Below are 57,245 nucleotides of genomic sequence, written 5' to 3' on the forward strand. Positions count from 1 at the left end.
CCGGGGCCTGGAACTGGCCGGCCTGGACGCGGCGTGGCGCGAACCCCTGCTGGGCATCGTCGAGCAGCGCTGTGTCGCCGCCCGCAACGGCGCCCTGTGGCAGGCGGAGACGGTCCACCACCTGGAGAAGGGCGGCACCGCCGACCGGGCTGAGGCGCTGCGGCTGATGACCAGGACGTACATGGACTACATGCACCTGAACGCGCCCGCGCACACGTGGGACGTGGACTGACAGCCCCTCATCCGCTCAGTGCCGGGCGGCCCGGCGGGCATCTGTGTGCCGCCACTTCTCAGCGGCCGTCAGCGGAACGGGCGCGGGCGGCCCCGCCGACGTCGTCAGCTCGATGCGCCGCCCCTCGGCCGACGAACGCAGGAGGGCGCTCATCGTCTCCAGCACGTGCAGCGCGAGGTCACCGTTCGCGCGCGGCGCCCGCTGCCCGTCGGCGGCGATGAAGTCGAGCAGGCCGACGCCCCGTGCGCCGTCGACGTAGCCCGCGGACGGGGGGAGGGCGCGCCACTGGGTGCCGCCGAGTTCGAAGAGCCGTACCTCACCGTCGAAGTGGTTCGGGTCCGGGACCGCCAGGGTTCCCGCGTCGCCGTGCACCTCGATCGGCGCGGCCGTGGCGGCCACCCCGTCGAAGCTCGTCGTGATCGTCGTCAGGGTTCCGTTGGCGTGCTCGAGCACACCGGAGACATGACTGTCCACCTCCACCGGTATCCGCTCGCCCGCGCGCGGGCCGGAACCGATGACGCGCTCGGTGCGCAGCCGGCCGGCCGCCCCGATCACGGCCCGCACGGGGCCCAGGAGGTGGACCAGGGACGTGAGGTAGTACGGCCCCATGTCCAGCAGTGGGCCGCCCCCGGCGGCGTAGTAGAAGTCGGGGTGGGGATGCCAGCGTTCGTGTCCCGGGGTGACCATCACGGCCGAGGCGAACTGGGGCCGTCCGATGCTTCCCGCCTCCACCGCCGCCCGTGCCGTCTGGATTCCGGTGCCCAGCACGGTGTCCGGCGCGCACCCCACGCCGACGCCGGCCCGCGCGGCGGCCTCCAGCACCGCCTGTGCGTCAGGGAAGTCGGCGGCCAGCGGCTTCTCCCCGTAGACGTTCTTCCCGTCGCCGACCGCGCCCAGGGCGATCCCGGCGTGGGCCGCGGGGACGGTGAGGTTCAGCACCGTGTCCACGTCCGGGCTGCTCAGCAACTCCTCGACGGTCAGCGCCCGGACACCGGGGAACTCGGCGGCGACCGCGGCCGAACGGGAGGCGTCGAGGTCGGCGACCGCGGTGAGCAGTACGGCGGGGTGGCCGGCGAGCGTGTCCAGGTACGCGCGGGAGATGACCCCGAGACCTACGACGCCGACGCGGTGCGCGTCGCCCACAGCATGCCCCTCTCGATGACGGTGCGGACGTTCGGGTTCTCCAGCACGTCGAGGCTGTGCCCCGGTGTCGTGACCACGATGCGCCCGGCGCCCCATCTGCGCGTCCACACGGCGGGCGAGGTGACCGGGCGGTGCCAGGGCTGCCACGGCCGGGCGGGATGGGTGGTGGTGGCCAGGACGTCGATCAGGTCGTCGTGGAGCACCCAGTACTGCTCGGTGTGCAGCTCGAAGTCCTCGATGCCCGCCGTGACGGGGTGCTCGCGGCCGAGCTCGGTGATGGTGACGGCGTACGGCAGGTAGTTGTCCTCCTGAACACCCCGGCGTTCACACGGCTCCTTGCCCGGGTGGGTCGCGAACTGCCCGCCCACCAGGTGGAGATAGTCGGAGGAGGCGCGGAACGAGTCGGCGATGCCGCCGTGCCAGCCGGTGAAGCCGGTGCCGGCCTCGACCGCGGCGGTCAGTCCTGCCAACTGCTCGGCGCTGATCTGCGACATCGTCACGCACTGCACGACGAGATCGGTGGCGGCCATCTCGGCGGCGTCGGCGTAGACGTCGGTCGACTCCTCGACCCGGACGTCGTAACCGTTGCCCCGCAGGAACGGCAGGAACAGCTCCGTCGCCTCGACCGGCTTGTGTCCCTCCCAACCGCCTCGGACCACCAGGGCCTTCTTCCGCGTCATGTCGTTGAATCACCGTTCCAGTGGCCGACCCCGTTGCACCGCTCCCTCACTATGCGCCGGTCGGCTCGCGCTCAGGAAGGGGTGTCGAGATCGCGAAAATTTCGCGTTTCGGAGGCGGCGCCCGCTCGGGCGTCCACCAGCCAACAGGCCGCGATGAAGCGGACTTCGGCGCCCTGCACGAAGGTGTCGAACGCCGCGCGGACCGTCTCGACGACCCGTGCGCGGGTCTGCTCGTCCGCGTCGGGCAGAACCTGGCCCAGCGGGCCGAGCCGGGTGAAGTAACGGACCAGTTCGCTCTCCGGCAGGGTGCACTCCACGTCGATCGGCCGGATGTCGATCCCGGCCCATCCGCTCTCCTCCAGGATGCGGTGAACCGTGCCCGAGTCGGCGAAGGCGAACTGCCCCGGCCCGTCCGGTCGGCGGGCGGGAAGGTTCGGCAGGAGCGGTGCCGCGGCGCGTTCGGCCGTCGTCATGAACGGGTTCTCCTCAGCGCCGCGCCAAGCGATGAACCGGAGCCGGGCGTTGTCCCTGGTGGCACGCCGAAGGTTCGCGAAGGCCCGGACGGAGTCGTGGAAGAACATGACGCCGAAGCGTGAGATCACGGTGTCGAAGGCGGCGGGTTCGAACGCGTGATCCGCCGCGTCGGCGTGGATGAAGGAGGCCGGCGCGCCCTCCCGATCGGCGCGCTCCAGGGCGACGGTGATCATCGGTTCGGAGATGTCGATGCCGACGCAGTGACCGTCCGGGCCCAGCCGCCGCGCGACGGCCAGCGTGGTGCCGCCGGTGCCGCATCCGACATCGAGCACACGGCTGCCGCGCGCGGCGGTCACCGCTTCGACGAGCAGGTCTTCGAGCGGCTTGAACATCCGGTCCAGCACCGGCTGCATGTCGACCCATGCGTGTCCGGCTAGTGCGTTCCAACGGGCTGCCTGTTCGTCGTCGGTCCTGCGCGTGGCGCTCATGGTCGTCTCCTTGGCTTGCGTTCGTCGGACCGGGATGACAGCGTGCGACTTCAAGTCGACTTGAGGTCAAGAGGATGACGGACCTGGACATCGCCGAGGTGGCGCGCCGCGCCGGAGTTCCCGCCTCGACCCTGCGTTTCTACGAGGAAAAGGGGCTGATCACTCCGGTCGGCAGGCGAGGCCTGCGCCGTCAGTACGATCCCGGCGTGCTGGAGCGCCTGGCGCTGATCGCCCTTGGGCGGACCGCCGGGTTCTCGCTCGACGAGATCGCGCACATGTTCGCGCCGGACGGACCCCCGGACATCGACCGGCAGATGCTCACGGCCAAGGCGGAGGAACTGGACAGACGGATCCGCGAGCTGGCCGTCCTGCGGGACTCCCTGCGGCACGCCGCCGCCTGCCCCGCACCGAGCCACATGGAATGCCCCACCTTCCGCCGCCTCCTGACGTCCGCCGGAGCCGACGCTGTCGCGGTGCCGCGGAAGCGGGCTCTGGGCCACCCGTGAGGCCCGTGGGACCGGGCGGTCAGATCCAGCCCTGCTCCCAGGCCCGGTGTGCCGCCGCATGCCGGGTCGGGACGCCCAGCTTGGACATGGCGGAGGAGAGGTAGTTGCGGACCGTGCCGGAGGCCAGGTGGACCTCGGCGGCGATGTCCGCGATCGACGCGCCGGTGCGGGCGGCGCGCAGGACCTCCAGTTCGCGGTCGGTGAGGGGGCAGTCGTCCTCGGTCAGCGCGGACGCGGCGATGTCCGGGTCCACATAGCGGCGGCCGGCGGCGATGTCCCGGATGATCTCGGCCAGCCGGGCCGCCGGGGTCGTCTTGGGCACGAAGCCGCGTACTCCGGCGGCCAGGGCCCGCCGCAGGACGGCGGGCCGGGCGTGCCGGGTCACCAGGACGATGTGGGTGGGCAGTTCGGCCCGGATCTCCTCGGCGGCGCGCAGCCCGTCGGTGGGCGGCATCTCCAGGTCGAGGACGGCGATGTCGGGGCGGTGCTCGCGGGCCAGCCGTACCGCCTCGGTGGAGGTGGCCGCCTCGGCGACGACGGTGAGGTCCTGCTCCAGCGCGAGCAGGGCGGCCAAGGCGCTTCTGAGCAGGTCCTCGTCGTCGGCGATCATCAGGCGGATCATCGGGCGGCTCCGTCCGCGGGGTTCGGCGACACGGGTGATGTCGGCGGTCGTGCCGGCTCCGGTGATGACGGTGACTGCTTGGGCTCCGGTGATGCCGGTGACTGCTTGCGCTCCGGTGATCCCGGCGGCTGCCCCGACTCCGCTGAGTGCGCGGGCAGCGCGGCCGTGACCACGAACCGGTCGCCGTCCCGGCGCCATGTCAGCTCACCGCCCGCCGCCTCCAGCCGCTCGGCGAGCGTGCGCAGTCCCGTGCCGTCCGGGGCGGCGGGATGCTCCTCGGCACCGTCGTTGCTCACCCGCAGCCGGACGCGCCCGTCCGTGATCCGGTAGTCGACCTCGGCGTGCCCGGCCCGGCTGTGCCGCAGCACGTTCGTGGTGGCCTCCCGCATCACCAGACCGAGGAGGTGCCGGGCGGAGTCCGTGAGGCCCGCGGCCACGGCGGCGGGTTCGAGGGTCATCTTCGCGTCGATGTCGGCCGCGGCCAGCACCCGGGTCGCGTTGCCGATCTCGTCGTCCAGGGACGTGCGACGGTACCCCTGCACCACGGCCCGGGTGTCGCTCAGGGCGTCCGCCGCCAGCCGCCGTATCTCCTTGATCTCCGCGGCGGCGCGCGCCGGGTCCGGCTCGACGAGCCGTGCCGCCAACTCGCTCTTCAGCGCGATCACTTGGAGGTGGTGGCCCTGGATGTCGTGCAGGTCGGCGGCGAACCGCAGCCGCTCCTCCTTGACCGCCAGCTCCGCCTCCAGCCGCCGCGCCTCGTCCAGCCGCCGTGCCGTGTCCCAGGCCCACAGCGGGCCGAGCGTCACCCAGGCCGTGAAGGCGACCAACCCGGCCGGGAACAGTGCGGCGTACGCCAGTTCCCCGTCTCCCTGGACCAGACTGACCAGACCACCTGGCAGCGGCGCGAGGGCGACGGCGCCGGCGATCAGCGGTCGCCTGCGGCGCGGCGGGAGGTATGTGGCGACGATCGCCACCACCAGGGCGGGCGCGATGGGCCAGAGCCCGTAGTTGCGCAGGGCAAGGGGGAAGGCCGCGAGAACGACTCCGGCTCCCACGGCGGCGATCAGCCGGCCCGGGGGAGGCCCGCCGGGGTGCGCGTCCGTCACCGGCAGGAGGGCCAGCCGCCGGTTCAGCAGGACGACGCTCGCCCACACCTCGACCGCCAGCGCGGCGGCGGCCGGGCCGCGCGCCCACAGCGGGACGTCACCGTCGAGGACCCACTCGCCGACGAAGAAGGCCAGGACACCCACGGTCATGCCCGGCACCGTCCACCACGTGTAGCGGCGGAAGCTCGTCAGCCCCGCCGCGTCACGATCGATCGCCCCGTCCCCCACCCGGTCATTGTGGCCCACGCCGCATGACAAATGTCATGCGGGAACGTGACAACGCCACGCGCACGAAGGGGGATTCGGCACTACTGGCGGACTGCTCCGCACAGCAGGTTGGAGATGTCACCGCAGCCCTTCACGACCAGGAGACTCCCCATGTCCAGCCCTGCCTCCCACCCGGCCGCCGACCGGCCGCACCCGGCCACGATGCTCAAGCGGCGCTGGCCCACGGCGCTGGCCGTCGCGGTCGTCGCCCTGAACGTGATCGCATCGGGCTCGCAGGACGTGGCCGACGCGGTCGGCGGCTTCGGTGAGATCCTGCCGCTGCTGCCCCTGATCTATCTGGTCGTCAACCAGATCGGCAGGCCGCAGGCCACCTGGCCGGTGCTCTGGGTCGGGCTGGTGGCCGTGTTCGCCCTCCCCTTCCAGGACGTGGTCGCCCCCTCGACGGTCCTCATCGCCCTGGCGCTGGTCCTCCTGGCCTGGGGGGCCGTCCGCGGAACGCCGCACGGGCGGGCCGCATTCGGCGTGCAGGCCGTGGGCACGCTCGTCTTCTGCGGGCTCGCTCTGGCCGGGCTGGCGGTGGATCCGGACCTTGGCCGCTATCTGCTGGCGGCCGGCTGGTTCTTCCACGGCGTGTGGGACTTCGTGCATCTCAGGCTCGACAAGGTCGTCTCCCGTACGTTCGCCGAGTGGTGCGGCGTCATCGACGTACTCGTCGCCGTCCAACTGCTCTTCCTGGTCTGACCTCAGGAGGAGCGGCGCGCCAGGTCCTCCAGGACGGCCACCGCCCGTTCGGCGTCCTCGGCCGGTACGAAGAGGTGGTCGTGGTGGAAGCCGGCGACCACGTTGCAGCTCAGGCCGGCGTCGGCGAGCGCCCGGGAGACCGCGGCGGTCAGGCCCACCGCCTCCAGTGCGGAGTGCACGCGAAGTGTGATCCAGCCCGCCAGGTAGTCGTAGGCCATCCCCGCCGCGTCGGCCTCCTCCTGCCGCGCCACCACGGTGAGGCCCTCCGGCTCGGCGACCGTGACCACCGGGGTGACCCCGGAGGGGACGCCGGCCTCGACCGTGGTGAACACATATCGGCCCGGATTCAGCTCCGGACGCATGCCGCTGAGCAGTGTCTGCAGGTCACGTTCACCAGCCATGATCGAGAGCGTAACGGCGGTCCCACACGTCCGCAGTTCCGGCCGCCGGACCGGGACGCGGCATACCGGAAGCGCCGAGTGGTCGAGATCGGCCGAGAAACGTCGGCATGAGGTCCGTAACCGTGCTGGGCCCCCGTACGTTGCCACCAGTGGTCTCTCTCGTCCGGCACGCCAACTCCGCGCACTGGGAGCTCTCTTGGACCCCGAAGGCACCTCCGACGCCCCTTGTTCCGGCCCCCTCTCCCGCCGCAGATTCCTCCAGGCCACCGCCACGGCCACGGCGCTCGCCACCGTGACCGCGCCGCCCGCGGCCGGCGACTCCGGTACGACCACGCTGTCCCTCACCGCCGCAACCGGCGGATCCGCGACCCTCGCCCCGTCCGGTGACCGACTGGTCGCCGAGGTCCAGAACATCCTCTGGTCCGTCCCGCGGCAGGGCGGCACCGCCGTCCCCCTCACCCCGCCCGGCCTCGAACCCACCCGCCCGCAGTTCTCGCCCGACGGCAGCCGCCTCGTCGTCTGCGCCTACCGCGGCGGAGGCTTCCACCTCTGGACGCTGCGGCCCGACGGCACCGGTCTGCGGCAGCTCACCGACGGACCGTGGGACGACCGGGGCCCGGCCTGGTCGCCGGACGGCACCCGGATCGCGTTCGCCTCCGAGCGCGGCGGCGACACCGTGACCGGCGCGCCGTACCGCATCTGGGTCGTGGACGTGCGCACCGGCGCGCTGACCCGGCTCACCGGGCGCCCCGGACAGCAGGGCCCCGGACAGGCCGCCCGCTGGGAGGACTTCGACCCGGCGTGGTCACCCGACGGGGAGCGCGTGCTGTTCGTGCGCGCCGGCGTCACCGCGACGGGCAGCCTTCGCGCGGCCACCGTCGCGTCGGTGGCCGCCGACGGCTCGGGCCCGGTCACCACCGAGCACACGGACGACTCCGGCGCCCAGCTCATGACCCCCGCCGTCTCGCCCGCCGGACGCCTGGCTTACCTGCGCACCACGCCCTCGCCCGCGGCCTCCTGCACCCTCGTGGTGGACCGGAAACCGGTCGCCGTGGCGGGCGACCTCCTCCCCGCACCGCCCCGCTGGACGCACGACGAGCGACTGCTCCTCAACATCGACGGCCACTTCCGTCTGCTCGACCCGAACGCGCCGGGCGACAGCGAGGAGATCCCGTTCACGGCCGCACTGCCCGTGCACCGCCCCCGCTACCGCGGCAAGGCGTACGACTTCGAGGGCGACGGCACCCGCCCCGTCCGCGCGCTGCATCTGCCCGCCCTGTCACCGGACGGCAGCCGGGTCGCCTTCGCCGCGCTCAACGCGCTGTGGATCGGCGGCACCACGGGCGGCCGCCCACCCCGCAAGGTCCTTCAAGTCCCCACCACGCGCTATGTGTCGGCGCCAGCCTGGACGCCCGATGGCACGGCGCTGGTGTACGCCGACGACCGTGACGGCCTGTTCGCCGTACGACGTCGTGACCTCGGCTCCGGCGAGGAGACCGTGCTCGCCGGGGGCGGCCGTGTCTTCCCCGCGCTCTCGCCCGACGGTACGCGGCTGGCCTGTCTGGACATGTCCGGCAACCTCGTGGTGCGCGACCTGCCCGACGGCGGCGAACAGGTCCTCGCCGCGCCGCTCGGCGCGGGCGGGCTGCCCGGCCGCCCCAGCTGGTCGCCGGACGGCCGGTATGTGGCGCTGTGCGACCGCAACCGCCTCAACCAGCGTTTCCGCGAGGGCTACAACCTCATCCGGGTCGTCGACACGACCACCAAAGCCGCCACCCTGCACGCCCTCGCCCCCCACACCTCCCTCTCCGACCGCTATGACTCCGGCCCCGTCTGGTCGCCGGACGGCCGCTGGATGGCGGTGGTCGCCGAGTCGGCGCTGTGGCTGCTGCCGGTACGGCCGGACGGCACCCCGGACGGCGAACCCCGCCGCCTCACCGACGAACCCGCCGACCACCCCTCCTGGTCCGCCGACGCCCGCACCCTGCTCCACCTCTCCGCAGGCACCCTGCGCCTGATCGACATCGGCACCGGCCGGAGCCGTACCGTCCGTATCCCGCTGGACCACCGCAGGCAGCGCCCGGCCGACACGGTCGTGCACGCGGGCCGCCTCTGGGACGGCACCGGCCCGGACGTCCGCGAGGACATCGACGTCGTGATCCGCGACGGCCGGATCGCGGAGGTGTCCCCGCACCGCACCGGCCGCCGCCCGGCCGCACGCCACATCGACGCGAGCGACCGCACGGTGATCCCGGGCCTGTGGGACGCGCACACCCACCCCTGGCAGTCCACGTACGGCGGACGGCAGACCGCGCTCCAACTCGCGTACGGCATCACGACGGCCGTCTCGCTGGGCGGCTTCGCCTACGAGCAGGCCCGCATCCGGGAGGCGGTCGCCGCCGGCGCCCTCGCCGGACCCAGGCTGCTGACCACCGGCGAACTGCTCGACGGGGCGCGGGTCGCCTACAGCATGGGCCGCGCCCACCGCACCGCCGAGGGGCTGCGCCGCTCGCTGGCACGCGGGGCCGCGCTGGACTGGGACTTCGTGAAGACGTACGTACGGGCTCCGGGCTGGGTGATGAAGGAGGCCGCGGAGTTCGGGCACGAGCGGCTCGGGGTGCGCAGCGGCAGTCACCTGTGTACGCCCGGTGTGCAGCTGGGCCAGGACCTGACGACCCATCTGCAGGCCACGCAGCGGTTGGAGTTCGGGCACGCGACCTCGGCCACGGGGCGGGCGTATCAGGACGTCGAGGAGATCTACACCGCCACCGACTTCCACCTCGTCGCCACGCCCTTAACGGCAGGGGCCCTCCTCGGCGCCGACCCCGCGCTCGCGGACGACCCGCGCGTCACCGCACTCATGCCGCCGTGGGACACGGCACAGGTCCGCCAGCAGGCCGGACAGCCGCCCTCCGCCGCCCAACTGGCCACGCTCGGACGGGAGATGGACGTCTACCGGCGGATCCTGGCGGGCGGCGGCCTGGTCGCCCTCGGCACGGACCAGCCGCTCGTCCCGGTCGGGCTGCATCTGCACCTGGCCCTGCGCGCACTGCACCGCGCCGGTCTGTCCCCGGCCGAAGCGCTGCGCACCGCCACGCTGCTGCCCGCGCGCGTCTTCGGCGCCGACGCCGACCTGGGCACCGTGGAGGAGGGCAAGCTCGCCGATCTCACGGTCGTGGACGGCGATCCGTTCACCGACTTCGCGACGCTGATCCGTACGGTGGCGGTCCTGCGCGGCGGCGTCCTGTTCGAGCAGGCGGAGCTGGTCGACGCCTTCGACGCCGCTGTCGAAGGGCGGGCGGAGTGGCTGGAGGTGAGCCGCCTCATGCGCCGGGAGGGCTGCTGTGACCTGTGAGCCGGTCATGGTCCACACACACTTCCTGGGACATCTGCGCAGGAGCATCACTTGGGCTGCACACAGCCCGTCCAAAGCCTCGTTAGCGTTACTGGCCGTTCGACCCTTTATACGAATGTGACCAAGCCGCGGCCGGACGGGCCGAGGCGCAGCAACCCAGAAAGACCGCAGATGGACTACTGCTCCTCGTGCCGTCGGCATCTCAACGGGGCCCTCGTGTGCCCCGGGTGCGGCGCCTACGCCCCGGACATCGCTCCCTCCGCGGTCGCGGGTCCCGCCGTGTCGGTGACGCCCGGCGCGGCCGCCACCGGGACACCGGCGTGGGAGCCACCCGCCGACGACGCCTGGTACGACGGCTACTTCCGGGACGAGTCGGCGCCGTCGGCCGGCGCCGACGAGGCGGCTCCCGCCGAGCCGTCCGCCGATCTGGAGGGCGTACCCGTCGCCCCGGAGGGCAGGGCGGCACGGCGTCGCCAGCGGGCCCGCTGGAAGAAGAACCAGCGCCGGGCCGTGGTCGCGACCGCCGTGGCGCTGGTCGGCGGCGGACTGACCGTCTCGGCGATGAACCGGGGGTCCGTGGACAAGGCCCAGGCGGCCACCGCCCCGGAACGGCCGAACGTGGGGCTGCCGCAACAGAAGTCGGAGCTCACCCGTCCGGCGTCCACGCCGCCGGACGCCCACAAGACCTCGCGCACCGACACTCCGACGTCGCATCCTTCCCCGACCGAGGCCGGGCGCCGGGAGGCCGACACCGTGCCGCGCGCCACGCGGCAGTTCACCCGACCGGACGCGGCCGGCACTCCGCTTCCGACGGCTACGACGGCCCCGCAGGCGCAGACCGGCGCCTCGACGTCCGGCGGAACGAACACGGGCGACAGCGGCGGCACGTCGTCCGGGCAGCAGCAGACGGCGACCCCCACCCCCACGCCGACCGACGACTCGGACTCGGCGACGCCCCCCTCGCAGACGAGCCCCGCACCCGAGGAGACCTCGCCGGCGCAGCTCTGCGTGCTCAACGTCCTCTGCCTCGGCTGACCACGCGAGCGCGGCCCACCTGAGATCACCGTCACCCTCCCGCATCGCCACAAGATCCCGTCGATGCGGTCATGCTGGAAGAAGCCGGACGCCGTTCCCTGACGGAGTCCGGCTCCGGCAGAGCAGGACGACGCCCTCAGGAAGGAAGACTTTCCATGGTCGAGCAGGACGAGCGCTTCGATGTCGTGGTCCTCGGCGCGGGCCCGGGCGGTTACGTCGCCGCCATCCGCGCCGCCCAGCTGGGCAAGCGGGTGGCGGTCGTGGAGGAGAAGTACTGGGGCGGCGTCTGCCTGAACGTGGGCTGCATTCCCAGCAAGGCCCTGCTGCGCAACGCCGAACTGGCGCACATCTTCACCCGCGAGGCGAAGACCTTCGGCATCAAGGTGGACGGGCAGGTCAGCTTCGACTACGGCGAGGCGTTCCGCCGCAGCCGCAAGGTCGCCGACGGCCGGGTCAAGGGCGTCCACTACCTGATGAAGAAGAACAAGATCACCGAGTACGACGGCCGCGGCACCTTCCTCGACCCGCACACCCTCCAGGTCACCGACTACGAGGGCAACACCCGCACCATCGGCTTCGACCACTGCATCATCGCCACCGGCGCCACACCGAAGCTGCTGCCCGGCACCCGGCGCAGCGCGCGCGTGGTGACGTTCGAGGAGCAGATCCTGGCCGAGGAACTGCCGGGCTCGATCGTCATCGCGGGCGCCGGCGCGATCGGCGTCGAGTTCGCGTACGTTCTCCACAACTACGGTGTGAAGGTCACCATCGTCGAGTTCCTGGACCGGATGACCCCGCTGGAGGACGCCGAGGTCTCCGCCGAACTCGCCAAGCAGTACCGCCGGTTGGGCATCGACGTGATGACGGCCACCCGTGTCGACGCCATCGACGAGTCCGGCCCGCAGGTCCGCGTCACCGTCACCGCCAAGGACGGCTCGCAGCAGGTCCTGGAGGCCGACAAGGTGCTGCAGGCGATCGGCTTCCAGCCGAACGTCGAGGGATACGGCCTGGACAAGACCGGCGTGACCGTCACCGAGCGCGGCGCGATCGACGTCGACGGCCGCTGCCGTACCTCCGTGCCGCACATCTTCGCCATCGGTGACGTGACGGCGAAGCTGATGCTCGCGCATGCCGCCGAGGCGATGGGCATCGTCGCCGCCGAGACCATCGCGGACGCCGAGACGATGGAGCTGGACTACGCGATGATCCCGCGCGCCACCTACTGCCAGCCGCAGATCGCCAGCTTCGGCTACACCGAGGCCCAGGCCCGGGAGCTGGGTTACGACGTGCAGGTGGCGAAGTTCCCCTTCACCGCGAACGGCAAGTCGCACGGCCTGGGCGATGCCACCGGTTTCGTGAAGCTGATCAGCGATGCGAAGTACGGCGAACTGATCGGCGGCCACCTCATCGGCCCGGACGTCACCGAGTTGCTGCCCGAGCTGACCCTGGCCCAGCAGTGGGACCTCACCGTCCATGAGGTCGCCCGCAACGTCCACGCCCACCCGACCCTCGGCGAGGCGGTGAAGGAAGCGGTCCACGGCCTCGCGGGCCACATGATCAACTTCTGACGCCGACTGCGTTGGCTCGCGCGCCGAGTCAGCCGTCGAGCCACCAGCGGGCCGCCGCCCAGGCGAACACGTAACCGAAGCTGTTGACCGCCCAGTGCAGGGCCATCGGTGCCAACAGGCTGCCGGAGCGGCGGCGCAGTTCGCACAGGACGACCCCGGCGGCGGCCGTGGCCGCGATCGCCACGGCGACCGTCGGTACGACGCCCGCCGGGCCGTCGCCGAAGACCGAGCCGACTGCGGCGTTGGAGCGGTTGAGGCCGCGGGACGGCAGCAGGTGCCACAGCCCGAACAGCAGCGACGACACGGCGGTGGCCCATGCCGTTCCGTGCCGGCGCCGGATCATCGCCCACAACACACCACGGAAGGCGGTCTCCTCCAGCAGCACGGTCCCGAACGGCACCCGCACCAGCGTGACCCACAGCACCTGCCCCACGGACAGGTCCGCCGCCCTGGAGTCCTCGAACGCCTCCCGCCCGGCCGGAACGGCGAGGAGAAGCAGCAGGACCAGGAGCACGATCCCCGCCAGGACGGGAGCCCACCGCAGCCCCCGGCGCAGCCCCGCCCCGTCGAGCCCCAGGTCGGCCCGGGTGAGACCGTCCCATCTGGCGATGAGCAGCAGTACGGCCGTCGCGGTCACACACACGACCACATACATGCCGGGGCTGCGCGCGAGCCAGTTGTTCAGCAGGTTCGCGGCGGCGAGAACGACGACGGCACATACGATCGGCCGACACCGGGCAGCGGTCATGGGCCTGCCTTGATCGTCTTCATCGTCAGGTGGGAGTCGATGCGCAGCACGCAGGAGATACCGCTGAGCTTCTCGGTGAGGAAGGCCTCGTACGCCGCATGGTCGGCGACGGCGACCCGGATGAAGTAGTCGGGGCGGCCGTACATACGGCGGAACTCGATGACCTCGTCGTAGGAGGCCACGGTGTCCTCGAAGTCCAGGAACGTCTTGCGGTCGTTGGCGCTCACCTCGACGTCGATGAGGACTTCCAGACCCTGCCCCAGGGCTTCGGGATCGATGACGGCCCGATATCCGCTGATGACACCGGCCTCCTCCAGCCGCTTGACCCGGCGCAGGCAGGGCGGAGGCGTCAGACCGACCCGCTTGGCCAGCTCCACGTTCGTCAACCGACCGTCCTGACGCAGGTGGAACAAAATTTCCCGATCAGTCGCATCAATGCTTATTTCATTGCCCATTTCTCGATCTTAGAGCCATGAATGGCAACCAAATAAGGCGCCACCTTTCCTAAAATTTCCCCATGGGTATACGCACTGCACCCTCCGAGGCCCGTGCCGCCTTCGAGGACTCCGCTGCCGTGGGCCTGGGATTCGTCCCGCTCGGCATCGCCTTCGGGGCGCTCGTCACCCAGTCGGGTCTCGACTGGTGGTGGGCGAGCCTGTCCAGCGGGCTGATCTTCGGCGGATCGTTCGAGTTCCTGCTCATCGGCCTCGTCACCGCCGGCGCACCGCTGGCGACGATCGCCGTGTCAGCGCTCCTGGTGAACCTCCGGCACGTCTTCTACGGGCTGTCCTTCCCCCTGCGCCGGGTCACGAGCCGCCTCGGCAGGACGTACAGCACGTTCGCGCTCTGCGACGAGGCATACGCCCTGACCGCCGGGGAACAGGCCCGCTCCTGGTCCGGCCGGCGCATCCTCTGGCTTCAGTCCCTTCTCCACTTGTACTGGGCAGGGGGCGCCACCGTCGGCGCCCTGCTCGGCTCCCTCATTCCGGACGGCGTCACCGGCCTGGACTTCGCGCTGACAGCCCTGTTCACCGTCCTGGCCCTCGACGCCGTCCGGCACCGGCGCGGCGATCTGCCGACCCCGCTGCTCGCCCTCCTCAGCGCCCTCACCGCCCGCCTTCTCCTTCCCGGCCAGCTGCTCCTGGCGGCCTTCACCCTGTTCCTCGCCGGGCTCCTGGCCCGGCACCTCGCGACTGCCCGGAAGCCGAGCCATGCCTGACACCCGTTACGCCGTCGCCGCGGTGGCCGTCGCCGCCGTCGTCACCTGGGCCCTGCGCGCCCTGCCCTTCGCCGCCCTCGCCCCGCTGCGCGCGAGCACCACCGTGCGGTACCTCGCCACCCGGATGCCCGCGGGCGTCATGGTGATCCTCGTCGTCTACTGCCTGCGCGACCTGCCGCTGACCCAACCCCGCGCCCTCGCCCCGCTGCCGGCCCTGACCGTCACCGTCGGCCTGCACCTGTGGCGCCGCAACGCACTGTTGAGCATCCTCGGGGGTACGGCCCTGCACGTGGCATTGACCAGCACGGTGTTCGCCCGCTGAGGGCGCCGTGTCCACAGGGAGTCCCCGAGGAAGGCAGGATCCCCATGCCGGCCAGGAACCTCACCGTCAACCGTTCGGCCCTCACCCACCGCCTTGCCTACGCCCTGCGCCACCCCGACCGCGTGCCCCGCCATCTGGCCCGCACCGCCCGGGACATGTGGCTGCGCCGCCGACACCCGGACCACGTCTCCTACTACCGCGCCGTGATGCGCTCCGACAGCCGCGCGGACCCGGATGCCGCGGTCGGCAGCCACAGCCGCGAGCGCTGGCTGGCGCTCGGGGCGATGCAGTTCGACTACCTCGTCGGCCACGGCCTGCGGCCCGGGCACCGGATGCTGGAGATCGGCTGCGGCAACCTGCGCGGCGGCTGGCGGTTCATCCGCCACCTCGACCCCGGTCACTACTACGGCATCGACATCTCGCCCGACATCCTCTTCGCCGCACAGGACACCGTCGTGGACATGGGCCTGCAGCAGCGGCTCCCCACGCTGACCCCGGTGCGCGACCTGACGCTGCGGTTCCTGCCCGACGCGCACTTCGACGTCGTACACGCACACAGCGTCTTCTCGCACTCGCCGCTCCCGGTGATCGAGGAGTGCCTGGCCAACGTCGGCCGGGTGCTCGCCCCGGGCGGCTGGTTCGACTTCACCTTCGATCGCACCGAGGGGGAGGAACACCACGTCCTGCGGGAGGACTTCTACTACCGCACCGAGACCCTCGTGGCACTGGCTGAGAAACACGGCTTGCGGGCCCGCTTCATGACGGACTGGGAGGAACTGCCGCACGGCCAGTCGAAGATCCGGGTCACCCACGCGGTGTGAACGGAGTCCCCAACCGATTCCCCGTCAGTAACGCATCCAGTACCGGCCAGTAGGTCATCTGTCCCGGACTATTGACTCGGCATGCGGTAGTGGCCATTCTCGTCGCACATATTGCGAGGTCATGACAAGCCGACCCCGCGATCCCGCCGACCGAGGGACATGGGCCGTGACCAGTGCCGGACGCCCGTACCGCAGACGCAAGAACGTCACCGTTGTGTCGCTCCTCCTCCTCGTGCTGTCCGTCGCCCTGGGCCCGACCCCCAGCTCGGCGGCCGGAACCGACTGGTGGGAGCCGACCGCACGCCCCGCCCCGGACTCCCGGATCAATGTCACGGGCGAGCCCTTCACCGGCACCAACGCCAAGGGCGAGGTCCGCGGCTTCGTCGACGCGCACGACCACATCTTCTCCAACGAGGCCTTCGGCGGCCGTCTGATCTGCGGAAAGCCGTTCTCCGAGCAGGGCGTCGCCGACGCCCTCAAGGACTGCCCCGAGCACTACCCCGACGGCTCGCTCGCGATCTTCGACTTCATCACCAACGGCGGTGACGGCAAGCACGATCCCGTCGGCTGGCCCACCTTCAAGGACTGGCCCGCGCACGACTCGCTGACGCACCAGCAGAACTACTACGCCTGGGTGGAGCGGGCCTGGCGCGGCGGCCAGCGGGTGCTGGTCAACGACCTCGTCACCAACGGCGTGATCTGCTCCGTGTACTTCTTCAAGGACCGCAGCTGCGACGAGATGACGTCGATCCGCCTCCAGGCGAAGCTGACGTACGACATGCAGGCCTTCATCGACAAGATGTACGGCGGCACCGGCAAGGGCTGGTTCCGGATCGTCACCGACAGCGCGCAGGCCCGTGAGGTCATCGAGCAGGGCAAACTGGCCGTCATCCTCGGTGTCGAGACCTCCGAGCCGTTCGGCTGCAAGCAGATCCTCGACATCCCGCAGTGCGGCAAGGAGGACATCGACAAGGGCCTGGACGAGCTGTACGCGCTGGGCGTGCGCAGCATGTTCCTGTGCCACAAGTTCGACAACGCCCTGTGCGGGGTCCGCTTCGACTCGGGCACCCTCGGAACGGCCATCAACGTCGGCCAGTTCCTGTCCACCGGCACCTTCTGGAAGACGGAGACGTGCAAGGGCCCGCAGCACGACAACCCCATCGGCAACGCCTCGGCAGCCGAAGCCGAGGAGGAGCTCCCGGCGGGCGTGGAGGTCCCCTCGTACGGCTCGGACGCCCAGTGCAACGTCCGCGGGCTCACCGAACTCGGTGAGTACGCCGTACGCGGCATGATGAAACGCAAGATGATGCTCGAGATCGACCACATGAGCGTCAAGGCCACCGGCCGCGCGCTCGACATCTTCGAGGCCGAGTCCTACCCCGGGGTACTCTCCTCGCACAGCTGGATGGACCTGAACTGGACCGAACGGGTCTACGGCCTCGGCGGCTTCATCGCCCAGTACATGCACGGCTCCGAGGGCTTCGTCGCGGAGGCCAAGCGCACCGAGGCCCTGCGCGACAAGTACGGCGTGGGCTACGGCTACGGCACCGACATGAACGGCGTCGGCGGCTGGCCGGGACCGCGCGGAGCTGACGCCCCCAACAAGGTGACGTACCCCTTCAAGAGCGTCGACGGCGGCTCCGTCATCGACCGGCAGACCACCGGCGAGCGCACCTGGGACCTGAACACCGACGGCGCCGCCCACTACGGCCTCGTCCCGGACTGGATCGAGGACATCCGCCGCGTCGGCGGCCAGGACACGGTGGACGACCTCTTCCGGGGCGCCGAGTCCTACCTCGACACCTGGGCGGCCTCCGAGAACCACAAGGCCGGCGTCAATCTCGCGCGCGGCTCCACCGCCTCGGCGAGCTCGTCGGAGTGGAGCCTGTTCACGAGCTACCAGCCGCAGCGCGCCGTCGACGGCGACGGCGGCACCCGCTGGGCGAGCGACTGGAGCGACGACCAGTGGTACCGGCTCGACCTCGGGTCCACACAGCTGGTCAAGCGGGTCACCCTCGACTGGGAGCGCGCCTACGGCAAGGCGTACCGCATCGAGCTCTCCACCGACGGCGCGAACTGGAAGACCGTCTGGTCCACGACCTCCGGCGACGGCGGCCTGGACACGGCCAGGTTCACCGGCACGCCGGCCAGATACGTCCGCATCCAGGGGCTGGACCGCGGGACCGACTGGGGCTACTCCCTCTACGAGGTCGGCGTCCACAGCAGCTGACACCCACGAGAGGGGCTCCATGGCACGGTTGCCGTCCGCCGAGCGGCGGCGACAGCTCACCGAGGCGGCCATCAGGGCGATGGCCCGGGACGGCGTCCCCAGGACGACGACCCGGTCCATCGCCGCCGAGGCGGGCGTCTCGCTGAGCGTCTTCCACTACTGCTTCGACTCCAAGCAGGAGCTGATCGAGTCCGTCATCACCACCATCACCGAGCACTACGTGACGCTGGTCAAGGAGGCGATACGGCCCCGGGACACCCTCGAGGAGACCATCCGGGCCGGCTTCCAGGCGTACTGGGACCACGTGCGCGCCCACCCCGACGAGCACATGCTCACCTACGAGCTGACCCAGTACGCCCTGCGCCAGCCCGGATTCGAGCATCTGGCCAGACGGCAGTACGAGCTGTACGCCGAGACGTACGCCGACCTCATCGACCAGGTGCGGCAGACCATGGGCCTGCGACTGCGCGTGCCCGCCCCCGTCCTGGCCCGCTACCTGGCCGCCATGACCGACGGGCTGACCCTCAACCACCTCGTGCTCGGCGACGAAGGCGCCTGGAACGACGTCCTCGACACGGTCGTCACGCACATCGCCGGGCTGGTCGGCGAGACCTGACGGGACCGGACGGGGGATGTCACCCGCGTACCGCGGCCCGGTCAGCGCCCGGTCGCGTGGTGTCCCGTCTGAAGAGCCACCCCATCTTCGGCTCCATCACGAAACGCAGGAGGCGCCGGACTGGCGGGGTGCACAGCAGGGTCACGATCACCGCGGCGACGACGGTCACGACGATCGCGCCGAGCGGCTCGCGGATCCAGGCTGGGTCGTACCAGCCCCAGAACTTGGAGCCCTGGGCGACGAAGCCGTGCAGCAGATAGCCGTAGAGCGTGCCCGCGCCCAGCACGGTGCACCACATCCGCCGCCCGGGCACCCAGGCGAGGAAACAGGCCACCAGGACCAGCGAGCAGCCGAACAGGACCGGCGTCATCACGACCCCGTACCAGGCGGGCGCGCCCAGCGCCTCGGCACTGTCGCGGTGGTAGAACCAGCCGCCCGTCATCCGCGGCACCGCCCAGTACGCCACCACGAACGCGCACGCGAACACCGGCACGGCCGCGATCCGCACCGCGCGGCGCCGGACCAGCCGGAAGTGCTCCGGCTTCAGGGACAGACCCAGCACGAAGTAGGGCAGGAACTGCAGGGTGCGCTGCAGGTCGAGGTCCTTGCCGATGGACGACGACAAGGTGGCCAGCACCGCCAGCGCGAGCGCGAGCGGCAGCGGCGCCCGGACCCGGCGCCACAGGGGAGTGGTCAGCCGCCACAGGAACAGCGCCGCCAGGAACCACGTCAGATACAGCGGGTCCAGCAGGCTGATCGGGCGGTCCGGCTCCTGGTCGGTCCACCTGGTGAAGAGGGTGTACGCCGTCTCGAAGATCACATACGGGATGACGAGGCCGGTGACCAGGCGTTTGAGGTGTTCCGGGCGGCCGTCGAAGCCGCGCGAGAAGTAGCCGGAGATGACGACGAAGGCCGGCATGTGGAAGGCGTACACGAGCATGTACATGGCCGTGACGGCCCGGCTGCCGTCCCGCAGCGGCTCCCACGCGTGTCCCACCGCCACCAGCACGATCGCCGCGTACTTGGCGTTGTCGAAGAACGCGTCCCGCTGCTTCGAAGGCCCAGGTGGGGCGGTCATGGCGCGAGCGGGCGCGGTCTGTACGGCCTGGCTCACCACACGGCCCCCTGGGCACCACGCGGGAAGCCCACGCGATCGCGTGCGGGTCTGACCGAAGCGACGGCTGTACGGATGTGCTGAGACATCCCACGCGCCTCACCACTTCCGGACGGCCTAAACCTCGCCCGGTGGTGATCCACACGGGAGGGTGCGCAGACAGGGCCGTAGGGGTGTGGTCGTAACCCGTGTGAACGCTCCGAATGGTGCGTCCGGGACGCATGGCTGACGGTGGATCACGTCAAGGCCTGGCTCCAGTGGTGATGAAGCGTCAGCCGCCCAGGCCATGACGGGAGGATTCACCTATGCGCTCTGTTCGCATGCTGCTCGCCACCGCGACGGCCACGGCCGCACTGGCGATCACACCCGCCGCCTATGCCATCACGGCGGGTGACTGGGACCAGGAAGACTCGTCTTCCCACAGCAAGAAGCACGACGAAGACTCCGACAAGGAACACGGCAAGGATCACGGCAAGGAGCACGGCAAGGAAAGCAGGCACGACGAGCCCCGCGGCGGAGTTCACACGGGTGGCGGAGCGCTGGCCCTGGTGAACAACGAGGACGACTGGGGCGGCGGCCAGGGCAAGGACGACTGGGGCGGTGGTCACGGCAAGGACGACTCGTGGAAGGGCGACCATGAGGAGGACTCATGGGGCGGCGACCACGGCAAGGAGTCCTGGGGCGACGACCACGGCAAGCCGCACGGCGGGATGCACACCGGAGGCGGCGGCCTCGCCGACCCGGCGGGTGTCACCGCGGGCGGCCTGGCCGCGCTGGCGGTCGCGGGCACCGGCATGTACGCCCTGCGGCGCAAGAAGGCCTCAGGAACCGTCGCCTGACCGATGCCCGACGACATAGCCGCTGAGGCCGCCGCACGTGCGCCGCGCGTCGCGGCGGCCCCGCTCCGTCGTCCCCCTGCCGTGTCCGCTCCCGTCCTTTCCCCTGCCGTGTCCGCTGCCACGCCCGAATGAGGTGGTGCCCGATGGCCGACGGCCGTCCCTCGTCCCCCGATGTCGACCCGGTCCCTTCTGACGACGGTTCCGCGCCCTCACGGCGGATAAGGCGTACGGCTGTGACGACGTTCTGGAGCGTGGTCGCCGCCGTCGTGCTGGTGGTGACTCTGCCCGACGGCCGCAGTGAGGCGCCCGAGGCCCACCGCGCACCCCACGCTCCACCGGCGGTCGAGTCGTCCCTTCCGGCGGCCGAGCCGTCCCCGTCCGCGCCGCGAGCCGTGGGCAAACACCTGCCGAGGTCCCGGCCGATCCGCCTGCTCATCCCCGAGATCTCGGTCAACGCACCCTTCACCGACCTCGCCATCGGCCCCTCGGGCCAGCTCGAACCCCCACCGGCGCACGACATCAACCTCGTCGGCTGGTACGCCAAGGGAGCCTCTCCCGGTGAGAGGGGCACCTCGGTCATCGCCGGGCACGTGGACACGGCGACGTCCGCCGCGGTGTTCGCGAGACTCAGCGAGCTGGAGAAGGGGGACGACTTCCAGGTGGTGCGAGCGGACGGGCGCAGGGCGTCCTTCGTGGTCGACAGCGTGGAGCAGTTCGACAAGGACACCTTCCCGAGCAAGCGGGTCTACGGCGACACCCCCGATGCCCAGGTCCGGCTGATCACCTGCGCCGGGGACTACGACCGCCGGGCCAGGGACTACACCGCGAACCTGGTCGTCTTCGCCCACCTCGCCTGACCCTCCGGCCGGCCGCGGCCCCGGGCTCCTTCCCGAACCGCCGCACTCCGCGCTGACCTCGTGTCCTACAGTGACTGCGACCAGTTCCGGTGACTGAACCTGTGAGGTAGTCGCGAACCATGCCGACCGAGACGTTTGAGTTCCAGGTAGAGGCCCGTCAGCTGCTCCAGCTGATGATCCACTCGGTCTACTCGAACAAGGATGTCTTCCTGCGCGAGCTCGTCTCCAACGCCTCCGACGCGCTCGACAAGCTCCGCCTCGAAAAGCTGCGGGACGACACGCTCGACGCCGACGTGACCGATCTGCACATCGAGATCGACATCGACAAGGACGCCCGCACCCTCACGGTGCGCGACAACGGCATCGGGATGTCGTACGACGAGGTCGGGCAGCTCATCGGCACCATCGCCAACTCGGGGACGGCCACGTTCCTGAAGGAATTGCGGGAAGCCCAGGACGCCGCCGGGGCCGAGGGGCTCATCGGCCAGTTCGGCGTCGGCTTCTACTCCGGCTTCATGGTGGCGGACGAGGTGACGCTGGTGACCCGGCGCGCCGGGGAGAGCAAGGGGACCCGCTGGACCTCGCGCGGGGAGGCCACGTACACGCTGGAGACCGTCGACGACGCGCCGCAGGGCACGTCCGTCACGCTCCACCTCAAGCCCGCCGACCCCGAGAACCAGCTCCACGACTACACCTCCCCGTGGACGATCAGGGAGATCGTCAAGCGCTACTCGGACTTCATCACCTGGCCGATCCGGATGGTCCCGGAGGCGGGCGACGGCGACAACGCGCCCGAACCCGAGACACTGAACTCGATGAAGGCCCTGTGGGCGCGTTCGCGTGACGAGGTGTCCGACGACGAGTACCACGAGCTGTACAAGCACATCAGCCACGACTGGCGTGAGCCGCTGGAGACCATCCGGCTGCAGGCGGAGGGCACCTTCGAGTACCAGTCGCTGCTCTTCATCCCCTCGCACGCCCCGCACGACCTGTTCACGCGGGACTTCAAGCGCGGCGTCCAGCTCTATGTGAAGCGCGTCTTCATCATGGACGACTGCGAGGCGCTGCTGCCGCCGTACCTGCGCTTCGTGAAGGGCGTCGTCGACGCCGCCGACCTCTCGCTCAACGTCTCCCGCGAGATCCTGCAGCAGGACCGGCACATCCGGATGATGCAGCGCCGGCTGACGAAGAAGGTCCTGTCCACGGTCAAGGAGATCATGACCAAGGACAAGGACCGCTACGGCACGTTCTGGCGGGAGTTCGGCACCGTCCTCAAGGAGGGCCTGGTCACCGACTCCGAGAACCGCGAGGCCATCCTCGCCGTCGCCTCGTTCGCGACCACGCACGCCGAGGACGAGCCGACCACGCTCGCGCAGTACGTGGAGCGGATGAAGGACGGCCAGGACGACATCTACTACATCACCGGCGAGTCCCGGCAGAGCATCGAGAACTCCCCGCACATGGAGGCGTTCCGGGACAAGGGCATCGAGGTCCTGCTGCTCACCGACCCCGTCGACGAGGTGTGGGTCGACACCGTGGGTGAGTACGAGGGCAAGAAGCTGCGGTCCGTCGCCAAGGGCGAGATCGACCTGGGGGCCGAGGGGGACGAGAAGGCCGACGGGGAGCGGGAGAAGCAGGCCGAGGAGTATGCCGGTCTGCTCGGCTGGATGCGGGAGCAGCTGGACGAGGACATCAAGGAAGTACGCCTGTCGACGCGGCTCACCGTCTCCCCGGCCTGCGTCGTCTCGGACGCGCACGATCTGACCCCGGCCCTGGAGAACATGTACCGGGCGATGGGCCAGGAGGTGCCGCGCACCAAGCGGATCCTGGAGCTCAACCCCGACCACCTGCTGGTCAAGGGCCTTCACCAGGCGTACAAGGAGCGCGAGGACCGCACAGGACTCGCCGAGTCCGCGGAGCTGCTCCACACGCTGGCGGTGCTCGCCGAGGGCGGCCAGCCCAAGGACCCCGCCCGGTTCGTGAAGCTGGTGGCGGACCGGCTGGAGCAGACCCTCTAGCCGGTGCTGTAGGCCATCCGGGCGTGAGCGCGGGCCATTGTCAGTGGCCCGCGCTAGCTTCCCAGTAGTCGGTCTCTGGGCCCCGTCCTGGGAGGAATCATGGCCTCGCGTCTCAACCCCTACATCACATTCGCCGGCGACGCCCGGCAGGCGATGGAGTTCTACAAGGAAGTCTTCGGCGGCACGCTGACGCTCAACACCTACGGCGAGTTCGGCCAGCAGGACACCCCCATGGCCGACAACATCATGCATGGCATGCTGGAGACCTCCAGCGGCTTCACCCTCATGGGCGCCGACACCCCGATGGGCGACCACAAGCCGGGCAACAACATCGCGGTCAGTCTGAGCGGGGACGACGACGCCGAACTGCGCGGCTACTGGGAGAAGCTGTCCGCCGACGCCACGGTCACCGTGCCGCTGGACAAGCAGATGTGGGGAGACGTCTTCGGCATGTGTACGGACCGCTTCGGCATCACCTGGATGGTCAACATCGCCGGCCAGGGCGGCTGAGAGCGGGCCGAGTCGGAGGAGGGCGAGGCGGATGCGGCGGTCGAGGTGGTCACCGCCGCATCCGGGCGTTACGGGCCAGGTCCGTGGTCAGGCCGTGGTCAGGCCGTGGTCAGTTCATAGAAGCCCCTGCCGAAGGTCGCGGCCACCAGGCGGTGGTGCCCGGCGTCGTACTCGATGTCGTCGACCGGTACCTGTGGCATGCCGCGGCCGAGGCGCAGCCAGTGCCCGCCGCCCTTGGCGCTGGTGAAGACGCCCTGGTCGGTGCCGATGTAGAGGGTGCCGCCGCGGGCGACGACCAGGTCGTTGACGGGCGCGGCCGGGAGGTTGCCCGACAGGTTCCGCCAGTGCCGGCCGCCGTCCGTGCTGCCGTACACGTGGGCCAGTGGGGAGCCCGAGCGGTAGCCGGAGTGGGTGGTCCAGACGCGGTCGGGGTTCTTCGGGTCGACGACCACCCGGGTCACCCAGGGCAGACCCTCGGCCACCTTAGTCCAGGTCGCCCCGAGGTCCCTCGTGACCCAGACGCGGCCGTCGTCCGTGCCGACGTAGACGGTGCGCCCGTCAGCCGCCGGGGCGATCGAGGTGATCGTGCCGTAGTTGGTGTAGATCGGGTCGGGGCCCGGGCCGCCGCTCAGGTCGGAGCTGATGGGCTGCCAGGTCGCGCCGCCGTCCGTGGAGCGGTTCAGCACCTCCGAGCCGTAGTAGAGGATCTTCGGGTCCCGCGGGTCGAAGACCACCGGCGTGAACCAGTTCCGGCGCTTGTACGTCGTCCGGTCCGCGAAGTACGTGAGCGTGTCCCCGCCGTCGGTGGAGCTGAAGCAGTTGCCGTACTGGTAGCAGGCGAAGACGTTGCTCACGTCCGTGGGGTTGATGAGGTTCTCCTCGCCGTCACCGCCGAGGTACTCGTTGAACCTCTCCCCGCCCCAGGACCGCAGCGAGCCGTTGTCCTGGGCGCCGCCCGAGATCCGGGTGACGTCCTGCGGGCTGATCGCCGCGCTGTAGAGCTGGGTGTAGGGCTGGTGGCGGGACTTGACCCAGCCGCCGTCGCCGTTCGCGTCGGAGCGGTAGACGCCGCCGTCGTTGCCGAGGTAGACGCGGCCCGGGCGGCGCGGGTCCCACACCATGGCGTGCTGGTCGACGTGCATGCTGGTGTCGTCGGCCGTCCAGGTGCCGCCGCCGTCCTTCGTGGTCATCAGGGGCACGCCCGCCACGTGGACGTGCTCGCTGTCCCGGGGGTCGATCCACACCTTGCCGAACCACCAGCCGAAGCTGGACTGCGAGCCCGTGAGGGTGTCATTGGCGGGGGTCCGGGTCCAGGTGCCGCCGCCGTCGGCCGAGGCGTAGAAGCCCTCGAAGGGGCCGCTGGTCCTGTTGACGATCGCGTAGAGCTTCTCGCCCGCGACCGCGAGGCCGATGCGTCCCACGTCCGGGCCGGCCGCGGGCAGCCCGCCGCCGAGCCGCTGCCAGGTCTCTCCGTCGTCCGTGCTGCGGAAGACACCCGAGCCGACACCGCCGTACGTCCGCAGTTCGGGTGTCCTGCGGTGGTCCCACAGCACGGCGTAGAGCCGGTCGCCGTCGAGGACGATCTCGGTGGCGCCGGTGAACTCGTTGGCGCCGGCGAGGATCCGCTCCCAGGTGGTGCCGCCGTCCTCCGAGCGGTACACGCCTCGGTCACCGCCGCCGTTGTAGAGCGAGCCGGCGGCTGCCACGTAGATGCGGCGCGGGTTCGCGGGGTCCACGGTGATGGCGCTGATCGCGCCGGAGTCACGCAGACCGATCGGCTTCCAGGTGCGGCCGCCGTCCCGGCTCCGGTACAGCCCCGTCCCTTCGTAGGTGATGCTCCCGCCGCCCGGATTGGGCTCACCGGTGCCGACATACAGCGTTCCGTCGGGGGCGGTGGCCACCGCGCCCATGGCCTGCGTCCAGCTGTCGGGCCACACCGAGTGGAACGTCGCCCCGGCGTCGGTGCTGCGCCACAGCCCGCCGCTCGCCGCCGCGGCGTACAGGGTGTCGGCGCGTTTCGGGTCGAGCGCGAGGGAGACGACCCGCCCGCCGATGTTCGTGGGCCCGACGCTCCTCCAGCGCCCGCCGACGGTCGGCAGTTCACGGGCCTGGGCGGCGGCGAGGTCATGGGCGTGACGCGGAAGCGACTCGCCCGGCAGGGTCTTCTGCAGGTAGCGGTACTCCGCTGGGGCGGACGGCCCACGGACCGGCCGGTACACATCGGACGGGCCGGGCGGCGCGGCCGACCCGGACGGCGGGGTCGGCGCGGCGGCCGCGGGTGCCGCGAGTAACGCGGCTCCCGTGACTGCGGCGAGAACCAGAGACAGCAGACCTCTGCCCATGAAGCCCCTTCCATCGTCATGGCCATCTCAAGCGGCAATGACGTTACGAGAGAAGCGAGTTGAGCAGAAGGGTGCGCGATCGTCGCCCTGGGAGCGATTGGAATCGCCGACACTGGTGAGTTCCGGCCCTCTGTTGACGTAATCACCCACGGTGGTAGCTACAGGGCGTAAACCCCCGGAAGGAAGGGAAGGGAGCTATACGGCAAACCGCGGGGAGTGGTCGTCAGCGCCCGGATGTCGGGCCCGAAGCGCTGAGGAGGGGCCGGACATGGGCGGGCAGCCCTTGTATCTCGAACCGCGGCTGGAAGCGCGGCTGCGCTCGTTACTGGACTCCCCGGGGCTGCTGCACACCCTCACCGACGCCCTCGGGTCTCCGCTGAACCTGGTCGTGCCGGACCAACTAGCCGACAACCTACGGCAGTTCCGCTCCGTCTACGACCGACACCACCTGTCCGGCCAGGTGTTCTTCGCGCACAAGGCCAACCGGTCCGGCGCCCTGCTGCGGCGGCTCGCCGCCACGGACGCCGGCGTGGACGTCGCCTCGCTGGGCGAGCTGCAGCACGCACTGGGCGCCGGATTCACCCCCGACCGCATCACCGCCACCGGCCCGAAGAACCCGGAGTTCCTGTGGCTGGCGGCCCGCACGTCGGTCACCGTCAGCGTCGACACGCGAGGCGAGCTGGAGCAACTCGCCACGCTGGTACGCAAGCACACCCTGCCCAGGACCCGCATCCTGCTCCGGCTGTCGGGGTTCGAGGCGTCCGGCGTACGGGTGCTGAGCCGCCGCAGCCGGTTCGGTACCGCCGTGGGGGAGGTGGACCCCCTGCTGGAGACCGTCCAGCGGCATGCCGACGTGGTCGACCTGGTCGGTGTGGCCTACCACCTGGACACGACGAGCCTCACCGAGAAGGCCACGGCACTGGAAGGCTGTCTGCGGGTGCTGGAGGAGTGCCGCAGCCGGGGGCTCAGGCCCCGGGCCGTGGACATCGGCGGCGGATTCGGCGTCAACTACCTGGCCGACGGCGGGCAATGGCAGCGGTACACGACCGAGCTCACCGAAGCCGTCCTGGGCACCCGCCCGCCCCTGACGTACGGCGGACACGGCTACGGACTGCGCGGCGAGGCCGGCACCCTGCGCGGCACCCTCGGCCTGTACCCGGCGCACCGGCCGGTCGCCGGAGCCGACTACCTCGACGAACTGCTCTCCCACCCGGCCGCGTCCCTGGGCGGCCGCCCCCTGGCCGCGCTGCTCCTCGAGCACCTCTACGACCTGCACACCGAACCCGGCCGGGCGCTGCTTGACCAGTGCGGACTGACCCTGACGAAGGTGCTGGAGGTACGCGACCAGGAGGCGGACGGCCCCCTGCACGTACGGCTGGCGGCGAAGGACGACGACGTGGCGCTGGAGGAGCACGGCGTGCTCGTGGACCCCGTCGTCGTGCCCCGGCGACGGCCACGCGACGCGGATGATCCGGTGGCCGTCCATCTCTTCGGCAGCCGCTGCCTGGAATCCGACCTGATCACCCGCCGCACGGTCTTCCTGCCCCACCGCCCCGAACCGGGCGACCTGTTGGCCTTCGCCAACACGGCCGGCTACTGCATGGACTTCCACGCCACCCGTGCCCAGCACCAGCCCGTCGCGCGCAAGGTCGCCGCCTGGCAGGAGGGCGACACCTGGCGCTGGTGCCTGGACGACCAGTACTGGCCGACCACACCCGTGGGGGGAGCGCAGTGAGGTACGACAGCATCACCGACGCCATCGGCAACACACCGCTGGTGCGCATCGACCCGGCCGTGCACGGCCTCGGGCACATCGACCTGTACGCCAAGCTGGAGCTGCTCAACCCCTTCGGCTCGGTCAAGGACCGGGCCGCCTGGAACATGGCGCGTCCGCATCTGGCCGCCGTGGCCTCGGCGGCAGCCGGGGGAGGCGGCCAGGTCGTCGAGCTGTCCAGCGGCAATACCGCCAAGGCCCTCGCCGTCCTCGCGGGCATGCACGGCCTGTCCTTCAAGAGCGTCACCAACCGGATGCGCATCCCCGAGATCAAGGACCTGCTGCTGTTGCTGGGCGCCGAGATCGAGGAACTGCCCGGCCAGAGCGAGTGCCTGGACCCGACCGCCACCGACGACCCGCTCACCCTCTTCCACCGCGCCCTCGCCGAGCCCGACAGCACGTATCTGCACACCGACCAGTACTTCAACCCCCGCAACACCGAGGCCCACTTCACCGGCACCGGCCCGGAGATCGTCAAGGACCTGGACGGCCGGGCGCCCGACTGGTTCATCGCCTGCGTGGGCACCGCCGGCTCCTCCACCGGAGTCGCCCGCGCCCTGCGCGAGCACGACCCCGCCGTACGGGTCGTCGGCCTCGTCGCCGCAAAGTCCGACTTCATCCCCGGCATCCGCACCATCGACGAGGCACACGAGGTGGGCCTGTTCGACCCCGGCACCTACGAAACCATCGAGTCGGTGACAGCCGACGAGGCGATCGAGGGCATGCTGACCCTCAACCGCCGCTGCGGCATCCTGGCCGGCCCCACCGGAGGGGCCGCCTTCTACGGAGCCGTACGCCGACTTCGGTCGCCCGACGCAGAACTGACGGAGCGGCAGTCGGCGGTCTTCATCGTCTGCGACCGCGTCGAGAGCTACCTCAGCTATGTCCGCCACCGGCGCCCCGACCTCTTCGGCCGCCCGCGCCGCCAGAACTCCCCGGCCGACCTGACGGACGCCGAGATCCGCACGGCACCGGCCATCGGCGTCGCCGACGCCCAGGCGTGGATCGGCACCGGAGAACCGCTCGTCGTCGACCTGCGCAGCCCCTACGCCTACGCCGCCCTGCACATCGACGGCTCGGTCAACATCGTCGACGAGCTCTTCGAGGAACTCCTCCACGGCGGGCTGCCGTTCAGCCGCACCCGCCCGGTCCTGCTGGCCTGCCCGGTCGGCGAGAAGTCCGCCCGCTACGCCGCGCTGCTGACCCGGATGGGGCATCCGGACGTCCGCAGCCTCACCGGCGGCATCATCGCCTGGCGCGACGCGGGCGCACCCCTCGTACGGGACTGATCCCATGACCGTACCCAGGACCGACACGCAAAGCCCCGCCGTCGTCGAGGAGTTGGGGGAGTGGCAGCGCGCTCTGCGCGCCCAGTTCCCGATCGTCACCGCGCACCCGGAGTCGGCCTACCTGGACAGCGCGGCCACCGCCCAGAAGCCGCAGGCCGTGCTCGACGCCGTGCACACCTACCTCACCACGAGCAACGCCAACGCCGGCCGCGGCACCTACCCCTGGGCCAACCGGACGACGGCCCTGGTCGAGGAGGCCCGCGACCGGGTGAAGCGGTTCCTCGACGACCCGGCCCCCGAACGCTCGGCCGTGCACTTCACGAGCGGCGCCACCGAGGGGCTGCGCACCATCGCCCGCGACTGGCTTCCCGAACTCCTCGACGACGGCGACGAGATCGTCGTCCCGGTCGCCGACCACGAGGCCAACATCTCGCCCTGGCTGGAGGCGCAGCGGGAACTGGCCCGCCGGGGTGTGCACATCCACGTCCGGCCGATGCCGTACCAGCAGGCGTCCGGCGACTACGACCATCTCGCGCTCGCGGAACTGGCCGGTGGGCGAACCAGGTTCGTCGCCGCCACCCACGTCCACCACGTGTACGGCGGCAACATGAACGTCCACCGCATCCGCCGGGCGGTCGGCCCGGACGCGGTCATCTGCCTGGACGCCGCCCAGAGCGTCGGCCACCTCCCGGTGTCCGTGGCCGATCCGGACGTCGACTTCGTCGTCTTCTCCGGGCACAAGGCCATGGCACTGCCCGGCACGGGGGCCGTCTGGGCCCGCCAGGCACGCGGACCGCGGTTCACGCCGGGCGGCTGGTCCGGCACCCCCAACACGGTCGGCATCGCCTCGCTCGCGACCGCCCTGGACTGGCTGGACGCCGCCGGCGCCGACCGGATCGAGCAGTGGACGGTCGCGCTGGCGGCCCGGCTCACCGACAGACTGCGCCACCTCGACGCCTACGAGATCCTCGGCTGCCGAACCAGCCTGGCCGCCGACTCGTCCGTACAGCGGCGCCAGGGCATCGTCACCTTCCGCCACCGTGCCATCGACTCCCCGGACCTCGGGTTCATCCTCTTCAGCCACGGCTTCATGGTCCGCTCCGACCAGCACTGCCAGGGCCGGGCGGGGGAGCGGACCGGCTCGGTGCGGGTGAGCCTGCACGTGTACAACACCGCCGAGGAGATCGACCGGCTGCTGGGCGTGCTCGCCACCCTCGGGTGACGTGCCGCCATCAGAGGGAATGGGAACCGTTTCCACCTGTAGGGTCTGGCGCAGACAGTGCGGACAGGTGCGGAACGACGAGGTGGCGCGACGGGATGGGGCTGAGCCTGGCGACGGCGGAACGGTGGGTTGAGCGCTGGGAACGCCAGCAGCAGCGGTACGCCGTGGACCGCGAGGAGCGGTTCACGGTGATCGCCGATGTCGTCGAGCGGGCCGCGGCGGGACGGGCCCGCCCGTCGGTCGTGGATCTCGGCTGCGGTCCCGGGTCGCTGGCGGCACGGCTGGCCCGGCGGCTGCCGGACGCGGACATCGTGGGCGTGGACATGGACCCGCTGCTGCTGGAGCTGGCCCGCACCCACCATGCGGACTCGGCCCGCTATGTCGACGCGGTGATCGGCGAGGAGGGCTGGACGCGGGCCCTGCATCTCGAGAGGCCCCTGGACGCGGCCGTGTCGACGACGGCCCTGCACTATCTGAGCGTGGACACCCTGCGCCGCACCTACCGGCAGCTCGCGGAACTGCTTCGGCCCGGCGGTGTCCTCGTCAACGGCGACCACTTCCCGCACGACGACAGCGTGCTCGCCGAACTCGCCGGATGCGTCGGACGCCGGCACGCCGCACGCCGGGACGACTTCGCCCACGAGGACTGGGCCTCGTGGTGGACGGCCGTCGCCGAGGATCCCGAGCTGACCGACCTCCTCGCCGAACGCCGGCGCCGGCGCCGCCCCCCGGCCACCACGGGGACCGGCAGCGCGGCGTGCCTGTCCGTGCCGGCGCACCAACGGCTGCTGCGGCAGGCGGGGTTCCGTCATGCGGGTGCCGTCTGGCAGTACGGCGACAGTCACGTCCTCGTCGCGGTCCGCTGAACCAAGCACAGCTAAAGGTTCGTACCGGCATCTTGACAGTGTGCGTACTGTTTCGCGACGTTTGAGCCTCGTCGCAAAGTTCTACTTGGGGGAAAATGCGGCGAGGCGCCAATAAGTGCGTCTTGGGGGGATTCTGGGGGGAGCGGTTCGCCATGCGATCCACGAGCGCCATCACGATTCACAGACCCGAGGAGCTGGACGAGTCGCTGCGCCGGGCGTGGCACCGGGCGATGGACGAGTCACCGGACTACGCCAACCCCTTTCTGGCGCCGGAGTTCACGATCGGCGTGGGCAGGTACCGCGGCGGGGCGCGGGTGGCGGTGCTGCACGAGAACGGGGAGGCGGTCGGCTTCTTCCCGTACGAGCGCAACGCGTACGGCGTCGGGCGGGCCATCGGACTGGGACTGTCCGACTGCCAGGCGCTGGTGCACCGGCCCGGAGTCAGCTGGGACACCCGGCAGTTGCTGCGGGCCTGCGGGCTGTCCGTCTTCGAGTTCGATCACCTCGTCGAGGAGCAGCGGCCGTTCGCCCCGTACGTCACGGGGACGTTCGCCTCCCCCGTGCTCGACCTGAAGCCCGGCGAGGGCGACTATCCGGAGTGGCTGCGTGCCACGTACCCGGGGCTGGCCAAGACGACGCTGAAGAAGGAGCGCCGGCTGGGCCGGGACGCGGGCGAGGTGCGGTTCGTCTACGACGAGCGCGACCCGCGCGTGCTGCGCACGCTCATGCGCTGGAAGTCCGCCCAGTACCGCAGGACGGGGCGGATGGACCGGTTCTCCAGGCCGTGGATCGTCGACCTGGTCGAGCATCTCTTCCAGGTCCGCGAGGAGTACTTCACCGGCGTCCTGTCGGTGGTGTACGCCGGTGACCGGCCGGTCGCCGCCCACTTCGGGCCGAGGTCGCGCACGGTGTTCGCGGCCTGGTTCACCGCCTACGACCCCGAGTTCGGCTACTACTCGCCCGGACTGATGATGCACCTGAGGATGGCCGAGGCCGCGGGCCGCGACGGTGTGACGCTCATGGACATGGGACGCGGCGAGAAGGAGTACAAGGACTGGCTCAAGACCCGTGAACTCCGGGTCGCCGAAGGGTTCGCGGCGCGCGCGCATCCGGTGGCGGCGGCTCACCGCATGTGGCGCAGACCGGTGCGCGGCCTGAGGAACACGGTCCTGGCCCACCCCAGGCTGCGCGAGCCTGCCGACCGGCTGCTGAAGACCGTCGGCACGCTGCGCACCTCGGGCCCGGCTCATCCGCCGGGCGTGGGAGCCCGCGCCCGCTGAGCGGGGCCCACTTCCCGTCACCGTCACGCGTCGGCGCCGTACCCCTGGGCCTTCGTGTCTCCAAGTCCCCGCACAGCGGCCTCGACCGGCTCCCGCGTGTGCGCCCGCCCGCATCGGGCGACCTTCCTTCGTACCCTTGCACGGAAGAGGTGACCATGCCGTACGGATCGCGGCTCGCCGCGATGATGACGCGGCGCATCGGACGCGAATGCGTCTACACGCCGTCGGCCCGACTCGCCCTGTACCTGGCGCTGCGGCGCTGGTGCCGGCCGGGCGCACGGGTGCTGATGTCCCCGGTGAACGACGACGTGATCCTCTTCGTCGTCCTCGCGGCCGGACTGCGCCCCGTGCAGGCTCCCGTGTCCCAGTGGGACGGCAACATCGACCCGGCCGCCGTACCGGAGTCGACCTGGCGGAACGTGGACGCCGTCCTGACCACGAACCTGTACGGCATGCCCGACCGCGTCGTCGAACTGCGCCGCCGCTGCGAGGCGTTGGGCATCCCCCTGTTCGAGGACGCGGCCCACGCCATCGGCACGCATGTGGACGGGCAGCCGATCGGGACGTTCGGGACGGCGGCGGCATTCAGCCTCTCCAAGCACGTGGCGGCGATGGCCGGCGGTTTCCTCGCCGTCGAGGACGCGCGCACCCGGCGGGAGCTGGAGCTGCTGCGCGACGACCTGCTGACACCGCGCCGGCTGCGCGACGACCTGGCCACCACGCTGCGTCCCCTGGCGCGGTCCGCCGTACGCACGCTCCACCTGGTGCGGCCGGTGTGGCGCACGATGCAGCGCCTGAACCTCCTGGAGCGCGACGACTTCCGGATGGCCCTGCACGCGCCCCGCCTCGCCGGCAGCGCACGCCAGGCGCCCAGCCTGACCGCGTACGAGCCCTGGGTACGGGTCGACCTGCACGGCTTCCGCTCCCGCCACGGGGCCCTGGTGCGGGGGCAGTTGGAGCTGCGGATGTCCCTGCTCGACGGTGACCTCGCCCGGCGCAGGGCCGGTGTCTCCCTGCTGTCGGGCACCACCTGGGCCACTCCGGCACTGCGCGACCGGGCGGGTGACGGCCCGCCGTCCCTCTTCCGGGTACCGCTCCTGGTCCACGACCGCGACGCTCTCCTCGAACGCCTGGTGAACCACGGCGTGGTCGCGGGATACGTCTACGACCCGCCGCTCGACGACTACGCAGGCGCCGAGTTCGTCGAGCCGTCCCCCGACCCCTCCGGCGCCCGCTGGTTCGCCTCCCACACCCTGCCGGCCGACCCCCTCCTGGCCCGCAGGATCGCGGGCGCCCTGACGAAGGAACGGGCGACGCCCGCACACCCGCCACTCGCGGTCACACCCGTGCTCGACAGCACGACCACGCCTCCCACGCCCCTGGGCCAGTAGCGGCCCCCATCCCCCGTACAGGCCACTTGGGATGCGCCGCCGAGCCGCACCTTGCCTACCCTGGAGGTGTGGCTCGGTCCAACGACGAGGTCGCCGCGTTGTTCCAGGAGTACGCGGATCTGATCTCGATCACCGGAGGAGACGCGTTCAGGGCGCGTACCTACGAGAAGGCCGCCCGGTCGATCGGCGGCTATCACGCCGACGTGTCCACGCTCGACGTCAAGGGGCTCCAGGAGATCCCCAACGTCGGCAAGTCGACCGCCCAGAAGATCATTGAGTACTTCGCCACCGGCCAGGTGTCCGCCGTCGAGGAACTGCGCGCCAAGATCCCCGCCGGGGTCCGGCAGCTGACGGCGATCCCCACACTCGGCCCGAAGAAGGCCCTGGTCCTCTACGAGGAGCTGGGCATCTCCACCACCGAGGAGCTGGCGGACGCCATCCACGAGGAGCGGCTGCGCGACCTGAAGGGCTTCGGGCCGAAGACCGAGGAGAACATCCTGCACGGCATCTCCCTGCTGCAGTCCTCGGGCGACCGGGTCCTGATCGACGTCGCCATGAGCCTCGCCGAGGACATCGTCGCCGAGATGTCGCAGGTCACCGGCTGCAAGCGGTGCTCCTACGCCGGGTCGCTGCGCCGCGTCCGCGAGACGATCGGCGACATCGACATCCTCGTGGCGGCACAGCGGGCGGAGCCGGTGATGCGGGCCTTCACCGAGCTGTCGTACGTCTCGGAGGTCATCGCGCACGGCGAGAAGAAGACGTCGATCCGCACCAGCAAGGGCCTCCAGGTGGATCTGCGCGTCGTACCGCCGGACTCCTGGGGCGCGGCCATGCAGTACTTCACCGGTTCCAAGGCGCACAACATCCGCACCCGGGAGATGGCAGTCCACCAGAAGCTCAAGCTCTCCGAGTACGGGCTCTTCGACGCCGAGAGCGGCAAGAAGATCGTCTCCGAGACCGAGGAGGACGTGTACGCCCGCCTCGGCCTGCCCTGGATCCCGCCGACCCTGCGCGAGGACCGCGGCGAGATCGAGGCCGGGCTGCGCGGCGAGCTGCCCGACCTGGTCCAGGAGGAGGACATCCGGGGCGATCTGCACACCCACACCGACCTCACCGACGGGCTCGCCTCGCTGGAGGAGATGGTGGCCGCGGCCGCCGAGCGCGGCTACGCCTACTACGCCGTCACCGACCACGGCCCCGACATGGCCATGCAGCGGATGACCGACGAACGGATCCTGGCCCAGCGCGAACGCGTCCGCGAGCTCGACCGTGAGTACGGCAAGGGCGGCAAGCGGGGTGGCATGCGGGTGCTGCACGGAGCGGAGCTGAACATCGGCCCGGACGGGGACGTCGACTGGCCGGCGGAGTTCCTCTCCGGCTTCGACCTGTGCGTGGCCTCGGTCCACTCGCACTTCAACCAGGGCCGCGAGGCGATGACCCGGCGGATCGTCCGGGCCTGCGAGAACCCGCACGTCAACATCATCGGCCACCCCACCACCCGCATCATCGGCAAGCGCCCCGCCGTCGACGCCGACCTCGACGCGGTTTTCGCCGCCTGCGCGCGCACCGGCACGGCCCTGGAGATCAACTCCCACCCCGACCGGCTCGACCTGCGCGACGAGGACATCCTGCGGGCCAGGCGGCACGGAGTGAAGTTCGCCGTCGACAGCGACGCACACGCCGTCATCCACCTGGCCAACCTGCGTTACGGCGTGGGCACGGCACAGCGCGGCTGGCTCACCAAGGACGACGTGATCAACACCTGGCCGCTGCCCCGGCTGCGGCGCTTCCTGGACAAGGGCCGCTCCTCAAAGCCGAGTTGAAGCACGCCACGGTCCGGGGCAGGCCGGTGATCTTCGTCCGTTTGAGCCGGGGCCGAGAAGGGCAGCGTGCCGACGGTGGGCGGAAGCCGTACGGGTCAGGCTTTGCCCATGTCGCCGCAGAGGGGTTGTCCTGACATTAGGTCCCTGCCTAGGGTCGCCCTCGTAGTGCAAGCGCTTTCTGAAGCGGGCTGTCCGCCGGCCGTCCGAGGAGAACTGCATGTCCCCAAGCCCCGCCCGCCGCCGCGTCGCCGTGATCGGCACCGGCGCCATCGTCAGCGGCAGCCATCTCCCCGCACTGAGACACCACGAGGACCGGGTGGAGCTGGTCGCCGCTGTCGATGTGGACCAGGCCCGGCTGGACGCCTTCCGGCAGCTCGCGGGCGAGGAGGTCGCCGGGTACACCTCGACGGACGACATGCTGGACGCCGTACGCCCCGACCTGGTCCTGATCGGCACGCCGCCCTCGCTGCACCGGGAGCAGACGGTCACCGCGCTCAAGGCGGGCGCCTGGGTGCTGTGCGAGAAGCCGCTGTGCCTGTCGCTCGCCGAGTACGACGACATCGCGGCGGCCGAGGAGGCGTCGGGGGCGTACGCGTCGGTGATCTTCCAGCACCGATACGGCTCCGGTGCCGTGCACGCCCGTGAGCTGATCGCGAGCGGTGAGCTGGGCGCCCCGCTGGTCGCGCACTGCCAGACGACCTGGCACCGGGACGCCGCGTACTACGCGGTGCCGTGGCGCGGCAAGTGGGCCAGCGAGGGCGGCGGGCCCACCATGGGGCACGGCATCCACCAGTTCGACCTGCTGCTGCATCTGCTCGGCCCGTGGGCGGAGGTGCGGGCCATGGCCGCGCGCCTGGTCCACGACACGGAGAGCGAGGACGTCTCGACGGCGCTCGTCCGGTTCGAGAACGGCGCCCTGGCCACCGTCGTCAACAGCGTGCTGTCCCCGCACGAGGTCAGCCGCATCCGCATCGACTGCGCCGACGCCACGGTCGAGCTCACCCACCTGTACGGCCACCGCAACGACGACTGGGTCTACACCCCCGCCCCGCACGTTCCGTCCGAGCGTGCGACCGCCTGGCGTACCCCGGCCGCGGACCTGCCCAGCTCGCACACGGCGCAGCTCGGCGCCCTCCTCGACGCCTACGACAACGGTGTCCGGCCGCCCGGCAGCGGCCCGGACGCCCGGGCCACCCTCGACTTCGCCGCCGCCCTCTACAAGGCCGCGTTCACGGGCCGCCCGGTGCTCGCGGGCGAGATCGCGCCCGGCGACCCCTTCTACCCGGCCATGCACGGCGACCACCCCCACTGGGCCCCCAAGGAGCGCGCATGAGCATCCGCGTCACCCACGCGCACGGCGACCACATCGCGGTGACGGCAGCGAACGGCACCGAGATCCTGCGGTACGTCTACCGCCCCGACCCGGAGGCGTTCGAGTCCCGCAAGCCCTACGCCCACCCCGTGCGCACCCTCGCCGGGCACACCGTGACCGGTTACCGGCCCAACGACCACCGCTGGCACAAGGGCCTGCAGATGACCGCGAGCCATCTGTCCGGGCAGAACTTCTGGGGCGGCAACTGCTATGTGCACGGCCAGGGTTACCTGCCGCTGCCGGAGCGGGTCGGCTCGATGCGGCACGACGGCTTCCCGGTGTTCGCGGTCGAGGACGACCGGCTCACCATCGCCGAGGAGCTCACCTGGGTGGAGAACGGCGGTGAGGAGTGGGCGCGGGAGCTGCGCGGCATCACCGTCCACTCGGTGGACGAGGAGGCGGGCGCCTGGGCCCTGGACTGGGCGATCAAGCTCACCAACATCCGTGACGAGCCACTCGCGTTCGGCTCCCCGACGACCGCGGGCCGTGAGATGGCCGGCTACACCGGTTTGCAGTGGCGTGGCCCGCGCGACTTCACCGGCGGCACCGTCTTCGCCCCGGACTCCGACGCGGACGCCGAGAAGCTGATGGGCAGCCAGGGGCCTTGGCTCGCGTTCACCACCGAGCACGACGACGTCGACGCACACTCCACCCTCGTGTTCGCGCACGCGCCCGAGAACCTGGACGAGCAGTCCGCGATCCACGAGTCGCACTGGTTCGTGCGCTCCGAGCCGATCCCGACGGTGGCGTTCTCCTGGGCGTTCTTCGAGGAGTTCGAGCTGCCGCCCGGCGAGTCATTCGCGTACCGCTACCGCCTCGTCTTCGCCGACGGGTCCTGGGACCGGGAGCGGGTGGCCGCTCACCTGGAGGGGCTGCCGTGGTGAAGCCGGCCCTTCCGCACCCCCTGCCCGGCGCCGTCGGCCTGTCCCATCTCAGCGCCTACGACTGGGAGGCCGCCGACGGCGTGTGCGGCGGCAGCCCGCATCTGCATCTGGTGTGCACGGAGGCGTACGTCGTCACGGGCGGCCGGGGCGCCGTGCAGACGCTGAGCCCGGACGGCTACCGGAACATCCCGCTGGAGCCCGGCTCGGTCGCCTGGTTCACGCCCGGGACCGTGCACCGGATGGTCCAGGGCGGTGATCTGCGCATCACCGTGCTGATGCAGAACAGCGGACTGCCGGAGGCCGGGGACGCCGTCTTCACCTTCCCGCCCGAGGTGCTCGCCGACCCCGAGAAGTACGCGGCCGCTTCTGTACTCCCGTCCGGCACCGGCCCGGAGACCGCCGCTGCCGCGCGGCGCCGCAGGGACCTCGCCGTCGAGGGCTACCTCGCCCTGCGCGAGTCGCTCGTCGCCGGGGACGACGGCCCGTATCTGGAGTTCCAGCGCGCCGCCGCCCGGCTGGTGCGCGCCAAGGTGCCGAACTGGCGGGAGTTGTGGCGGGCGGGCGCGCTGGCCACGGCCGAACACACGGGCGCCCAGCTGGACGCGCTGGAGGCGGGCGAGCCGGCGTACCTCGCCGACGCGACCGCGCACGAGGCCGGGCCCACCAGGCTCGGCGGGTTCGGGATGTGCGGTCGCCGGGACGAGTACAACCTGCCGGGGATCACGCTGCCGTACCAAGGCGAGTAGCAGGCTCAGGGGGGCCGGAGGGGGGCCAACGGAAAGACCGAGGAGAAGAGAGGTGACCTCGGCATGCCCGGACACAGGACAAAGGGGTTCTGCGCATCGGCCGCCGCACTCGTGCTCTGCGCGGTGCTGGCCGGCTGCGGAGGATCCGGGGTGTCGGTCGGCGGACCGCGTGCGCGGTGTTGCGGCGCGCGGGAGAGGGGCAACCGGCCACCGTCGGGCGGTATTTCGGGCTCCTGAGACGGCGGCTGCGGGCCGGGGACCTGGCGGCGGGCGCGGCCGCCATAGCCGGCGCGGCGCTGTTCGCCGCCGACCTGGCGCTGGCTCGGGCCGGGCTGCCCGGGGCGCCGCTGTTCGTGGTCGTCGCCGCCGGGATCGGTGCCGCCGCCCTGGTGGTGGGCCTCCGAGCCTGTGCGCGCCCCGAGGCGCTCAGCGACTGGACGGCGGCCCTGCGCGCGGCTGCGCGGGACGCCGTGCGGGATGCCGGCGGTAGCGCGTTGGTGCTGCTCGCTGTGGCGACCGCCGCCCTGTGCGCCTGGATGCTGCTGCCGCTGGCGTTCCTCGCCCCCGGGCCGTTGGCACTGGCACTGACCGCCGTTCATCTCCGACTGACTGTCATATCCGAGAATTAAGCGCTGATTTGCGTGCACGCGGTGTGAGGAGACGTTCGCGGCGTCAATCATCTTGGCATGAACCTGCGGCCCGACGGGCGGGCCGCAGCCTCATGGAGGTGTGGAATGCCCCGCACACTCGCCACCGGTCTCGCCGCCTCAGCCCTCTCCCTCGCCACCGTCTTCGCCACCGCCTCGGCCGTCGATGCCGCCCCCGCCGACAAGCCCCAGGTACTGGCCGGTTGGACCCAGACCAGCGTTTCCAGCTACAACGCCTGGGTCGCCGCCCGCAACAACCAGTCTTCGTGGTCCTCGTACGGGTTCGACTGGTCCACGGACTACTGCTCCTCCTCGCCCGACAACCCCTTCGGCTTCCCCTTCTCCACGTCCTGTGCCCGGCACGACTTCGGCTACCGCAACTACAAGGCGCTGGGCACGTTCAGCGCCAACAAGTCCCGCCTCGACAGCGCCTTCTACGAGGACCTCAAGCGTGTGTGCGCGAACTACAGTGGTGCGAAGAGGAGCGCGTGCAACAGCACGGCATGGACGTACTACCAGGCCGTGAAGGCCTTCGGCTGAGACACCCACAACATCTGAAAGGGGGCGCCGCGGGTGCGGTGCCCCCTGTTTTCGTGACGAATCAGCTCGCCGCCGCCCGGAACGACCGCAGCCTCAGCGAGTTGCCCACGACGAAGACCGACGAGAAGGCCATGGCCGCTCCGGCGATCATCGGGTTGAGCAGTCCGGCCGCGGCGAGCGGCAGGGCGGCGACGTTGTAGGCGAAGGCCCAGAACAGGTTCGACCGGATGGTGCCGAGCGTCCTGCGGGCGAGCCGGATCGCGTCGGCGGCGACGCGCAGGTCACCGCGGACCAGGGTGAGGTCGCCGGCCTCGATCGCGGCGTCCGTGCCGGTGCCCATCGCGAGCCCCAGGTCGGCCTGTGCCAGGGCGGCCGCGTCGTTCACGCCGTCGCCGACCATCGCGACCGAACGGCCCTCGCCCTGCAGCCGCTTGACGACATCGGCCTTGTCCTGCGGCAGCACCTCGGCGATGACGTCCTCGGGTGCGATACCGACCTCGCGGGCGACGGCGTCGGCGACGGCCTTGTTGTCGCCGGTCAGCAGGATCGGGGTGAGGCCGAGGGCACGCAGCCGGCGGATCGCCTCCGGGCTGGTCTCCTTCACCGCGTCGGCGACCTCCAGGACCGCCCGCGCCTCCCCGTCCCAGGCGACCGCGATGGCCGTACGACCGGACGCTTCGGCCTCGGACTTGGCGCGCCGCAGGTCCTCCGGCAGCTCCATCGCCCTCCCCCACTCCCGGCTTCGCTCGAGCGGGGGGACCCCCATTGCCAGCAGCCGCTCCCGGCCCACCAGGACGGCGTGCCCGTCGACGATGCCCTGCACGCCGAGACCCGGCACGTTCGCGAAGTCCTCGGGCGTCGGCAGTGACCCCAGCTTCTCCAGTGCGGCGTCGGCCACCGCACGGGCGATCGGGTGCTCGGAGGAGTGCTCCAACGCGCCCGCGAGCCGCAGGACTTCGGCCTCGTCGGCGCCCGCGGCGGTGTGCACGGCCAGCAGGGTCATCCGGCCCGTGGTCACCGTGCCCGTCTTGTCGAGGACGATCGTGTCGACCTTGCGCGTGGACTCCAGCACCTCGGGGCCCTTGATCAGGATGCCGAGCTGGGCGCCCCGTCCGGTGCCCACCATCAGCGCGGTCGGCGTGGCCAGGCCCAGGGCGCACGGGCAGGCGATGATCAGTACGGCGACCGCGGCGGTGAAGGCGGCGGCCGGTCCGGCGCCGTTGCCGAGCCAGAAGCCGAGAGTGCCGAGCGCGAGGGCGATGACGACCGGCACGAAGACGGCGGAGATCCGGTCCGCGAGCCGCTGCGCCGCGGCCTTGCCGTTCTGCGCGTCCTCCACCAGCCTGGCCATCCGGGCGAGCTGGGTGTCGGCGCCCACCCGCGTGGCCTCGACGACGAGGCGGCCGCCCGCGTTGAGCGTGGCGCCGGTGACCGGGTCGCCCTCGGCGACCTCGACCGGCACGGACTCGCCGGTGAGCATCGAGGCGTCCACAGCCGACGAACCCTCGACGACCGTCCCGTCGGTGGCGATCTTCTCGCCGGGACGCACGAGGAAACGGTCGCCGACTTTCAACTCAGAGACGGGGATGGCCCGTTCGGTGCCGTCGGCGCGCAGGACGGTGACGTCCTTGGCGCCCAGTTCCAGCAGCGCCTTGAGCGCGGCGCCCGCCTTGCGCTTGGAGCGGGCCTCGAAGTAGCGCCCGGCCAGGATGAAGGCGGTGACTCCGGCGGCCGCCTCCAGATAGATGTTCCCGGAGCCGTCACTGCGCGAGATGGTCAGCTCGAAGGGGTGCGTCATGCCGGGCTCGCCCGCGCTGCCGAGGAACAGCGCCCACAGCGACCACAGGAACGCGGCCGACGTGCCGACCGATATCAGCGTGTCCATCGTGGCGGCGCCGTGCCGCAGATTGGTGAACGCCGCCTTGTGGAAGGGCCATGCCGCATACGTCACGGCGGGCGCCGCCAGGGTCAGGGACAGCCACTGCCAGTACTCGAACTGCAGGGCGGGGACCATGGCCATCGCGATGACGGGCACGGCCAGCGTCACGGCAGTGACCAACCGCTGCCGCAGGGGCCGCAGTTCATCGTCCTCAGGGCTGTGCTCGGGGGCGTCCTGCACGGGTGGCGCCGGTTCCTGCGCGGTGTACCCGGTCGCCTCGACGGTGGCGATCAGGTCCTGGACGGAGACTTCGCCGCCGTAGCTGACCTTGGCCTTCTCGGTGGCGTAGTTGACGGTGGCGGTCACCCCGTCCATGCGGTTCAGCTTCTTCTCGATGCGCGCCGCGCACGAGGCGCAGGTCATGCCTCCGATGGCGAGTTCTACCTCGGTGGTGGGGTGGGAAGCGGTGGTGGTCATCGCTGCTCCTCGTGCGGGGTGGGGTCCGGAGCCCGGTTCGGCCGGTGCGGCCGGGCGCCGGGCCCGGACGGTTCGGGGCGGGTCAGGCGGCGCGGCCGGTCAGCTCGTAGCCGGCCTCGTCGACGACCTCGGCGATGCGGGCGTCGTCGGGCTCGGCGGTGCTGGTGACGGTGACCTGGCCGGTCGCGAGATCGACGCCCACCTCGGTGACGCCGTCCAGCTCGCCGATGACCTTGGTGAGCGTGGCCTTGCAGTGGCCGCAGCTCATACCGGAGACGGCGTAGGTGGTCGTGGACATGGGTCCTCCCGGGTGTGCGGTTGCTTGTCGGCCCCATGGGCACCCCATACGGGGCGGGGGTATGCTTGCCGGAGTCCTGTATACCCCCGGGGGGTAGCGGATGGCAAGGGGGATCGGGCTTGACTTGATACCCCCCAGGGGTATTGTGAGCTGTGTCGAGAGCTCATACGCCTTCCTTGCGGAGGGCCTGACCCACAGGAGACCGTCATGCATGCCGGACTCAAGATCACCGCGTTCGCCGCCGCGCTGGCCGCGACCTTCGGCACCGCCTACGGCGTGGGCAAGGGCCTCGATCCCGTCGTCGAGGAGCCCGCGCCGGCCCGCCACGACAGCCACAGCGAGGCGTCGTCGTCACCGGAGGGAGGCGGCGGCCACGGCGGGCACGAGACCGAGCCGGCCGGCGGGCTGCAGATCTCCGAGGGCGGCTACACCCTCGACCTGAGGACCCCGAGCGTCACCGCCGGGACCCGCTCCGACCTGCGCTTCGTCATCCGCGACAGCGGCGGCCGACCCGTCACCGCCTACCAGCGCGAGCACGAGAAGGAACTCCACCTCATCGTGGCCTCACGCGATCTGGTCACCTATCGCCATCTGCACCCCACCCGCGCCGCCGACGGCACCTGGAGGATTCCGGTCGAGCTGCCCCGCGCGGGCGGCTACCGCGTCTTCGCCGACTTCACCCCGGCGAAGAAGGGTGCCGAGAACCTCACCCTGGGCGCCGACCTGGCAGCCGCGGGCTCCTACCAGCCGCAGAAGCTGCCCGCGCCGGACTCCACCGTGAAGATCGACGGCTACGAGGTCCGCATCGACGGCGGACTGCGCCCGGGCAAGGCGAGTGAGCTGAAGCTGAACGTCTCGCGGGGCGGCCGCCCGGTCACGAACCTCCAGCCCTACCTCGGTGCCTACGGCCATTTGGTCGCCCTGCGCTCCGGCGACCTCGCCTACCTCCACGTCCACCCGAACGGCGAGCCCGGCGACGGCACGACGAAGCCCGGCCCGGAGATCTCGTTCACGGCCACGGCGCCGAGCAGCGGCACGTACCGTCTGTTCCTCGACTTCAAGCACGAGGGCGAGGTGCACACCGCGGCGTTCACGGTCAGGGCCGGCGCCTCGGCCACCGCGCAGGAGCCGAAGGAAGGGACCGCGCCGGAATCCGCGCACGAGGAAGCCCCTGGGCACGGGCACTGACGTGGCCGCCCCTCAGATCCGTCCCGCCCGTCGCTGCCGACGCAGCAGGAGCCCCAGATACACCCCGCCGACGACCGCCGTGACCACCCCGACCGGCAACTGGGCCGTCTCATGGATGCGCTGGGACGCGAAGTCCGCCGTCACCACGAGGAAGGCGCCGGTGCAGGTGGCCGCCAGGAGGTTGGGGCCGGGGGCCCGGGTGAGCCGGCGGGCCAGTTGCGGGGCGATGAGGGCCACGAAGGGGATGGGGCCGGCCGCGGCGGTGGCGACCGCGCAGGCCGCCGTGGCCAGCACCAGCAGGACGAGCCGGGTGCGCTGCACGGGCACCCCGAGGCCGCCCGCCACGTCGTCGCCCATCTCCAGGATCTTCAGCCTGCTCGCGGTGAGCGCCACCAGGGGCAGTACGACGAGCAGGCCGAGGGCGGCGGGGCGTACGTCCGCCCAACTCCGGCCGTTGAGGCTGCCGTTGAGCCACACCATCGCCTGGGCGGCCTGAGTGAAGCGGGCCTTGGCCAAGAGGTAGGCGTTCACGCCCTGGAGCAGGGCGCTCACCCCGATGCCGACCAGCACCAGCCGGTAGCCGTGGATGCCCTGCCGCCAAGCCAGCAGATACACGAGGACGGCGGTCGCCAGTCCGCCGCCCACCGCCCCGACCGCGACCTGCCCGCCGGTGCCGCCGACGAGCAGGACGACCAGCAGGCCCCCGGTGGCCGAACCGTAGGTGAAGCCCACGATGTCCGGGCTGCCCAGCGGATTGCGGGTCAGGCTCTGGAAGAGGGCGCCGCTCAGGCCGAGCGCCGCGCCGACCAGGATGCCGGTCAGCAGGCGGGGCAGCCGCAGGCCGTTGATCACGAAGTCGGTGCGCGGGCTGCCGTTGTCCAGCAGGGTGCGGACCACGTCCGCCGGGGAGATCGTGTACTCGCCGGTGCCGAGCGCGAGGACGCCGACTCCCGCGGTGGCGGCCAGTACCAGCACGCAGACCGTCACCGCGCGCACGTCCACCCGCAGGGAGAACCGGTGCGAGCGGCTCCGTACGACATGCGAACGGGGGCGCAGGCCGGTACCCCCGGCCGGTGCCTGGGTCGTCATGCGGTCACCGCCCTGCGGTAGCGGACCAGGGCGATGAACACGGGTGCGCCGACCACGGCGGTGACCACGCCCGCGTCGAGCTCGTCGGGCCGTACGGCGACCCGGCCGAGGACGTCCGCGAAGAGCAGCAAGGCGGGCGCCAGGAGCAGGGACAGCGGCAGCGTCCAGCGCTGGTCGGCTCCGACGAGCATGCGGGCGATGTGCGGGACGGCGAGGCCGACGAAGACCAGCGGCCCGACGGCCGAGGTGGCCGCGCCGCACAGCAGCGTCATGGCCGCGAGGCCGAGGAAGCGCGTCCGGTCCACATGGGCGCCCAGCGCCCGGGCGCCGTCGTCACCCAGGGCGAGCGCGTTCAGCGGCCGCACCAGCGCCAGCGCGAGTACCAGGCCCACGACGACGAACGGCGTGATCGTCGTCAGGGTCTCGTCGTCGGCCCGGGCCAGCGAACCCACGCTCCAGAACCGCAGTTGGTCCAGGGCCTGCGCGTCGAGGAGCATCAGGGTCTGGCTGATGCCGGTGAACACGGCGGCGATCACCGCACCGCCGAGCGCGAGCCGCTCCGGAGTGGCCCCGCCGCGGCCGCCCGAGGCCAGCGAGTACACCAGCAACCCCGCCACCACCGCGCCCAGCATGGCGAACCACACCGACGCCCACAGGCTCGTGATGCCGAGGGCCGTGATGGACAGCACCACCCCGGTGGCCGCGCCCGCGTTGATGCCGAGCAGTCCCGGATCGGCCAGCGGATTGCGGGTGAGCGCCTGGATGAGCGCGCCCGCGACGCCGAGCGCGGCGCCGGCCGCGATGCCCGCCAGGGTGCGCGGCACCCGGACGTCCCAGATGACGGAGGCCGCGGTCGACCCGTCGTCGTGGAGCAGCGCGTCCAGCACGACGTCCGGCGACAGGGCGCGCGAACCGACCGCGAGGCTGAGCACCGCGGCGGTGAGCAGCAGGACCAGGGCGCCGAGCACGGCGAGGGCCCGGATGGAGTTCCGTCGCCTGGGGGACTGCTTGTCCGTCCGTACAGGAGGGGCCGTACCGGCCTCAGTTGCCACCAATGCCCTCCGCGCGGAGGCGGTCGGCGATCAGCCGGCCGAGCGCCTTTTTGTCGATCTTGCCTACCGAGGTCCGGGGAAAGGCCTCGACGACCTCCACCCGGTCGGGGAGCTTATACGCGGCCACGCCCCGCTCGGTGAGGAAAGCGGCCAACTCCCTTTGTCCCGGCGCCTGTCCGCGTGGAACGAGGTAGGCGCAGGTGCGCTCGCCCATAGTCTCGTCCGGCATGCCGACCACGGCCGCGTCGTGCACGCCGGGGTGGGCGAGGATGTGGTTCTCCAGTTCCTCGGCGGAGATCTTGTCGCCCCCCCGGTTGATCTGGTCCTTGGCCCGGCCTTCGACGACGAGATGCCCGGAGGGCAGGATGCGGACGAGGTCGCCGGTGCGGTAGTAGCCGTCGGTGGTGAAGGCGCGGGTGTTGTGCTCGGGGGCGCGGTAGTAGCCGCGCAGGGTGTAGGGGCCGCGGGTGAGCAACTCACCGGTCTCGCCCGGGAGTACGTCACGGTCCTCTTCGTCGACCACGCGGAGTTCGTCGGCGGGGGACAGCGGGCGGCCCTGGGTGCCGATCACCAGCTCGGGCGGATCGTCGAGCCGGGTGTAGTTGAGCAGGCCCTCGGCCATGCCGAACACCTGCTGGAGCGTGCAGCCGAGCGCCGGTTCGACCCGGGCGGCGGGTTCGGCGCCCAGCTTGGAGCCGCCCACCTGGAGCAGGCTCAGCGAGGAGAGGTCGGCCTCCTCCCACTCCACCGCGTCCAGCCACAGCAGCGCGATCGGCGGGACCACCGCGGTGGCGGTGACCTGCTCCCGCTCGACCAGTGCGAAGGCGTCCTCGGGGCTCGGTGTGGGGGAGAGCACGACGGTGCCGCCCGCCATCAGCGTGCCGAGCAGACCGGGGCAGGCCAGCGCGAAGTTGTGCGCGGTCGGCAGCACCACCAGGTAGACGGTGTCGCGGTCGAATCCGCAGACCCCGGCGCTGGCGCGGACGTTGTACGTGTAGTCGTCGTGCGTGCGCGGGATGAGCTTCGGCTTGCCGGTAGTACCGCCGGACAGCAGCAGCACGGCCACGTCGCCCGGGTCGGGCACGGGCAGCGGGACCGGGTCGGCGTCGACCTCGGCGAGCGCCGTGAACTCCGCGGCGTCGCCAGCCACCAGAACGTGCTCGACGCCGGACACGGCCTTGCGCAGGGACCGGGCGAGGACACGGTGGTCGAAGCCGTCGTGGAGGTCCGGGATCGCGTACGCCGTCGCGCCGGACACCTCGGCGACATGGACGATCTCGCTCTCGCGATGCGCGGGCAGGGTGAGCACCGGTATCGCGCCCGCCCTCAGCAGCGCGAAGAAGAGCACCACGAAGGCGTCGGTGTTGGGCAGTTGGACCACCACGCGGTCGCCGTCGCCGATGCCGAGCCGCCGCAGTCCGGCGGCCATGCGGTCGGCGCGCAGATCGAGTTCGGCGTACGTCCACCGGTTTCCGTCGGCGTCGACGAGCGCGGTCCGGCGCGGGGCCCGCTCGGCGCTCTCCCGCAGCAGCCGGTCCAGCGGCCGCCCTTGCCAGTAGCCCTCTGCGCGGTACTTCTCGGCCAGCGGTTTCGGCCAGGGCACCCAACCATCGAGCATGATCGACTCCCGCCTGCTGTTTAGGAAAGGCTTGCCTAATCATTCATCGGGGTCAAGCCTGCAGGGGTGATCTGGACGCCGCCGTGCCGCGGGGGCTAGGGTCGGTACTGATTAGGTTAGGTTAACCTAACTCCAGGGAGGTAGGTCCTTGCTGCGTTACCGGAGCGCGGAGACGGAACTGCCGGGAGACCCCGTCCAGTTGGCGGCGCAACTGGCGGAGTCGGGCTTGTTCGACCCCTACGTCATCTACGAACAGAACGGCGACGTCTGGTTCGCCGGAGGCGCGCTCGGCGAGATCCTGGTCGACCGCTCCGAGATCCGCCGCCGCTGGCTCGCCGAGGAGACCGCAGCCCCACTGGGACCGCATCCGCTGCGCCAAGTCCAGCAGGAACTCGACCGGTTGCCCGTGGCGGACTGGAACGCCTACGGCTGGATGGCGTTCGAGTTCTCCCATCTCCACGCCGGCCGCCCCGACCGGGCCGGCGACGACGACCTGCTCCATCTGCTCGTCCCGCACACCGAAGTGAGGCTCCGTCAGCAAGCGGTCCTCATCCGCAGCGCGGACCAGGAGACGCTGGACGCGCTGCTCGGGTTACTCGGCCGCGCCGACACGCACCGCACCGCCGTACCCCGCCCCCTCGACGTCTCGGACGGCGAAGGCCGCTACCCCGACATGGTGGCGCAGGCCATCGAGGAGATACGGACGTCGGACCTGCAGAAGGTCATCCTCTCCCGGTCCATCGACGTGCCCTTCCCGGTCGACTTCGTCGGCACCTACGTCCACGGCCGCTCGCACAACACCCCCGCCCGCTCCTTCCTGTTGAACCTCGGCGGGCGCCGGGTCGCCGGTTTCAGCCCCGAGACCGTCGCCGAGGTCAGCGCGGACGGCGAGGTCGTCACCCAGCCGCTCGCCGGCACCCGGGCCCGCGGTTTCGGCGAGCAGGAGGACGAGCGTCTGCGCGCCGAACTCCTCGCCGACCCCAAGGAGATCTCCGAACACGTGCTGTCGGTCAAGCTCGCGGAGGAGGAGATGGCCACCGTCTGCCGGCCGGGCACGGTCTCGGTGCGCGACCTGCTGAGCGTCCGCCGGCGCGGCAGCGTGCAGCACCTCGGCTCCAGCGTGCACGGACTGCTGGCCGACTCCGCCACCGCCTGGGACGTCCTGCGCGCGGTGTTCCCCGCCGTGACCGCATCCGGGATCCCCAAGGCCCCGGCCTACGACTGCATCGCCCGGCTCGAGAAGGAACCGCGCGGCATCTACAGCGGGGCCGTGCTGCGGGCCGGCAGTGACGGAGCCCTCGACGCGGCCCTGGTGCTGCGCAGCATCTTCGAGGAGGACGGCCGCACCTGGCTGCGGGCCGGCGCCGGCATCCTCGCCGGGTCGACCCCGGCCCGGGAGCTGGAGGAGACCTGCGAGAAACTGCGCAGCGTCGCCCCCTACGTCGTCCCCGCACAGGGTTAGGGGCGGGCGTGCGACTGGGAGAAGTGGTCGTCGACGTAGCGCCGTTGCGCGACGGCAGAAACTTTCGGCTGGTCTTCGCCACCCAGGCGATCTCCATGGTCGGCACCCACCTCACCTCGGTGGCGGCCAGCCTGCAGGTCTACCACCTCACCGGATCCTCGGTCCAAGTCGGCCTGATGAGCCTGGTGTTGGGTCTTTCACTGCTGGTCGGCCTGATCACGGGCGGCCTGCTCGCCGACCGGGTCGACCGGCGCAGGGTCATGCTCGTCACCCGGGCCGTGACCGCGGTGGTGATCGCGGGGCTCGCGGTGAACGCGGCACTGCCCGACCCGCAGGTGTGGTTCGTCTTTGTGGCGGCCGTACTGGCAGGCTTCACCGCCGGGCTGGGCGGCCCGGCGCTGATGGCCGCCACACCGGCCCTCGTGGCGCCCGGGCAACTGGCCGCCGCGGGTGCGCTGACGACGCTCACCGCCCAGCTGGGCGGCATGGTCGGACCGTCCCTCGCGGGCGTGATCGCGGCCGGGCCCGGCATCGCCTGGTGCTTCGCGATCGACGCGGCCATATACGTCATTGGACTCGCCCTCCTCGCCCCGCTGCCGAAGCTCGCCCCCGAAGGGCCCGCCGAGGCGCAGCATCCGCTGAAGGCGATGGGGGAGGGGCTGCGCTTCCTGCGCGGCAACCAGGTCGTGGCCGGACTGCTGCTGATCGACGTGTGCGCGGTGGTCTTCGCGATGCCGTACGCGCTCTTCCCCGAACTCGGCACCGAGCACTTCGGCGGCGGCCCGTCCACCGTCGGACTGCTCTACACCGCCCCCGCGGTCGGCTCCTTCTTCGGCGCCCTGACCAGCGGCTGGACGGGCCGGGTGCACCACACGGGACGGGCGCTGATCGGCGCGGTCGCGGTGTGGGGCGTGGCGATCACCTGCTTCGGCCTGAGCCCGAACCTGTGGCTCGCTCTGGCCTTCCTCGCCCTGGCCGGCCTCGGCGACACCGCCTCGGAGATCCTGCGCCGCGCCCTGCTCCAGCACTACACACCCGACCGTCTCCAGGGCCGGGTCGGCAGCCTGTGGCTCGCCCAGGCCACCGCCGGTCCCTCCGTCGGCAACGTCGAGGCGGGCCTGGTGGCCAGGGCGCTCGGGTCGTCGAGCGGGGCCGTGGTGGTCGGCGGGCTGGTCTGCCTGGCGGGCGTGGGGGCCCTCGCCCTGGCCATGCCGGGACTGCGGAAGGCCACGCTCAGCCGGCCTCCGGACACCGGCGGGGACGACCGGGCGGCGCCCGCCGAAGCCTCTCCGGCGGCCGACTGACACGGCCTCGTACGACGCGGCCTCGCACGACAGGGCGGAGAACCATGCCGAGCGCGCGGATCAACGGAATCCGGCTCCACTACGAGGACGCCGGCGAGGGCGAACCGGTGGTCCTGGTGATGGGCCAGGGCGCCGGCGGGCGGGCCTGGCACCTCCACCAGGTGCCGGCCCTGGTCGACGCCGGGTACCGGGCCGTCACCTTCCACAACCGGGGCGTTCCGCCGACCGACGAGTGCCCGGAAGGCTTCACCGTCGACGACCTGGTGGCGGACACGGCGGGCCTGGCCGAGCATCTCGGTCTCGCGCCGTGCCGGTTCGTCGGCGTCTCCATGGGGGCGTACGTCGTCCAGGAACTGATGCTGGCGCGGCCCCGACTCGTCCAGCAGGGCGTGCTGATGGCCACCCGCGGCCGCACGGACGTCCTGCGCGCCGCGATGGCGGAGGCCGAACGCGCCCTGCACGACAGCGGGCTGGAGCTCCCGCCCGCCTACACCGCCTGGATCCGCGCTCTGCAGAACCTGTCCCCGGCCACCCTGGACGACGACCGGCAGATCCAGGACTGGCTGGAGCTCTTCGAGTTCTCACCGCAGCACCAAGGGCCCGGTGTGCGGGCCCAGTTGGACCTGGTGGTGCCGGAAGGCCGACTCGAGGCCTACCGGGCCATTGACGTGCCCTGCCTGGTCGTCGGCTTCGCGGACGACGTCGTCCTCCCGCCGCACTTGGGGCGCGAGGTCGCCGACGCCATCCCCGGTGCCGTCTACCAGGAGATCAAGGGCTGCGGCCATTACGGCTATCTGGAGCGGCCGGACGAAGTGAACCGGGTGCTCCTGGAGTTCTTCCGCGACGGTTCTTCCCTGCCCGGTTCTTCCCTGCCCGGTCCTTCCGCACCGGCTTCTTCCGCACCCGGGCGATGTTGATTTAGGTTAGCCTCACCTAAGTAGTCTCCTCAGGGGGTCATGGTGCACCGCACCTTGCTGAACGGCAAGATCCACCGAGCCACCGTCACCCAGGCAGATCTGCACTACGTGGGATCCCTGACGATCGATCAGGACCTCATGGAGGCCGCCGACATCGTCGAGGGCGAAGCGGTCCAGGTCGTCGACATCGACAACGGCGCCCGGCTGACCACCTACGCCATCACCGGCGAACGCGGCAGCGGCGTCATCGGGATCAACGGCGCCGCCGCCCATCTCGTCCACCCCGGACACCTGGTGATCATCATGTCCTTCGCCGCCCTCGCCGAGTCGGAGCGCGCCACCCACCGGCCGCGCGTCGTCCACGTCGACAAGGCCAACCGCATCGTCGCGCTCGGCACCGACCCCGCCCAACCGGTGCCCGACGCGCCCGACCAGTTCTCCGGAGCCTTCACCCGCCCCGCGCCACGCCAGGCCGCCGAGCACGAGAGGAACTGAGCCATGGCCAACCCCTTCGACGACGAGAACGGCGTCTTCCGCGTCCTGGTCAACGACGAGGGCCAGCACTCCCTCTGGCCGGACTTCGCGCCCGTACCCGACGGCTGGTCCTGCGTGCACGGCCCCGACGGCCGGGCCGCCTGCCTGGAGTACGTCGAGCGGCACTGGACGGACATGCGCCCGCGCAGCCTGGCCGAGGCCATGCGCGGGGCCGAGGGCTGATGGCCGGCCGCCCGGCCGTGGAGGACGTCCTGCCCCTGTCTCCCATGCAGGAGGGGATGGTCTTCCACGCGCTGTACGACGAGGGCGCACGGGACGTCTACACCGGCCAGTCGGTCATCCGGCTCGACGGGCCCGTGGACGAGCTGCGGATGAGCCTGGCCGTCACGGCGCTGCTCACCCGCCACGCCAACCTGCGGGCCGCCTTCCGGACCTCGCGGTCGGGGCGCCCCGTTCAGGTGGTGAGAAGCGCGGTCCGCATCCCCTGGCAGGTCACGGACCTGAGCTCGCTGCCGCCGCAGGAGCGCGAGCGGGCCTTCGACCGGCTGCTGGAGGAGGATCGCGACGAGCGGTTCGACCTGGCCCGCCCGCCGCTCGTGAGGTTCCGGCTCGTGACCTTCGGGGAGCGGCATCACCGGCTGCTGATCTCCTCCCACCACCTGCTCTGGGACGGCTGGTCCGCTCCCGTCCTGGTGCGCGAGCTGTTCCAGCTGTACACCTCCGGCGGCGACCGGGCGGCGCTGCCTGCCGTACGGCCCTACCGCGACTACCTGGCCTGGCTGTCCCGCCAGGACCGCGAGGCCGCAGAGCAGGCGTGGAAGGCCGCTCTGCACGGGCTCGACGAACCGTCACTCATCGCGCCCGAGGCCCGCAACCGGCCCGTCGAGCAGCCCGAGCGGCTGGTGGTGGAGCTCACCGAGGAGCAGACCTCGGCGCTGACCGCCGCCGCCCGCGCCCACGGCGTCACCGTCAGCGCGGTGCTCCAGGGCCTGTGGTCCGTCCTGCTCGGCAGGCTGACCGGCCGCACGGACGTGGTCCTGGGCGCCACCGTCTCCGGCCGCGACGCCGACGTGCCCGGCATCGAGACGATGGTCGGACTCTTCATCAACACCCTGCCCGTACGAGTGCGGTTGCGGCCCGAGGAACCCCTCGCGGGCCTGGTCGCGCGGATCCAGTCCGAGCAGTCCGCCCTCCTCGGGCACCAGCACCTGGGCCTCGCCGACATCCAGCGGGCCGCCGGGCAGACCGTCCTCTTCGACACCCTGCTGGTCTTCGAGAGCTACCCCATCGACGACGACGGCATCGCCGGAGCCCTCGGACCCGACGGCCCCCGCATGACCGCGGTCTCCGTCCGCGACGCCACGCACTACCCGCTCACCGTCACCGCCCTGCCCGGCACCCGGCTGACCCTGACCTTCAGCCACCAGCCCAGTGCCCTCGACCATGCCGCGCTGACCCGCATCGTCACCCAACTCAAGCGCCTGATCGGCGAGTTCATCGACGAGCCCACCCGCCCCGTCGCCCTGCTCGCCACCGACGAGCCTCCCACCCGGAACACCGCCCGCCCCCTCCCGCACCCCACGGTCCGCGCCCTGTTCGAGGACCAGGCGGCCCGCACCCCCGACGCCCCCGCCGTCCTCCACGGCGACACCACCCTGACCTTCGCCGAACTCGACGCCCGCGCCGACCGGTTGGCTGCCGCACTGAACGCCCGCGGTGCCGGCCCCGAGACCGTGGTCGCCGTGGCCCTGCCCCGCAGCCCCGACCTGGTCACCGCACTCCTCGCGGTCCTGAAGGCCGGAGCCGCCTGCATGCCGATCGACCCCGGATACCCGCAGGACCGCATCGCGCTGATGCTCGCCGACGCGCAACCCCGCCTCGTGATCTGCGACGCACCGACGGCCCAACAGCTCGGCATCCAAAGGCAGTTGGTGTGTCGGCCGGACGCGAAGGCCGCCGTACGACACCTGCCGTCCCCCTCGCCCGACCACCCCGCGTACGTCATCTTCACCTCCGGCTCCACCGGCCGCCCCAAGGGCGTCGTCGGCACCCAGCGGGCCCTGGCCAACCGCCTCGACTGGGGCCGCGAACTGGGCGACGGCCAACCCGGCGTCCGCGTCTCCAAGAGCCCGCTGAGCTTCATCGACGGCCTCACCGAACTGCTCGGCGCCCTCGTCGCCGGCGAGGCGGTGGCGCTCGCCGACGACGAGGCGACCGGCGACCCGACCGCGCTCGCCGCGTTGGCCGACCGCCACCGGGCCACCCTCATCACCGCCGTCCCCAGCCTCTACACCACCCTCGTCGAATCCGCCCCGCCGGACGCCTTCTCCTTCGTCCGCACCTGGATCTCCAGCGGCGAACCCCTCCCCGGCGAACTGGCCGAGGCGATCACCCGGCGCTGGCCGCAGGCACGCCTGGTCAACCTCTACGGCTGTTCCGAGGCGGCCGGCGACAGCCTGATCCACGTCCACGACGGCGGCGAGGGTCCGGTACCGATCGGGCAGCCGATCGCGAACACGCGCGTTCACGTCCTCGACCCGTTCCTGCGACCGTCTCCCCTCGGAGCGGTCGGCGAGCTGTACCTCGCCGGGGCCGGTCTGGCTCGCGGCTATCTGAACCAACCGGGCCGCACCGCCGAACGGTTCGTCGCCGCTCCCTTCGGCCCGCCCGGCAGCCGCCTCTACCGCACCGGCGACCTGGCGAGGCTCCGGCCCGACGGCACGGTGGAGTTCCTCGGCCGGGCCGACGACCAGGTCAAGATCAGGGGCTTCCGCGTCGAGCCGGGGGAGATCGAGGCGGTGGTCCGTGCGCTGCCGGGGGTGGGGCGGGCCGCGGTCGTGGCGCGGGAGGACGGGCCGGCGCCGCGACGCCTGGTCGCGTACGCCGTGGCAGCCCCCGGCGCCCGCCTCAACCCCCTCGCCCTGCGCCGCGCGCTCGCCGAACGGCTCCCCGGTCATCTCGTCCCGTCCGCGGTGGTGGTCCTCAAGGAGCTGCCGTTCACCCCCAGCGGCAAACTCGACCGACGCGCCCTACCCGCCCCCGACTTCACCGACACGAGCCACTTCGAACCGCCGCGGACCGAACCGGAGAAGATGCTGTGCGGGCTGTTCGCCGAGGTCCTCGGACTGGAACGGGTCGGCGTCCACGACGACTTCTTCGAACGCGGCGGCGACAGCATCGTCTCGGTCCGACTGGCCGACCGGGCCCGCAGGGCCGGACTCGCCCTGTCCCCCCGGGACGTCTTCACCCACCGCACCCCGGCCGGACTCGCACGGGCCCTGCCCGACGAAACCGGCACCGCAGCCGAGGAGTTCACGCCGACCGGCGCCCCACTGGTGTCCCTCAGCCAGTCGCAGCTCGACAACGTCAAGGCGAGGTGGAGGACTCGATGAGCAAGGCATCCGGGGACGACGGTTCCCTGGTCGAGGACGTTCTGCCGCTCTCCCCGCTGCAGCAGGGCCTGCTGTTCCACGCCCTGTTCGACGAGGGCGCCCAGGACGTCTACACCATGCAGTCCCTGGTGGAGATCAAGGGCCCCCTGCGCCCCGCCCTGCTGCGCACCGCCGCCGAGGAGCTCTTCGCCCGGCACGCGAACCTGCGCAGCGCCTTCCTGCACGAGGACCTGGACGAACCGGTGCAGGTGGTGCTCAAGCAAGTGCCTGTGAAGTGGGCCGAGGCGGCGGTCACGGCGGAGAGCGAGATGGCCCGGCTGGTCGCCGAGGACGCCACCGCCCGCTTCGACCTCACCGACCCGCCACTGCTGCGTCTGACCCTCGTACGCCGTGCCACCGAACGCTGGCTGCTGATCCTCACCAACCACCACCTCCTCCTGGACGGCTGGTCCATCCCCCTCCTGGTCCGCGAACTGCTCCAGCTGTACGCCGCCCAGCTCGCCCCCGGCGCCACGGCCCCGCTGCCCGCCGTACGGCCGTACCGCGACTTCCTGGCCTGGCTCGCCTCCCGCGACCGCGAGGCCTCCGCCGACGCCTGGCGCACGGCGCTGGCCGGGGTGACGCCCACGATGCTGGCGCCCACGACCGCCCGGCTGGTGCCGGTGCCGCCCGAGCTGCACACCCTTCGGCTGACCGAGGAACTGACCGGCCGGGTACAGGAGTTCGCGAGGAGCCGGGGCGTCACCGTCAACACGGTCGTGCAGGGGCTGTGGGCGCTGCTGCTGGCGCGGCTGAAGGGGCGGGACGACGTGGTCTTCGGGGCGACCGTGGCGGGACGGCCCGCGGAACTGGCCGGGGTGGAGTCCATGATCGGCCTGTTCATCAACACGGTGCCGGTCCGGGTGACCGTACCGCCCGGCGAGCGGGCAGGCGCGTTCCTGCGCCGACTGCAGGACGAACAGTCCCGCCTGATGGACCACCAGCACCTCGGCCTCACCGAGATCCAGCGCCTCGCCGGCACGGGCGACCTCTTCGACACCCTGCTCGTCTTCGAGAACTACCCGATCGACGAGTCCGCGGTGGCCGAGGCCGAGGCGTCCGCCGGCCTGCGGATCGTCGAGGTGAAGGGCTCGGGCGCCACCCACTACCCCCTGACCCTGGCCGTGCTCGCCGAGCAACGGCTCGGAGTCGTCTTCGAGTTCCGCCCCGACTGCTACGACCGTACGGCCGTGGAGCAGCTGGCCGGACGCTTCGAGCGGCTGCTGCAGGCCGTGCCGGCCGACCCCGACGCCCCCTTGGCCGCGCTGGAGGTCCTCGCACCGCAGGAGCGGACCGCTCTGCTGACGGGCGGGGTCGGCGAGCGCCTGCCCGGACCGCCGCACCGGACGATGCCGGAAGTGTTCGAGGCGCAGGTGGCTCGTACTCCGGACGCGGTGGCGGTGGTGGGGGAGGGACGGAGCCTGACGTTTGACCAAGTGAACACGGCGGCGAATCAATTGGCGCGTCACCTGATCGAGTTGGGTGCGGGGCCGGAACGGATCGTAGCGTTCGCCTTGCCGCCGACCCCGGACACGATGACGGCGCTCCTGGCGATCCAGAAGGCGGGCGCGGCCTATCTGCCACTGGACCCGACGTGGCCGGAAGAGCGCATCGCGAGCATGCTGGAGGACGCAGGTCCGGTCGCGCTCATAACAACGTGGGCCGCAACGCCGCTCAAGGGGCGCGGGGCTGTGACATATGCGGCTCCGCCGCGCGGGCGCGACCAGCCACAAACAACCCGCAGCCGCCATCCGGTCCTGCCACCCCACCGCTGCGTATTCCTCGACGCCCCCGCCACCCGCGAGCGCCTCGCGAACACCCACCCCTCCAACCTCACCGACGCAGACCGGCTCCAACCCCTACTCCCCGAGCACCCCGCCTACGTCATCCACACCTCCGGCTCCACCGGCCGCCCGAAGGCCGTCGTCATCCCTCAACGAGCCATCGTCAACCTCTTCACCGCCCACAACACCGCCCTGCACCAAC

The 57,245-nt window shown here is 71.5% G+C and carries 50 protein-coding genes (2 of these 50 cut by a window edge); 35 read left to right on the top strand and 15 right to left on the bottom strand.

The features are described from left to right. Positions 1-232, top strand: partial view of a glutamate-cysteine ligase family protein gene (locus ACZ7L6_RS07120; protein ID WP_471920964.1) — the 3' portion only. Its footprint begins 1,247 nt before the window's first position; the window shows 232 of its 1,479 coding nt (coding positions 1,248-1,479); its start codon lies beyond the left edge, outside the window; the stop codon is at positions 230-232. A gap of 15 nt (positions 233-247) precedes the next feature. Here ACZ7L6_RS07120 and ACZ7L6_RS07125 read toward each other — a convergent pair whose 3' ends face one another. The 3 genes from ACZ7L6_RS07125 to ACZ7L6_RS07135 form a co-directional block, all read right to left on the bottom strand. After that, the gene (locus ACZ7L6_RS07125) at positions 248-1,375 is read right to left on the bottom strand and encodes a Gfo/Idh/MocA family protein (RefSeq protein WP_471920965.1); all 1,128 of its coding nucleotides are present in this window, start codon (positions 1,373-1,375) and stop codon (positions 248-250) included. Beyond that, positions 1,345-2,055 (bottom strand): ThuA domain-containing protein, encoded by a 711-nt coding sequence (locus ACZ7L6_RS07130; RefSeq protein WP_471920966.1) that lies wholly within the window; start codon positions 2,053-2,055, stop codon positions 1,345-1,347. Before ACZ7L6_RS07130 ends, ACZ7L6_RS07125 begins: the two co-directional genes overlap by 31 nt. A gap of 71 nt (positions 2,056-2,126) precedes the next feature. Beyond that, positions 2,127-3,017, bottom strand: a complete 891-nt coding sequence (locus tag ACZ7L6_RS07135; protein WP_471920967.1) for a class I SAM-dependent methyltransferase — start codon at positions 3,015-3,017, stop codon at positions 2,127-2,129. Between the two features lie 74 nt (positions 3,018-3,091). On the opposite strand from ACZ7L6_RS07135, the gene ACZ7L6_RS07140 reads away from it, so the two are divergent. Further along, positions 3,092-3,523 (top strand): helix-turn-helix domain-containing protein, encoded by a 432-nt coding sequence (locus ACZ7L6_RS07140; protein ID WP_471920968.1) that lies wholly within the window; start codon positions 3,092-3,094, stop codon positions 3,521-3,523. Between the two features lie 19 nt (positions 3,524-3,542). Here ACZ7L6_RS07140 and ACZ7L6_RS07145 read toward each other — a convergent pair whose 3' ends face one another. Further along, the gene (locus ACZ7L6_RS07145; RefSeq protein WP_471920969.1) at positions 3,543-4,145 is read right to left on the bottom strand and encodes a response regulator transcription factor; all 603 of its coding nucleotides are present in this window, start codon (positions 4,143-4,145) and stop codon (positions 3,543-3,545) included. Beyond that, complete coding sequence (locus ACZ7L6_RS07150) at positions 4,142-5,479, bottom strand: sensor histidine kinase (RefSeq protein ID WP_471920970.1); 1,338 nt, start codon at positions 5,477-5,479, stop codon at positions 4,142-4,144. The genes ACZ7L6_RS07145 and ACZ7L6_RS07150 overlap by 4 nt, the downstream gene beginning before the upstream one ends. Positions 5,480-5,629: 150 nt before the next feature. On the opposite strand from ACZ7L6_RS07150, the gene ACZ7L6_RS07155 reads away from it, so the two are divergent. Next, positions 5,630-6,220: a hypothetical protein gene (locus ACZ7L6_RS07155; RefSeq protein WP_471920971.1), complete on the top strand. Its 591-nt coding sequence runs from the start codon at positions 5,630-5,632 to the stop codon at positions 6,218-6,220. Between the two features lie 2 nt (positions 6,221-6,222). Here ACZ7L6_RS07155 and ACZ7L6_RS07160 read toward each other — a convergent pair whose 3' ends face one another. Beyond that, positions 6,223-6,621, bottom strand: coding sequence for an ACT domain-containing protein (locus ACZ7L6_RS07160; RefSeq protein WP_471920972.1), 399 nt, complete (start codon positions 6,619-6,621; stop codon positions 6,223-6,225). A 196-nt stretch (positions 6,622-6,817) separates the two neighbouring features. On the opposite strand from ACZ7L6_RS07160, the gene ACZ7L6_RS07165 reads away from it, so the two are divergent. The 3 genes from ACZ7L6_RS07165 to lpdA all read left to right on the top strand — a co-directional run bounded on the left by ACZ7L6_RS07165 (position 6,818) and on the right by lpdA (position 12,579). Then, positions 6,818-9,976: an amidohydrolase family protein gene (locus ACZ7L6_RS07165; protein WP_471920973.1), complete on the top strand. Its 3,159-nt coding sequence runs from the start codon at positions 6,818-6,820 to the stop codon at positions 9,974-9,976. A gap of 117 nt (positions 9,977-10,093) precedes the next feature. Beyond that, a complete protein-coding gene (locus ACZ7L6_RS07170; RefSeq protein WP_471920974.1) occupies positions 10,094-11,011 on the top strand; it encodes an SCO2400 family protein in 918 nt (305 codons plus the stop codon). Positions 11,012-11,166: 155 nt separating this feature from the next. Further along, the gene (gene lpdA / locus ACZ7L6_RS07175) at positions 11,167-12,579 is read left to right on the top strand and encodes a dihydrolipoyl dehydrogenase (RefSeq protein ID WP_471920975.1); all 1,413 of its coding nucleotides are present in this window, start codon (positions 11,167-11,169) and stop codon (positions 12,577-12,579) included. Positions 12,580-12,607: 28 nt separating this feature from the next. Here the strand turns inward: lpdA and ACZ7L6_RS07180 are convergent, their stop codons facing one another. Together ACZ7L6_RS07180 and ACZ7L6_RS07185 are read right to left on the bottom strand one after the other, a co-directional pair. Further along, positions 12,608-13,327: a lysostaphin resistance A-like protein gene (locus tag ACZ7L6_RS07180; protein WP_471920976.1), complete on the bottom strand. Its 720-nt coding sequence runs from the start codon at positions 13,325-13,327 to the stop codon at positions 12,608-12,610. Then, positions 13,324-13,782 carry an Lrp/AsnC family transcriptional regulator gene (locus ACZ7L6_RS07185; protein ID WP_471920977.1) on the bottom strand — a complete coding sequence of 153 codons (459 nt, stop codon included), beginning with the start codon at positions 13,780-13,782 and terminating at the stop codon, positions 13,324-13,326. The genes ACZ7L6_RS07180 and ACZ7L6_RS07185 overlap by 4 nt, the downstream gene beginning before the upstream one ends. Before the next feature lie 62 nt (positions 13,783-13,844). Here ACZ7L6_RS07185 and ACZ7L6_RS07190 point away from each other — a divergent pair, with 62 nt between their 5' ends. The 5 genes from ACZ7L6_RS07190 to ACZ7L6_RS07210 all read left to right on the top strand — a co-directional run bounded on the left by ACZ7L6_RS07190 (position 13,845) and on the right by ACZ7L6_RS07210 (position 18,535). Further along, complete coding sequence (locus ACZ7L6_RS07190; RefSeq protein WP_471920978.1) at positions 13,845-14,546, top strand: AzlC family ABC transporter permease; 702 nt, start codon at positions 13,845-13,847, stop codon at positions 14,544-14,546. Next, positions 14,539-14,868 carry a branched-chain amino acid transporter permease gene (locus ACZ7L6_RS07195; RefSeq protein WP_471920979.1) on the top strand — a complete coding sequence of 110 codons (330 nt, stop codon included), beginning with the start codon at positions 14,539-14,541 and terminating at the stop codon, positions 14,866-14,868. Before ACZ7L6_RS07190 ends, ACZ7L6_RS07195 begins: the two co-directional genes overlap by 8 nt. A gap of 44 nt (positions 14,869-14,912) precedes the next feature. Further along, a complete protein-coding gene (locus ACZ7L6_RS07200) occupies positions 14,913-15,689 on the top strand; it encodes a class I SAM-dependent methyltransferase (RefSeq protein ID WP_471920980.1) in 777 nt (258 codons plus the stop codon). Positions 15,690-15,855: 166 nt separating this feature from the next. Beyond that, positions 15,856-17,919: a galactose-binding domain-containing protein gene (locus ACZ7L6_RS07205; protein WP_471920981.1), complete on the top strand. Its 2,064-nt coding sequence runs from the start codon at positions 15,856-15,858 to the stop codon at positions 17,917-17,919. Positions 17,920-17,938: 19 nt separating this feature from the next. Next, a complete protein-coding gene (locus ACZ7L6_RS07210) occupies positions 17,939-18,535 on the top strand; it encodes a TetR/AcrR family transcriptional regulator (RefSeq protein ID WP_471920982.1) in 597 nt (198 codons plus the stop codon). 19 nt (positions 18,536-18,554) lie between these two features. Here the strand turns inward: ACZ7L6_RS07210 and ACZ7L6_RS07215 are convergent, their stop codons facing one another. Next, positions 18,555-19,613 carry an acyltransferase family protein gene (locus tag ACZ7L6_RS07215; protein WP_471920983.1) on the bottom strand — a complete coding sequence of 353 codons (1,059 nt, stop codon included), beginning with the start codon at positions 19,611-19,613 and terminating at the stop codon, positions 18,555-18,557. 341 nt (positions 19,614-19,954) lie between these two features. On the opposite strand from ACZ7L6_RS07215, the gene ACZ7L6_RS07220 reads away from it, so the two are divergent. The 4 genes from ACZ7L6_RS07220 to ACZ7L6_RS07235 all read left to right on the top strand — a co-directional run bounded on the left by ACZ7L6_RS07220 (position 19,955) and on the right by ACZ7L6_RS07235 (position 23,873). Further along, positions 19,955-20,488 (top strand): hypothetical protein, encoded by a 534-nt coding sequence (locus tag ACZ7L6_RS07220; protein ID WP_471920984.1) that lies wholly within the window; start codon positions 19,955-19,957, stop codon positions 20,486-20,488. A gap of 143 nt (positions 20,489-20,631) precedes the next feature. Continuing rightward, complete coding sequence (locus ACZ7L6_RS07225) at positions 20,632-21,345, top strand: class F sortase (RefSeq protein ID WP_471920985.1); 714 nt, start codon at positions 20,632-20,634, stop codon at positions 21,343-21,345. A 119-nt stretch (positions 21,346-21,464) separates the two neighbouring features. Further along, positions 21,465-23,363: a molecular chaperone HtpG gene (htpG, locus tag ACZ7L6_RS07230; RefSeq protein ID WP_471920986.1), complete on the top strand. Its 1,899-nt coding sequence runs from the start codon at positions 21,465-21,467 to the stop codon at positions 23,361-23,363. A 99-nt stretch (positions 23,364-23,462) separates the two neighbouring features. Continuing rightward, on the top strand, positions 23,463-23,873 hold the full coding sequence (locus ACZ7L6_RS07235) for a VOC family protein (RefSeq protein ID WP_471920987.1): 411 nt from the start codon (positions 23,463-23,465) through the stop codon (positions 23,871-23,873). 98 nt (positions 23,874-23,971) lie between these two features. Here ACZ7L6_RS07235 and ACZ7L6_RS07240 read toward each other — a convergent pair whose 3' ends face one another. After that, positions 23,972-26,215: a WD40/YVTN/BNR-like repeat-containing protein gene (locus ACZ7L6_RS07240; protein WP_471920988.1), complete on the bottom strand. Its 2,244-nt coding sequence runs from the start codon at positions 26,213-26,215 to the stop codon at positions 23,972-23,974. A 268-nt stretch (positions 26,216-26,483) separates the two neighbouring features. Here ACZ7L6_RS07240 and ACZ7L6_RS07245 point away from each other — a divergent pair, with 268 nt between their 5' ends. The 12 genes from ACZ7L6_RS07245 to ACZ7L6_RS07300 all read left to right on the top strand — a co-directional run bounded on the left by ACZ7L6_RS07245 (position 26,484) and on the right by ACZ7L6_RS07300 (position 40,049). Beyond that, positions 26,484-27,950 (top strand): Y4yA family PLP-dependent enzyme, encoded by a 1,467-nt coding sequence (locus tag ACZ7L6_RS07245; RefSeq protein ID WP_471920989.1) that lies wholly within the window; start codon positions 26,484-26,486, stop codon positions 27,948-27,950. Continuing rightward, positions 27,947-29,278: a pyridoxal-phosphate dependent enzyme gene (locus ACZ7L6_RS07250; RefSeq protein ID WP_471920990.1), complete on the top strand. Its 1,332-nt coding sequence runs from the start codon at positions 27,947-27,949 to the stop codon at positions 29,276-29,278. Before ACZ7L6_RS07245 ends, ACZ7L6_RS07250 begins: the two co-directional genes overlap by 4 nt. 4 nt (positions 29,279-29,282) lie before the next feature. Then, a complete protein-coding gene (locus tag ACZ7L6_RS07255; protein ID WP_471920991.1) occupies positions 29,283-30,500 on the top strand; it encodes an aminotransferase class V-fold PLP-dependent enzyme in 1,218 nt (405 codons plus the stop codon). 95 nt (positions 30,501-30,595) lie between these two features. Continuing rightward, positions 30,596-31,366: a class I SAM-dependent methyltransferase gene (locus ACZ7L6_RS07260; RefSeq protein WP_471920992.1), complete on the top strand. Its 771-nt coding sequence runs from the start codon at positions 30,596-30,598 to the stop codon at positions 31,364-31,366. Between the two features lie 152 nt (positions 31,367-31,518). Then, the gene (locus ACZ7L6_RS07265; protein ID WP_471920993.1) at positions 31,519-32,646 is read left to right on the top strand and encodes a GNAT family N-acetyltransferase; all 1,128 of its coding nucleotides are present in this window, start codon (positions 31,519-31,521) and stop codon (positions 32,644-32,646) included. 155 nt (positions 32,647-32,801) lie between these two features. Further along, positions 32,802-34,037: a DegT/DnrJ/EryC1/StrS family aminotransferase gene (locus ACZ7L6_RS07270; RefSeq protein ID WP_471920994.1), complete on the top strand. Its 1,236-nt coding sequence runs from the start codon at positions 32,802-32,804 to the stop codon at positions 34,035-34,037. Between the two features lie 68 nt (positions 34,038-34,105). Then, positions 34,106-35,860: a DNA polymerase/3'-5' exonuclease PolX gene (gene polX, locus ACZ7L6_RS07275; protein WP_471920995.1), complete on the top strand. Its 1,755-nt coding sequence runs from the start codon at positions 34,106-34,108 to the stop codon at positions 35,858-35,860. A gap of 217 nt (positions 35,861-36,077) precedes the next feature. Next, positions 36,078-37,193, top strand: a complete 1,116-nt coding sequence (locus ACZ7L6_RS07280; RefSeq protein ID WP_471920996.1) for a Gfo/Idh/MocA family protein — start codon at positions 36,078-36,080, stop codon at positions 37,191-37,193. Next, positions 37,190-38,116: a DUF6807 domain-containing protein gene (locus tag ACZ7L6_RS07285; protein WP_471920997.1), complete on the top strand. Its 927-nt coding sequence runs from the start codon at positions 37,190-37,192 to the stop codon at positions 38,114-38,116. Before ACZ7L6_RS07280 ends, ACZ7L6_RS07285 begins: the two co-directional genes overlap by 4 nt. After that, complete coding sequence (locus ACZ7L6_RS07290; protein WP_471920998.1) at positions 38,110-38,862, top strand: cupin domain-containing protein; 753 nt, start codon at positions 38,110-38,112, stop codon at positions 38,860-38,862. Before ACZ7L6_RS07285 ends, ACZ7L6_RS07290 begins: the two co-directional genes overlap by 7 nt. A 176-nt stretch (positions 38,863-39,038) precedes the next feature. Then, positions 39,039-39,491 carry a hypothetical protein gene (locus tag ACZ7L6_RS07295; protein WP_471920999.1) on the top strand — a complete coding sequence of 151 codons (453 nt, stop codon included), beginning with the start codon at positions 39,039-39,041 and terminating at the stop codon, positions 39,489-39,491. A 105-nt stretch (positions 39,492-39,596) separates the two neighbouring features. Then, entirely contained in the window at positions 39,597-40,049 is a 453-nt protein-coding gene (locus ACZ7L6_RS07300) for a phospholipase (RefSeq protein ID WP_471921000.1), read from the top strand. Positions 40,050-40,110: 61 nt separating this feature from the next. Here ACZ7L6_RS07300 and ACZ7L6_RS07305 read toward each other — a convergent pair whose 3' ends face one another. Next, positions 40,111-42,405, bottom strand: coding sequence for a heavy metal translocating P-type ATPase (locus tag ACZ7L6_RS07305; protein ID WP_471921001.1), 2,295 nt, complete (start codon positions 42,403-42,405; stop codon positions 40,111-40,113). A gap of 82 nt (positions 42,406-42,487) precedes the next feature. Next, positions 42,488-42,703: a heavy-metal-associated domain-containing protein gene (locus ACZ7L6_RS07310; protein ID WP_471921002.1), complete on the bottom strand. Its 216-nt coding sequence runs from the start codon at positions 42,701-42,703 to the stop codon at positions 42,488-42,490. 207 nt (positions 42,704-42,910) lie between these two features. On the opposite strand from ACZ7L6_RS07310, the gene ACZ7L6_RS07315 reads away from it, so the two are divergent. Then, entirely contained in the window at positions 42,911-43,891 is a 981-nt protein-coding gene (locus tag ACZ7L6_RS07315; protein WP_471921003.1) for a hypothetical protein, read from the top strand. A gap of 12 nt (positions 43,892-43,903) precedes the next feature. On the opposite strand, the gene ACZ7L6_RS07320 is transcribed toward ACZ7L6_RS07315, so the two are convergent. Genes ACZ7L6_RS07320 through ACZ7L6_RS07330 form a run of 3 tightly spaced genes read right to left on the bottom strand, consistent with a single transcriptional unit; the run spans position 43,904 to position 47,650 of the window. Next, positions 43,904-44,980: a FecCD family ABC transporter permease gene (locus ACZ7L6_RS07320; RefSeq protein WP_471921004.1), complete on the bottom strand. Its 1,077-nt coding sequence runs from the start codon at positions 44,978-44,980 to the stop codon at positions 43,904-43,906. Further along, entirely contained in the window at positions 44,977-46,032 is a 1,056-nt protein-coding gene (locus tag ACZ7L6_RS07325; protein ID WP_471921005.1) for a FecCD family ABC transporter permease, read from the bottom strand. The genes ACZ7L6_RS07320 and ACZ7L6_RS07325 overlap by 4 nt, the downstream gene beginning before the upstream one ends. Then, entirely contained in the window at positions 46,022-47,650 is a 1,629-nt protein-coding gene (locus tag ACZ7L6_RS07330) for a (2,3-dihydroxybenzoyl)adenylate synthase (RefSeq protein ID WP_471921006.1), read from the bottom strand. The genes ACZ7L6_RS07325 and ACZ7L6_RS07330 overlap by 11 nt, the downstream gene beginning before the upstream one ends. A 148-nt stretch (positions 47,651-47,798) precedes the next feature. Between ACZ7L6_RS07330 and ACZ7L6_RS07335 the strand changes: the two genes are divergently transcribed. The 7 genes in view from ACZ7L6_RS07335 to ACZ7L6_RS07365 are tightly spaced (at most 44 nt apart) and all read left to right on the top strand, a layout consistent with a single transcriptional unit that may run on beyond the window. After that, on the top strand, positions 47,799-49,112 hold the full coding sequence (locus tag ACZ7L6_RS07335) for a salicylate synthase (RefSeq protein WP_471921007.1): 1,314 nt from the start codon (positions 47,799-47,801) through the stop codon (positions 49,110-49,112). A gap of 8 nt (positions 49,113-49,120) precedes the next feature. Continuing rightward, on the top strand, positions 49,121-50,416 hold the full coding sequence (gene entS, locus ACZ7L6_RS07340) for an enterobactin transporter EntS (RefSeq protein WP_471921008.1): 1,296 nt from the start codon (positions 49,121-49,123) through the stop codon (positions 50,414-50,416). Between the two features lie 44 nt (positions 50,417-50,460). Next, complete coding sequence (locus ACZ7L6_RS07345) at positions 50,461-51,333, top strand: alpha/beta fold hydrolase (RefSeq protein ID WP_471921009.1); 873 nt, start codon at positions 50,461-50,463, stop codon at positions 51,331-51,333. A 39-nt stretch (positions 51,334-51,372) separates the two neighbouring features. After that, on the top strand, positions 51,373-51,828 hold the full coding sequence (panD, locus tag ACZ7L6_RS07350) for an aspartate 1-decarboxylase (protein WP_471921010.1): 456 nt from the start codon (positions 51,373-51,375) through the stop codon (positions 51,826-51,828). 3 nt (positions 51,829-51,831) lie between these two features. Further along, positions 51,832-52,050, top strand: a complete 219-nt coding sequence (locus ACZ7L6_RS07355; protein ID WP_471921011.1) for an MbtH family protein — start codon at positions 51,832-51,834, stop codon at positions 52,048-52,050. Next, the gene (locus ACZ7L6_RS07360; RefSeq protein WP_471921012.1) at positions 52,050-55,220 is read left to right on the top strand and encodes an amino acid adenylation domain-containing protein; all 3,171 of its coding nucleotides are present in this window, start codon (positions 52,050-52,052) and stop codon (positions 55,218-55,220) included. The genes ACZ7L6_RS07355 and ACZ7L6_RS07360 overlap by 1 nt, the downstream gene beginning before the upstream one ends. Then, positions 55,217-57,245 carry the 5' portion of an amino acid adenylation domain-containing protein gene (locus ACZ7L6_RS07365; RefSeq protein WP_471921013.1) on the top strand. 2,564 nt of this gene lie beyond the right edge of the window, so only the first 2,029 of its 4,593 coding nucleotides appear in the window; the start codon lies at positions 55,217-55,219; its stop codon lies beyond the right edge, outside the window. Before ACZ7L6_RS07360 ends, ACZ7L6_RS07365 begins: the two co-directional genes overlap by 4 nt.

Source organism: Streptomyces sp. NPDC107522 (assembly GCF_055657525.1).

Coding starts and splice junctions, on each gene's coding strand:
- ACZ7L6_RS07130 (WP_471920966.1), bottom strand. CDS start 2,055: ATGACGCGGAAGAAGGCCCTGGTGGTCCGAGGCGGTTGGGAGGGACAC.
- ACZ7L6_RS07135 (WP_471920967.1), bottom strand. CDS start 3,017: ATGAGCGCCACGCGCAGGACCGACGACGAACAGGCAGCCCGTTGGAAC.
- ACZ7L6_RS07140 (WP_471920968.1), top strand. CDS start 3,092: ATGACGGACCTGGACATCGCCGAGGTGGCGCGCCGCGCCGGAGTTCCC.
- ACZ7L6_RS07145 (WP_471920969.1), bottom strand. CDS start 4,145: ATGATCCGCCTGATGATCGCCGACGACGAGGACCTGCTCAGAAGCGCC.
- ACZ7L6_RS07155 (WP_471920971.1), top strand. CDS start 5,630: ATGTCCAGCCCTGCCTCCCACCCGGCCGCCGACCGGCCGCACCCGGCC.
- ACZ7L6_RS07160 (WP_471920972.1), bottom strand. CDS start 6,621: ATGGCTGGTGAACGTGACCTGCAGACACTGCTCAGCGGCATGCGTCCG.
- lpdA (WP_471920975.1), top strand. CDS start 11,167: ATGGTCGAGCAGGACGAGCGCTTCGATGTCGTGGTCCTCGGCGCGGGC.
- ACZ7L6_RS07180 (WP_471920976.1), bottom strand. CDS start 13,327: ATGACCGCTGCCCGGTGTCGGCCGATCGTATGTGCCGTCGTCGTTCTC.
- ACZ7L6_RS07185 (WP_471920977.1), bottom strand. CDS start 13,782: ATGGGCAATGAAATAAGCATTGATGCGACTGATCGGGAAATTTTGTTC.
- ACZ7L6_RS07190 (WP_471920978.1), top strand. CDS start 13,845: ATGGGTATACGCACTGCACCCTCCGAGGCCCGTGCCGCCTTCGAGGAC.
- ACZ7L6_RS07195 (WP_471920979.1), top strand. CDS start 14,539: ATGCCTGACACCCGTTACGCCGTCGCCGCGGTGGCCGTCGCCGCCGTC.
- ACZ7L6_RS07200 (WP_471920980.1), top strand. CDS start 14,913: ATGCCGGCCAGGAACCTCACCGTCAACCGTTCGGCCCTCACCCACCGC.
- ACZ7L6_RS07210 (WP_471920982.1), top strand. CDS start 17,939: ATGGCACGGTTGCCGTCCGCCGAGCGGCGGCGACAGCTCACCGAGGCG.
- ACZ7L6_RS07215 (WP_471920983.1), bottom strand. CDS start 19,613: ATGACCGCCCCACCTGGGCCTTCGAAGCAGCGGGACGCGTTCTTCGAC.
- ACZ7L6_RS07220 (WP_471920984.1), top strand. CDS start 19,955: ATGCGCTCTGTTCGCATGCTGCTCGCCACCGCGACGGCCACGGCCGCA.
- ACZ7L6_RS07225 (WP_471920985.1), top strand. CDS start 20,632: ATGGCCGACGGCCGTCCCTCGTCCCCCGATGTCGACCCGGTCCCTTCT.
- htpG (WP_471920986.1), top strand. CDS start 21,465: ATGCCGACCGAGACGTTTGAGTTCCAGGTAGAGGCCCGTCAGCTGCTC.
- ACZ7L6_RS07235 (WP_471920987.1), top strand. CDS start 23,463: ATGGCCTCGCGTCTCAACCCCTACATCACATTCGCCGGCGACGCCCGG.
- ACZ7L6_RS07240 (WP_471920988.1), bottom strand. CDS start 26,215: ATGGGCAGAGGTCTGCTGTCTCTGGTTCTCGCCGCAGTCACGGGAGCC.
- ACZ7L6_RS07245 (WP_471920989.1), top strand. CDS start 26,484: ATGGGCGGGCAGCCCTTGTATCTCGAACCGCGGCTGGAAGCGCGGCTG.
- ACZ7L6_RS07255 (WP_471920991.1), top strand. CDS start 29,283: ATGACCGTACCCAGGACCGACACGCAAAGCCCCGCCGTCGTCGAGGAG.
- ACZ7L6_RS07260 (WP_471920992.1), top strand. CDS start 30,596: ATGGGGCTGAGCCTGGCGACGGCGGAACGGTGGGTTGAGCGCTGGGAA.
- ACZ7L6_RS07265 (WP_471920993.1), top strand. CDS start 31,519: ATGCGATCCACGAGCGCCATCACGATTCACAGACCCGAGGAGCTGGAC.
- ACZ7L6_RS07270 (WP_471920994.1), top strand. CDS start 32,802: ATGCCGTACGGATCGCGGCTCGCCGCGATGATGACGCGGCGCATCGGA.
- ACZ7L6_RS07280 (WP_471920996.1), top strand. CDS start 36,078: ATGTCCCCAAGCCCCGCCCGCCGCCGCGTCGCCGTGATCGGCACCGGC.
- ACZ7L6_RS07285 (WP_471920997.1), top strand. CDS start 37,190: ATGAGCATCCGCGTCACCCACGCGCACGGCGACCACATCGCGGTGACG.
- ACZ7L6_RS07300 (WP_471921000.1), top strand. CDS start 39,597: ATGCCCCGCACACTCGCCACCGGTCTCGCCGCCTCAGCCCTCTCCCTC.
- ACZ7L6_RS07305 (WP_471921001.1), bottom strand. CDS start 42,405: ATGACCACCACCGCTTCCCACCCCACCACCGAGGTAGAACTCGCCATC.
- ACZ7L6_RS07310 (WP_471921002.1), bottom strand. CDS start 42,703: ATGTCCACGACCACCTACGCCGTCTCCGGTATGAGCTGCGGCCACTGC.
- ACZ7L6_RS07315 (WP_471921003.1), top strand. CDS start 42,911: ATGCATGCCGGACTCAAGATCACCGCGTTCGCCGCCGCGCTGGCCGCG.
- ACZ7L6_RS07320 (WP_471921004.1), bottom strand. CDS start 44,980: ATGACGACCCAGGCACCGGCCGGGGGTACCGGCCTGCGCCCCCGTTCG.
- ACZ7L6_RS07330 (WP_471921006.1), bottom strand. CDS start 47,650: ATGCTCGATGGTTGGGTGCCCTGGCCGAAACCGCTGGCCGAGAAGTAC.
- ACZ7L6_RS07345 (WP_471921009.1), top strand. CDS start 50,461: ATGCCGAGCGCGCGGATCAACGGAATCCGGCTCCACTACGAGGACGCC.
- panD (WP_471921010.1), top strand. CDS start 51,373: ATGGTGCACCGCACCTTGCTGAACGGCAAGATCCACCGAGCCACCGTC.
- ACZ7L6_RS07355 (WP_471921011.1), top strand. CDS start 51,832: ATGGCCAACCCCTTCGACGACGAGAACGGCGTCTTCCGCGTCCTGGTC.
- ACZ7L6_RS07360 (WP_471921012.1), top strand. CDS start 52,050: ATGGCCGGCCGCCCGGCCGTGGAGGACGTCCTGCCCCTGTCTCCCATG.